Raw genomic sequence first — 47,523 nt, forward strand, 5'->3', positions numbered from 1 at the left:
GATCGGACGGGGGCGGGCCACGTCCCGGGCGGCGATCGACATGACGCACCTCCTCCTGTCCTTCAGGCCGGTAGTCCGGCTGCTCGGCGGTCAGCGTGCTGCACGCGCGCCCGACGGCGCAACGGATTTACCTGGGCCGCCAGGCGTTCAGGCGGGAAGGATGATCTCCAGGGCCGTGGGGCCCGCGCGCTCGACCTGCATGCCGGCGCGCCGGGCGATCGCGGCCACGCCGGCGGCGTCCGTCGGCTCGGCCCGGGTGCCGGCCAACAGCCGGGCGAGCCTGCCCTTGTGCGCCTTGTTGAAGTGGCTCACCACGCCGCGGGTGCCGTCCGGGCGCTCGGCGAGCACGGTGACCGTCACCGCCCCGGGCACCCGGCCCAGCGCGGCGTACGACCCGGACCGCAGGTCGACGACCAGCTCCCCGGCGGCGATCCCGGCGAGCACCGGCTCCAGCACCGGCTTCCAGCGGGCGGCGAGCGTGGGACGGCCGGGCAGCGCCGAGCCCGCCGAGAGGCGGTAGGCCGGCACCGGGTCGTCCGCGCGGAGCAGACCGAACAGCGCCGACCCGACGGCCAGGCGGCCCCTGGCCCGGGCGGCTGCGGCCCCGCGCAGCGAACCGGCGTCGAGTGCGTCGTAGAGCACGCCGGTGTAGCGGTGCAGTGCGGGCATCGTCGGGGAGTCGAACAGCGCGGCGTTGCGGGCCACCTCGGCGTCCTGCTTCGCCGAGAGGCCCAGTGCGGTGCGGCAGTCCGCCACGTTCCCGGCCAGCTCGACGAGCTCGTGCGCGAGCTCCTTGCGCACCTGGCCGAGCTCCGGGTGGGGCAGCACGTCCAGCCGTAGGGGCGGACCGTCGCCGCCGTCGACCTTCGTCTCCGACGGGGGCAGCAGGACGAGCACCGGCCGAGGCTAACCCCATGTGCCGGCGAGGCCGCCTGAGCGGGTCCGGGCGCACGAAGATCCACATGTGGGTGACGTGCTCCGCGGTTGTGCACAGATGACCGCCGCATTACGGTCCAGCGCGTGATCTGCCTCGTGGCGCGCCGGCATGTGGACTTCATGCGGGTCACGAGCGCGGCCTGTACCGGCCGCTGACTCGGCCCCCCGGCGACCTTCGGTCGCACTCTCGACACCACCCGAACTCCAGGGAGAGAACTGTGTCCGACACCCCCGACCCGACCGCCGCCTGGTCCTTCGAGACGAAGCAGGTGCACGCGGGCGCCCACGCGGACCCGACCACCGGTGCGCGCGCCACCCCGATCTACCAGACCACGTCCTACACGTTCCGCGACACCGAGCACGCCGCCGCGCTGTTCGGGCTCACCGAGCTGGGCAACATCTACACGCGGATCATGAACCCCACCCAGGACGTCCTCGAGCAGCGCGTCGCCGCGCTCGAGGGCGGCATCGCGGCCGTCGCGTTCGCCTCCGGCCAGGCGGCCCAGACGCTCGCCATCCTCAACATCGCCGAGGCGGGCGACCACCTCGTCTCCAGCGCCTCGCTGTACGGCGGCACGTACAACCTCTTCCACTACACGTTCCCGAAGCTGGGCATCGAGGTCTCGTTCGTCGACGACCCCGACGACCTCGACGCGTGGCGCGCCGCCGTCCGCCCGAACACGAAGCTGTTCTACGCCGAGACACTCGGCAACCCGCGCGGCAACGTGCTCGACGTCCGCGCGGTCGCCGACACGGCGCACGAGCTGGGACTCCCGCTGGTCGTCGACAACACGGTGCCGACGCCGTACCTGCTGCGTCCCATCGAGCACGGCGCCGACATCGTCGTGCACTCGGCCACGAAGTTCCTCGGCGGGCACGGCACCGCGATCGGCGGCGTCGTGGTCGACTCCGGCAACTTCCCGTGGGGTGAGCACGCCGACCGCTTCCCCGGCCTGACCACTCCGGACCCGAGCTACCACGGCCTCAACTACTGGGAGGCGCTCGGCCCGCAGTCCTACATCATCAAGCTGCGCGTCCAGCTGCTGCGTGACCTCGGCCCGGCGATCTCCCCGCAGAACAGCTTCCTGCTCATCCAGGGCATCGAGACCCTGTCGCTGCGCATCGAGCGCCATGTGCAGAACGCGCAGACGCTCGCCGAGTGGCTGGAGCAGCGCGACGAGGTCGAGAAGGTGCATTACGCGGGGCTACCGTCCAGCCCGTGGTACGAGCTGGGGCAGAAGTACCTGCCGCGTGGAGCCGGGGCAGTGGTCGCGTTCGACATCCGCGGTGGTGTCGAGGCGGGGCGGAGGTTCGTCGACGCCCTGGAGCTGCACAGCCACCTCGCCAACATCGGCGACGTCCGCAGCCTGGTGATCCACCCGGCCAGCACCACGCACAGCCAGCTCTCCGGCGAGGAGCAGCTGGCCACCGGCGTGAGCCCGGGGCTGGTGCGGCTCTCCGTCGGGCTGGAGGGCATCGAGGACCTCAAGGCCGACCTCGAGGCGGGCTTCCGGGCGGCCAAGGGAGCGTGAGCACGTCCGTTCTCGACGCACGAGTGTCACGGAGCGAGCACAGGGGCGCCCCGTGAGTGTGGTGACGACCGATCTCCCTCCCGCCAGCGGTGCCTGGCGGGAGGGGGACGCCCCGGGCCGGCGGCGGTGGGTGACGCTCCCCGCCCCGCTGCGGCTGGAGTCGGGCGGTGAGCTGCCCGGCGTCCGGCTGGCCTACGAGACCTGGGGGACGCTGAACGCCGACGCGTCCAACGCCGTACTCGTGCTGCACGCCCTCACGGGCGACAGCCACGTGGCCGGCCCCGCCGGTGAGGGGCACGCCACCGCGGGCTGGTGGGACGAGCTGATCGGGCCGGGCCGCGCGCTCGACCCCGCTCACTGGTTCGTCGTGGCGCCCAACGTCGTGGGTGGCTGCCAGGGGAGCACCGGACCGTCGTCACCGGCGCCCGACGGCAGGACGTGGGGCAGCCGCTTCCCGCTCGTCACCACCCGCGACGCCGTGGCCGCGGAGACCGTGCTGGCCGACGAGCTGGGCATCGGGCGGTGGGCCTGCGTGGTGGGCGGCTCGATGGGCGGCATGCGTGCCGTTGAGTGGGCGGTCGCCGAGCCCGACCGGGTCGAACGGCTGTTCCTGCTGGCCTGCCCGGCCGCCACGTCCGCCGACCAGATCGGGTGGGCCGCGCCGCAGCTGGCCGCGATCCGCAGCGACCCGGGCTGGCGCGGCGGCGACTACCACTCCGCACCGCCCGGGCACGGGCCCCACCTCGGACTGGGCATCGCGCGGCGGATGGCGCACCTGAGCTACCGCAGCCCCTTCGAGCTGTCGGAACGGTTCGGCCGCGACCCACAGGACGGTGAGGACCCGTGGCACGGCGGCCGCTACGCCGTGGAGTCCTACCTCGACCACCACGCCGAGAAGCTCGTGCGCCGCTTCGACGCGGCGTCCTACGTCCGGCTCACCGAGATGATGAACGCCTTCGACGTGGGCCGCGGCCGGGGCGGTGTCGCCGCCGCGCTGGGCCGGGTCACCGCGAGGACGCTCGTGGCCGGGATCAGCTCCGACCGGCTGTACCCCACCCACCAACAGGCCGAGCTGGCCGCGGGGATCCCCGGGAGTGGTCCACTGCGGATGATCGAGTCCCCCTACGGGCACGACGGCTTCCTCATCGAGGCCGCCACCGTGAGCTCGCTGCTCACGGAACTGCTGGTGAGCTGAGTCGCCCCTGCCGGTGTCCCGCTGCTCTCAGGGGGATGATCGGGCCGTGAGCTCTCGGCCCTACGTGCTGCTGTCCGTCGCGACCTCGGTGGACGGCTGCATCGACGACCGGTCCGACCAGCGTCTCATCCTGTCCGGCGCGGCCGACCTCGACCGCGTCGACGCCGAGCGGGCCGGGGTGGACGCGATCCTCGTGGGGGCCACCACGGTCCGCCGGGACGACCCGCGCCTGCTCATCCGATCCCCGGAGCGGGTCGCCGCGCGCGTCGCCGCGGGACGCAGCGCCCATCCGCTCCGGCTGACGATCAGCAGCAGCGGTGACCTGGACCCGGCCGCTCGCCTGTTCACCACGGGCCCGCAGGAGCGGGTCGTCTACGTGCCCACGGCCGCGGTCGGCGCGGCGCAGGCCCGGCTCGGGGCCGTGGCCACCGTGGTCGGCGCGGGCGACCCCGTCGACCCGCGGAGCATCCTCGCCGACCTCGACGGCCGCGGCGTGCGGCGGCTGATGGTCGAGGGCGGGACAGCGGTGCACACTCTGTTCCTCACCGCCGGCCTGGTGGACGAGATCCACCTCGTCGTGGCGCCGTTCTTCGTCGGCGACCCCGGCGCACCGCGGTTCGTCGGCGCGGGGACGTTCCCGCACGACGTCCGGCACCGGATGCGGCTGGCCGAGGTGCGGACCGTGGACGACGTGGTGCTGCTGCGGTACCTGCTGGGAGACACCGATGACGACAACGGTTGACCGGGCGATGCTCAGAGCCGCGATCGACCTGTCGCGGTGCTGCCCGCCGTCCGACACGGCGTTCTCGGTGGGCGCGTTCGTCACCGCGGCGGACGGGCGGGTCCTCGCCGAGGGGTACTCCCGCCAGCGCGACCCGCACGACCACGCCGAGGAGACCGCGCTCGCCACGCTCGGCGAGGGGTGGCGGGCCGAGCCGGGGACCACCGTCTACACCACGCTCGAACCGTGCAGCGTGCGGGCGTCGCATCCGCGGACCTGCACCGAGCTGATCCTGGCTGCCGGGGTCGACCGGGTGGTGTTCGCCTGGCGGGAGCCGTCGATCTTCGTCGACTGCGAGGGGGCGGAGCTGCTGCGCGCGGCGGGGTTGGAGGTCATCGAGATGTCCGATCTCGCGGCCGAGGTGCGTGCGGTCAACCGGCATCTGCTGCAGGGATGAGGGAGCCCGCCGTCCCCGCGGGGGGCGCCGGGCTGCTGTGCAGGGGGAACCGGCAGGACCCGGGCGGGGGGACGTCGCTACCCTTTCCCAGGTGCTGACCCGGATGTCGTCGCTGTTCCTGAGGACCCTGCGCGAGGACCCGGCCGACGCGGATGTGCCGAGCCACAAGCTGCTCGTCCGTGCCGGCTACGTCCGACGCGTCGCGCCGGGGATCTACTCCTGGCTGCCGCTCGGGCTGAAGGTGCTGCGTGCGGTCGAGCAGGTGGTGCGCGAGGAGATGGACGCCATCGGCGCCCAGGAGATCCACTTCCCGGCGCTCCTGCCGCGCGAGCCCTACGAGGCGACGGGTCGCTGGACCGAGTACGGCCCCAACCTGTTCCGGCTCAAGGACCGCAAGGGCGCCGACTACCTGCTGGGCCCCACCCACGAGGAGCTGTTCACGCAGCTGGTCAAGGGTGAGTACTCGTCCTACAAGGACTACCCGGTGATGCTCTACCAGATCCAGACGAAGTACCGGGACGAGGCGCGGCCCCGGGCCGGCATCCTGCGCGGCAGGGAGTTCCTCATGAAGGACTCCTACTCCTTCGACCTGAGCGACGACGGGCTGTCCGAGTCCTACCGGCGCCACCGCGAGGCCTACGTCAAGATCTTCGACCGGCTCGGGCTGGAGTACGTGATCGTCGCGGCCACCTCCGGGGCGATGGGCGGCTCGGCGTCGGAGGAGTTCCTGGCCGTCGCGCCCACCGGCGAGGACACGTTCGTGCGCAGCCCCGGCGGCTACGCCGCGAACGTCGAGGCCGTCACCACGCCCGCGCCGCCGGAGCAGCCGATCGATGGCCTGCCCGCCGCGCAGGCGCACCACACGCCCGCCACCCCCACGATCGCCACGCTCGTCGACTTCCTCAACCGTGCTGACCTCGGCCGCACGTTCACCGCGGCCGACATGCTGAAGAACGTGCTCGTGAAGACGCGCAGGCCGGGCCAGTCGGAGTGGACGCTGCTCGGGGTCGGGGTGCCCGGCGACCGCGACGTGGACATGAAGCGGCTGGAGGCGGCGCTCGACCCCGCCGAGGTCGAGCTGCTCGACGAGTCCGACTTCGCGAAGGCGCCGTTCCTGGTCAAGGGCTACATCGGGCCGGGGGCACTCGCCGCCAACGGCGTGCGCTACCTGGTCGACCCCCGGGTCGTGCGGGGCACGGCCTGGGTCACCGGGGCCGACAAGCCCGACCACCACGTCGTCGACCTGGTGTGCGGCCGGGACTTCACCCCCGACGGCACGATCGAGGCGGCCGAGGTGCGCGAGGGCGACCCGGCCCCCGACGGCAGCGGCGACCTCGAGGCGGCCCGCGGCATCGAGATCGGCCACGTCTTCCAGCTCGGCCGCAAGTACGCCGACGCGGCCTCGCTCGACGCCCTCGGTCCGGACAGCAAGCCCGTCCGGATCACGATGGGCTCCTACGGCATCGGCGTGTCGCGGCTCGTCGCGGTGATCGCCGAACAGAGCCACGACGACTCCGGCCTGATCTGGCCGCGGGCCGTCGCCCCGGCCGACGTGCACGTCGTCGTCGCGGGGAAGTCGGAGGAGCTGCTGGCGGGCGGGGAGGCGCTGGCCGCCGACCTGGAGGCCGCGGGCCTGCGGGTGCTGCTCGACGACCGCAAGGCATCACCCGGCGTCAAGTTCGCCGACGCCGAGCTGATCGGCGTCCCGACGATCGTCGTGGTGGGCCGCGGTCTGGCCAACGGGGTGATCGAGGTGAAGGATCGGCGAAGCGGTGAGCGTGTCGAGATACCGCTGAACGGCGCAACAGCGCACCTCGCCGATCTGGTGCAGAAGCAGTAGCAATCGCCCCTAGCGGCACTGCGCTCCGCATGATCGACTGTCCGCGTGTGACGTCGGGCGGTGCGGAGGGCGCGCATGCACGAGCATGCCGTCCTCCGTATCGCCCTGAACGCGGTCTGCCGGTGCTCGACGCAGCGGACGCGAGGCTGCGGCACGAGGATCGAGCGGCGCTCCCCACGCGTGACGCTCCGATCCGGACCCGTGCCGCCTCCCTCGGCGTCGGCAGATCGCGCCCCGGCGGTTCCGCGGGAGGAGGTTGACCCGAATGGACTTCGACGCGTTACGGGCCGCCGTCGTGCCCGGCGACGGGGTCGTCGGACGCTGGCCCGGCCTGGTCTGCGTGGCCGACTGTGCGGACCGCGCGGTCCTGCGCCGTCTGCTGGACGTGTGCGCAGGCACCGCAGGCCCCGACCCGGGCCGCACCCTGGCCCGGCGCCTGGCGATGTGGCTCGGTGGCCCGGACGCCCCCAAGGCGGACCTGCGGTTCGGCACCGTCGCGATCACCGGTGACCAGTGGGCCGTGTTCCTGTTCGGCTCGGTCGGGCTGGTCGTCCCCGAGAGCGGCATCGAGCTGTCCGGTGCCCACGCCGCCACGTGGACCGACCGGCTGCTGCCGCGGCAGGCCGCCCCCGGAGTGCTCGTGCTCGAGGGCAGCCGGGTCCCGTCCGACCTGGTGGACGGCGTGCACGACCTACGGTCCGGTGTGGTGCCGGGAGCGGGCGCCGTGCTCGTCCACTCGCGCCGCCCCGCCGGGGGCGACCCCGCGGAGGAGGTGGCGTCGCGGTCGCCTGCCGACTCGGCGTGGCCGGACCTCAACGACGTTCCGGTCGAGCTCGAACGCTCCCCGTGGAACCTGACCGACGCCGGCCCGACGGCAGGCGGCCGGGCGGCGAACCGGCGGTCCGCCGACCTGAGCGCGGACGACAGTCCCGCCTGGCACGGGATGCTCGGCGGCAGCGAGGCGCTGGACAGCGAGGTGCTGGGCGCAGAGCTGCTGGGCAGCGACATCGGGGACACCCGGGGTGGTTCCGCTGCCGGCCGGGCGGGGTCCGGGTCGATCAACGGTGCGTGGCCCGGGCTACCGGCGGGAGCCCGCCGGGCCGGTGCCGAGCGGCCGGGTGGCACCCCGCCGGGTGCCCGCCGCGGGCGAGCCGGGCGCGTCGGTGCCGGCCGGGGTGGCCTCGGAGCCAACGGCTCGGTGCTGCGGGCGGTGGGGAGCCACGACTTCGCGCTCCCCGAGTCCGGCGGCAGCGCCGACGGGGAGCGTGACGACGAGTCCGACGGACGAGCGGGGAACGACGCGCCACCGGGCGCGGGTTCCGCTGACTCCGCGGCAGCCGGTGCGCCCGTCCGCGAGGCCGCCGATGACGACGCCGGTGCCGACGCCCGCGGTTCCGCTGCGGCGGAGGTCGTCGGGCTGGCCGGCGCCGAGCGGAACGGTGCCGACCGGAGCGGTGGAGACCGCCGGAACGGGGCCGAGGCCGGGAAGGCCGCCGCAGGTGGGGCCGCCGCCCGCTCGTCCACCGCGGCTGCGGGCCGGGGATCAGCCGACGCCGGTCGTGCCGAGCCCGAGGGCGCCCGATCCAGCAGCGACCGGTCCAGCAGCGAGCGGTCCTCCTCGGACAGCTCCGCCGGGGGCAGGTCCGGCGACGACGCCCGGTCGGGCAGCGAGCAGTCGGGTACCGGGCAGGCGGGCCGGGCTGCGACGGCCTCCACTGCGTCCCGCGCGGCCGAGCCGCAGCGCCCGCCGGCGCGCGCCGAGTCCGACGGTGCCGACGCGACCCGCCGGGCCACCGGTGCCGCCGGTGCGCGTGGCGCTGGGGCCGGGTCCGCTGCTCCGGGTGGCAGCGGGCCGGGTCGTGCTCCGGCTGCCGGTGCGGCCGAACCGGACCGTGCCGGGCAGGTCGGCGCCGAGCGGGCCGGCCAGGGCCGGGCCGCGGCGGGTGGCAACGCTGACCGCGCCGCTACCGGCCGCACCGACTCGGGTCGTGCCGCCGCCGGGGGCACGGGAGCGGGCGGAGCCGACAAGGGCCGCGCGGGATCGGAGCGTCCTGAGGCGGGTGGCGCTGACCGGGCCGCTCCGGGTCGCGGCACCGCCGACCGCACCCAGCCTGGCGACCGACGGACCGGCGGTGCCCCACCGGGTGGCCCGAACGGGGCCGGTACGGGGAGAGCAGGGTCCGGCACCACCGGGGCGGGCAGTGCCGGGTCGAACGGCGCGGTCGTCAACGGAGCGGGTCAGAACGGGGCCGGCTCCCATGGGGCCGGCCCGAACGGTTCTCGGTCGAACGGGGCCGGGTCGAACGGGGCCGGGTCGGTCAGCTCGTCCTCGGGCGGTGCCGCGACGGGCCGGGCGTCGGACCGCAAGGACGCCGGCCGGGGTGCACCGGACCGCGATGCGGCCGGTCGGGGCAGCACCGGCCAGCACGATCCTCGCCGCACCGCATCGGCCGGCGCATCCGCCGGCAGGGCCGCCAAGAACGGCGCCGCCCGGAACGAACCCGGCAAGAACAGCGCCGGCCAGAACGGTGCCGGCCAGAACGGTGCCGGCCAGAACGCTGCCGGCCAGAACGGTGCAGCCACGAACGGGGCCGCCACCAAGGGTGCCGGCCCGAACGGTGCCGCCGGAGATCCCGGAGGCACGCGCGACCCGGGGTCCGACGATGCCGCACCGGGTGGCCTCGCGCCCGTCGCCCAGCTGGTGCCCCGCAACCAGGGCCGCGACGATGCCACCGGGGCCGAGTCCGGTGGGTCGGGCGTGGCGTCGGTGCACCCGCTCGCCCCGGACTCCTCGCGGCGTCGGGCCAACGGCGGTTCCGCGACGGCGATCCAGTCGGACGCGTGGTTCGCCGCCGCCTCCGACGTCGCGGAGGCCGACGCTCCCCCGCGAGGGGGCGGCCCCCGCCACGGCCGGCCGGAGGAGGACAAGTCGGCAGGCCGCGCCGCGGGCGCCGCCGGAACCTCGAAGCCCGCCGCGGCCCGGGTGCAGCCGGAGAGTCCTGCGGAGCAGACGCAGCTGCAGGTCGAGCGGGTCCCCGGCGTCGTGCCGCCGGAGCCGTCGAAGCAACCGGCCCGGCCAACCGGCGACGCCGCAGCAGTCGAGGCCCACCCGAGCGGGGCCGAGGCACCGCAGGTACGCGGCCACCTCTGCCCGCGCGGCCATCTCAACGACCCACGCTCGCAGTCCTGCCTGACATGCGGGACGCGGGTGGAGGACCGCGGCGGCGCGCTCGTCTCCGGTCCGCGGCCGTCGCTGGGCACGCTGATCTTCGACGACGGCGCCACCCACAGCGTCGACGGCGACTATCTCGTGGGCCGGATGCCGGAGGCGGACCCCCGGGTCCGGGCCGGTTCGCTGCGCTCGCTCCTCGTCGAGGACCCGTCCGGGGCGGTGTCGCGGGCCCACGCCGAGATCCGCGTCAACGGCTGGGACGTGCTGCTCGTCGACTCCGGGTCGCGCAACGGCACGTTCGTGGCGGGCCCGGGAGAGTCGGCCTGGACGGCACTGCCACCACGGCAGTCACGCTGGCTGGTGGCGGGCACCCGCGTGCGGCTCGGCGGACGGACGTTCCTGTTCGAGGCACCCCCCGGGGTGCGCTGACCCGTCGCCTCCCCGGCGGCAGCCGAGCCCGCCCGCGTCAGATCGTGACCGGTCGGGCGCTGGCCACGATCGCGTCGAGCGCGGCCCGGGACGGCGACGGGGGAGCTTCCGGCGGGCCGCCGGCGTCGTCCCCGTTCACCAGGAGCACCGCCATGGCCGGTTTCCCGTCCGTCCCCGTGGTCGGCACGGCGAGCACGAGGACGGTGCCCGCGGTGGCCAGGCACCCGTCGTCGGTCGCGGTCCGCGCCGTCGCCTCCACCAGGGTGCCCTGGACACCGCCGACGTCGATCGGGCGCGCTGCTCCTGCCGTGACGTCCGGCCTGCTGCCGTCGGGCGGGGTGTAGAGGGCCTGGGCGAGACCTTGCGTCAGCGCCGGCACGGAGGTCAGCGCGACCGTCCCCGGCAGCACCGCGCTCGCCACGATCCCGCGGACGAAGGACCGGCCGCCGCACGAGTACTCGGGGCCGCGCGCCACACCCGTGAAGTCGAGCCCGAAGGGGTTGGTCAGCGGGTCCCCGCCCTGCGTCCAGTCGGCCGGGACGTCATAGCTGAGGACGGGGGTCTGGATCGCGGCCACCGGCCCGGCCCCGGCTGCGTCCGTGCGCGACCCGATCAGCAGATAGCTGCCGACGCCGAGACCGGCGAGCACCACGGCTCCCACGGCCACGAGCGCGATGAGCGTCCGCCGGCTGCGCCGGGGCGGGCCGGTGGGCGCAACCGCCGGGCCGCTCCCGGGCCACCCCTGGGGGCCCGGAGGTGGCCACGACCCTCCGGCCTGCCCTGCATACGGCGACGGCCCGGGCCCGGCCCATGGCGCGCCCGCGGCAGGCGGTGGTGGCGGAGCGGCCCACGGCGCAGGCGGGGTGGGCGGCCCCCAGGCCCCGGCCTCCGTCGGCCCCGGCGGGGGTGGAGCGTCCACCACCGGCAGGCCCCACGGCGCGGTCTCGGGGGCCGTGGCGGGTGGCGCGGTCCAGGCGGTGGCTGCGGTGGGGGCTTCGGTGGTGGGGCCCGGATCCGTCGTCGGCGGCGTGCTCCACGGGTTGGTGTCCGGTGCGTTCGGCGGTGCCGGTGGCGGTGTCCACGGGGAGGCCTCCGTGGCGGGCTCCGCCGCGGGTGGCGGCGTCCAGGGCGAGGTCTCCGGCATCGTCCGCGGCGACGACGGTGGCGTGGACGGTGGGGGCGGGGTCCACGGGGACGCCTCCGGCGCAGGATCCGGGCCCGGCTCCGTGGTCGGCGCACTCCACGGGTTGGTGTCCGGTGCGGACCCCGGTGCGGCGTCCGCACCAGGGTCCGGTGGCAGCTTGCGGGTGACGGGTTCCGACGGGGCCGTCCGGTCGGACTGCCGGTCGTCGGGCCCGGGCTGCGGCGGCTGCGCTCCACCGTTCGTCGTCACGGATCAAGGGTAGAGGGCGGACGCTGCGCTCAACCCGCCAGGAACGACAGCCGCACCGACCGGACGGGATTGTCGCCGTTGGTGTCGACGAGACAGACCGACTGCCACGTGCCGAGCGCGGGGCGCCCGTCGAGAACCGGCACGGACATCGACGGCGCGATGATCGCCGGCAGGACGTGGTCGCGGCCGTGCCCCGGGCTGCCGTGCCGGTGCCCCCAGCGGTCGTCGGCGGGGAGCAGGTCACGCAGCGCGGCGAGCAGGTCGGTGTCGCTGCCTGCGCCCGTCTCGATCACGGCGAGGCCCGCCGTGGCGTGCGGAACCCACACGTGCAGCAGGCCGTCACGGGCACCGGTCGAACGCAGGAAGGCGGCGATCTCGTCGGTCAGGTCCACCACGGTCTCCCGGGAACCGGTGCGGATCTCGATCAGCTGGCTGTCCATCCTCGTAGTGTCCCGCCTCATGCGCAGCGCATTCGGTCAGGAGTTCGACGTCCCCGACGGTTACCTCAACACGGCAGGTATCGGCATCCCCTCCGCGGCGGCCGCCGATGCCGTCGAGTCCGCGGTGCGGGACTGGCGCACGGGCGCCGGGCGACCCGGCGACTTCGAACAGCCGGTCCAGCTCGCCCGGGCCGCCTTCGCCGGGCTCGTGGGGTTCGATGTGGAGCGGGTGGCGATCGGCTCGGCGGTGTCCGAGCTCGTCGGGTTGGTGGCAGCGAGCGTGCCCGACGGGACGCGGGTGCTCGTGGCGTCGGGGGAGTTCACCAGCGTGAGCTGGCCCTTCGCGGCCCAGTCCGCCCGTGGCGTGACGGTCACGGTGGCCGAGCCCGCGGAGCTGGGGGAGCGGGCCGCCGACCACGACCTCGTCGCGGTCAGCGTCGTCCAGTCCGCCGACGGCCGGGTCGCCGACCTCGACGCCCTGCGGGCCGCCCGGGCGAGCGGCACCCGCGTGCTGCTTGACGCGAGCCAGTCACTCGGCTGGTTCGACGCCGACCTCAGCTGGGCCGACGTCGTCGTGGCCGCCGCCTACAAGTGGCTGCTGAGCCCACGCGGGGCGGCGTGGATGGCGGTGCGGCCCGAGCTGGAGCTCGTGCCGACGTCGGCGGGGTGGTACGCCTCCGCGGACCGCTGGGCCGACATCTACCGCATGCCGATGCGGCTCGCTCCCGATGCGCGGTCCCTCGACACGTCGCCCGCCTGGTACAGCCACGTGGGTGCCGCCGCCGCCCTGCCCTGGCTCGCCGGGCTCGACCGCGCGGCAGTGCACGCACACTGCGTCGGGCTGGCCGACCGGTTCCGCGCGGCGCTGGGGATGGAGCCTGCCGGGTCGGCGATCGTCGCCGTCCGCACGCCGGAGGCGATGGAACGGCTGACCGCCGCGGGGGTCGTGGCCAGCGGCCGGGCCGGGGCCGCCCGGCTGGCGTTCCACCTCTACAACACCGAGGCCGACAGCGCCCGCGCACTGGCGGCCCTCACCTGACGAGCGCCGGGTCAGGGCCGGCCCGGGAAGATCGGGATCGCGGGGGGCGTCCTGACGACCACCCGCCACCGGGCGCAGCGGAGCGTGCCCGAGGTGAGGGCGGACAGCGACGCCTGGCGCAGCTGGCGGTCGGTGGTGTGCTCCACCACCGACAGCCACGCGGTGAGCGCGTCGGTCTCCGCCACGACGGCCAGCGCGGCCGCGGACGGACCGTCCACCACCGGCTGGGGCGTGTGGTACGCGGGCTGGGCCGACACCGGTTGCGCCCCGTACAGGCTGAGGGTCTGCTCGACCGCACCGCGCAGCTTCCGGTGCGCGTCGGCGTCGGCGTCGGCCTGCTTGATCTGGTCGGGCGGCAGGAACGCGGGGATGAGGGTGTAGCACCACAGCGCGGCGTGCTCGGCCGCGAGTGCGTTCTGCAGCGCGGCCATGGCCGTCTTGTCGATCGTGGGCCCACCGGGCGGAGGCGGTTCGGTCATCCGAGCACCTCCGCGTACGCGGCACAGCACGCCGCCACCGAGGCGACGAGCCCGACGCGGTCGACGGGCAGGGTGAGTACCGCGCCGGCCGCCGCCTGGCCGGAGGCGACCGTGGCGGCGCGCACCTGGGCCAGGGTGACGGTCGAGGCCGGGCGGGCGGGCGGCGTGGTGGGCTGCACCGGGGCCCGGTCGGGGTCGGCGCGGGCCACCTCGGCCTCGAGGGCGACCGCGTGCGCGGTGCGGGCGTCGGCCAGCGGGCGCACCCGGTCGGCGAGGGCGGGCGATGCGGCCACGGCCGCGGCGGCCAGTGCGGCGTCGCTGCGGGCGGCCTCGGCGAGCGCGATCAGCGGATCGGGACCGTCGCCTGCGCCGGCGCCGATCGAGCAGCCGGCCAGCGCGGGCGGTAGCAGGAGAAGTCCGGCGAGCACCCGGCGACGGCTGATCCCGGGCACGGACGCCGGCCCGGACGGTGCTCTCACGACTTCTCCTCACCCTGCTCGCCGCTCGCCCATCCTGCCAGGCCGCTGCCATGGTGCGGCGCGATACCCTGGCAAACCCACCGCACCCGGGAAGCGGCATCCGCCGCAGTGCCGCGTAGGCGGAGAACCGAACGAGCAGGAGTCACGATGCCCTCCCCCCGCCCCGCGCAGGATGCCGGGCAGCCGCCCGAGCAGCTGCACGGCGTGCTGGAACCGATCGTCCGCGACGCCGGATTCGAGCTGGACCAGCTCGACGTGCGTGCCGCGGGCCGTCGTCACACCATCAAGGTCGTGGTGGATTCCGACTCCGGCATCGGGCTCGACGACATCGCGCATCTGTCCCGGCTCGTCTCGGCCGAGCTGGACCAGCACGAGCACCTCATCGGCGGCTCCTACACGCTCGAGGTCACCTCGCCGGGCGTGGACCGCCCGCTGACCGGCCCCCGCCACTGGCGGCGAGCCCATCTGCGCCAGGTCGCCGTCCGCACCCGCGAGGGCGCGACGTTCACCGGCCGGGTCGGCCGGGCAGGCGAGGACGCGGTCACGCTCCTCGTCGACGGCGAGCTGCGCGAGCTGCGTTACGCCGACGTGGACCACGCCGGCGTGCAGGTGGAGTTCCGGCCAGCACCCGAGGCCGAGCTGCAGCTGCTGCAGGGGGCGTCCGAGCCACCTCAGGAGGACACGGCATGAACGTCGACATCGCGGCGTTGCGCACCATCGAACGTGAGAAGGACATTCCGTTCGAGACGGTCATCGAGGCCATCGAGACCGCGCTGCTCACCGCCTACAAGCACACCGACGGGCACCAGGCCCACGCCCGCATCGACATCGACCGCAAGACCGGCGCGGTGCGGGTCATGGCGCAGGAGATGGGCCCGGACGGGGCCGTCGACTCCGAGTGGGACGACACCCCCGAGGGCTTCGGCCGGATCGCCGCCACCACGGCCCGCCAGGTGATCGTGCAGCGGCTGCGCGACGCCGAGCACGAGCGAACCTACGGCGAGTTCGCCGCGAAGGAGGGCGAGATCGTCGCGGGCGTCATCCAGCGCGACGCCCGCGCCAACGCCCGCGGTGTGGTGATCGTGCAGCTGAGCGGCCAGACCGAGGGTGTGCTGCCGCAGGCGGAGCAGGTCCCCGGCGAGCGGTACGAGCACGGGTCGCGCATCCGGTGCTACGTGGTCGGCGTGACCCGGGGAATGCGTGGGACGCAGATCACGTTGAGCCGGACGCATCCCAACCTCGTCCGCAAGCTGTTCGCCCTCGAGGTCCCGGAGATCGTCGACGGCTCGGTGGAGATCGTCGCGGTGGCCCGGGAGGCCGGTCACCGGTCCAAGATCGCCGTCCGCTCGACCGTGCCGGGCGTCAACCCCAAGGGCGCGTGCATCGGGCCCGTCGGGGCCCGGGTGCGGGGCGTGATGAGCGAGCTGGCCGGAGAGAAGATCGACATCATCGACTGGTCCGAGGACCCCGCGACGTTCGTGGGCAACGCCCTGTCGCCCTCGAAAGTGGTGTCGGTCACGGTCCTGGACGCCCGCACCAAGACCGCCCGGGTCGTGGTGCCCGACTTCCAGCTCTCGCTGGCCATCGGCAAGGAGGGCCAGAACGCCCGGTTGGCGGCCCGGCTCACCGGGTGGCGCATCGACATCCGCAGCGACGCCGACCCCCGCGGGGCCGTGGACGCCCCCGAGTCGGAGTCGGTCGGCTGAGCCGCGGCGTACCCGGCGAGGGCGAAACGCACAACGGTGCTGCGCTACACTCCACCACGGCCCACACTTCGGGTTTGGCTCCCGCTCGTCCGATCCCCGCTCCGGATCTCCGATCCGTGGCGGGACCTGTTCGGACCTGCATAGGATGCCGGAGCCGATCAACGGCCGACGATCTGTTGCGGGTCGTCGTGGTGGACGGGGTACTCACCCCGGACCCACGGCGACGGCTCCCCGGACGGGGTGCATGGCTGCACCCGGTTCCGGAGTGCCTGGACCGTGCCGAGCGGCGCTCGGCGTTCCCGCGGGCGTTACGCGTCCCGGGTCCGCTGGACACCGGTCCGGTACGGGCCGGAATCGAAGGTGGGGGTCTGAGCGAGCACGCGAACGATGCAGTGCGGATGGGCAGTACCGCGAGCGGGGCCCGGGAGAGACCCGGGTCCGTCACACGAGGAAGCAAGGTCGACCCGTCATGAGCCAGTCGTGAAGATCGCACCATGAACGTGCTTCGACACTAGGTTCGAGGTCGAGCGGAAACCGCCGCCGGCCTCCGATAAACAAGGAGTGCAGTGGCAGGCAAGGCCCGCGTGCACGAGCTCGCCAAAGAGCTCGGCGTCAGCAGCAAGCAAGTCCTGAGCAAGTTGCAGGATCTCGGCGAGTACGTGAAGTCCCCGTCCTCGACCGTCGAGGCCCCCGTGGCCCGGAAACTTCGCGAATCCATGTCCAACGGCGACTCCGGTGGCCGACGTTCCGGTGGCAGGCCCCGGCCCGGGGGTTCCGCCCCCAGCCCGTCGGCGGTCCCGCCGCGCCCGGCGCAGCCCTCTGCCGGTGGTCCGGTGCCCGGCCCGCGTCCGCAGCCCGCCGCCCCGGCGGCGTCCGCACCGGCGCCCGCCTCGACCGGGTCGCAGGACCGTCCGCGGCCCAGCGGCCCGCGTCCCGGGCCCCGGCCCGGACCGTCGGCCGTGCCGTCCCGGCAGGAGCCCGAGCGCAGCCAGCCACAGCAGCCCGCCGCCCCGGCCCCGGCCGCGCAGGCTCCGGCCGCTGAGGCTCCCGCCGCGCAGGCTCCGGCCGCTTCGGCGCCGGCTCAGCCGGCCACCCGGCCCGCGCCCGGTCCCGCGCCGCAGCGGCCCGCGCCCGGCCAGTCCGGGCGTCCGCAGCCCGGCTCGCAGAGCCCGGCCACGCCCGGTCAGCAGCGGCCCGCCGCCGCCGACCCGAGCACTGTCGTGCCGCCGCGGCCGAGTGGCCCGCGTCCCGGCCCGCGCACGCCGCGGGTGGGCAACAACCCGTTCGGCGTCGGTTCCGGCGCCCCGCCGCGTCCGGCCCCGCCGCGTCCCGGCCCGCCCGCTCCGGGGCAGCCCCCGGCTCAGGGCGGTCAGGGTCAGGGTCCGGCTCAGGGCGGCCCCGCCCCCCAGGGCGGTCCCCGTCCCGGTGGGCCTCGTCCCTCGGCTCCGCGTCCGGGTGAGCCCGGCCGCGCCGGCCCGCGTCCCCCGTCGCCCGGCAACATGCCTCCGCGGCCGAACCCCGGCATGATGCCGGCGCGTCCGGCTGCAGGGCGTGGTGGTCCTGGTGGTCCCGGTGGCCGTGGCGGTCCCGGTGGCCCCGGTGGGCGCCCCGGTGGTCCGGGCGGACGTCCGGGCGGTCCCGGTGGTCGTCCCGGTGGCGGTGGCTTCCGCCCCGGTGGCGGTGGCCCGGGTGGTCCCGGTGGCGGCGGTGCCCCGGCCGGTGGCGGTTTCCGTCCCGGTGGCGGCGGTGGCGGTCGTCCCGGTGGTGCCGGTGGCCGTGGCCGCGGTGGAGCCGCGGGTGCGTTCGGTCGTCCCGGTGGGCCGGCCCGCAAGGGTCGCAAGTCGAAGCGGCAGAAGCGCCAGGAGTTCGACTCGATGCAGGCCCCCTCGGTCGGCGGCGTCCGCCTGCCGAAGGGCCACGGCGAGACGATCAAGCTCCCGCGTGGTGCCTCGCTCACCGACTTCGCCGACAAGATCAACGCCAACCCGGCGTCGCTGGTGCAGGTGCTGTTCCACCTCGGTGAGATGGTCACCTCCACGCAGTCGGTGTCCGACGAGATCCTCGAGCTGCTCGGCACCGAGATGAACTACCAGGTGCAGGTCGTCAGCCCCGAGGAGGAGGACCGCGAGCTGCTCGACAGCTTCTCCATCTCCTACGGCGAGGACGCCGGTGGCGAGGAGGACCTGGTCATCCGGCCGCCGGTCGTCACCGTCATGGGTCACGTCGACCACGGCAAGACGCGCCTCCTCGACACGATCCGCAAGGCCAACGTCATGGAGGGCGAGGCCGGCGGCATCACCCAGCACATCGGTGCCTACCAGGTGGTCACCGAGCTGGAGGGCTACGAGCGGCCCATCACGTTCATCGACACCCCGGGCCACGAGGCGTTCACCGCCATGCGTGCCCGCGGTGCCAAGTCGACGGATATCGCGGTCATCGTGGTCGCGGCCGACGACGGCGTGATGCCGCAGACGGTGGAGGCGATCAACCACGCCCAGGCGGCCGACGTGCCGATCGTGGTCGCGGTCAACAAGATCGACAAGGAGGGGGCCAACCCCGCCAAGATCCGTCAGCAGCTCACCGAGTACGGGCTGGTGGCCGAGGAGTACGGCGGCGACACGATGTTCGTCGACATCTCGGCGCGCGAGAACATCAACATCGACCAGCTGCTGGAGGCGATCCTGCTCACCGCCGACGCCTCCCTCGACCTCCGGGCCAACCCCGACATGGAGGCGCAGGGCGTCGCGATCGAGGCCCACCTGGACCGCGGTCGCGGCCCGGTGGCCACGGTGCTGGTGCAGCGCGGCACGCTCCGGGTCGGCGACTCGGTGGTCGCGGGCGACGCCTCCGGGCGCGTCCGGCGGATGTTCGACGAGCACGGCGAGGACGTCATCGAGGCGTTCCCGTCGCGTCCGGTGCAGGTCATCGGGTTCACCTCGGTGCCAGGCGCAGGCGACACGTTCCTCGTCGTCGACGAGGACCGGGTGGCTCGCCAGATCGCCGACCGGCGCCGGGCCCGCGAGCGCAACGCCGAGCTGGCGTCGCGTCGCAAGCGGGTCAGCCTGGAGGACCTGGACGCCGCGCTCAAGGAGACCAACCAGCTCAACCTGATCATCAAGGGCGACAACTCGGGAACGGTCGAGGCCCTCGAGGACGCGTTGCTGCAGCTGGAGGTCGGCGAGGACGTGGAGCTGCGGGTGATCCACCGCGGTGTCGGTGGCATCACCGAGGGCGACATCAACCTCGCCATCGCCGACAACGTCATCGTCCTGGGCTTCAACGTCCGGGCCGAGGGCAAGGCCACGGAGCTGGCCAACCGCGAGGGCGTGGAGATCCGGTACTACTCGGTGATCTACCAGGCCATCGAGGACATCGAAAAGGCGCTCAAGGGCATGCTCAAGCCCGAGTTCGAGGAGGTCGAGCTGGGCCGGGCCGAGGTCCGCGAGGTCTTCAAGTCCTCGCGCGTCGGCACGATCGCCGGTTGCCTCGTGATGTCCGGCACGATCCGGCGCAACGCGCGGGGCCGGCTGCTGCGCGACAGCGTGGTGATCGCGGACAACCTGCCGATCAGCTCGCTGCGGCGGTTCAAGGACGACGTGGTCGAGGTCCGCGAGGGCTTCGAGTGCGGTTTCACCCTCGGCAACTACAGCGATATCAAGGTCGGCGACGTCGTCGAGACCTTCGAGATGCGCGAGAAGCCGAGGAGCTGACGCGACGCGGGGGGAGCGGTTCCGCCGCTCCCCCCGCGGCGTTCACCGGATGGCCGTGGAGACCCCCATGTTCGTCGGAGCGCTGGAACTGGACGTCCTCCTGGGGGACGTCCATTCCCTCAAGGAGAAGCGGTCGGTGGTCCGGCCTGTCCTGGCTGAGCTGCGTCGCAAGTTCGAGGTGGCTGTCGCCGAGGCGGGCCACCTCGACCTGCATCGCCGTGCACTGCTCGGCGTCAGCTGTGTGGCGGCCGACCACGGGCATGTCACCGAGGTGCTCGACCGGTGCGAGCGGCTCGTGGCCGCCCGCCCCGAGCTCGAGCTGCTGTCGGCCCGGCAGCGCATGCTGGGCCCCGACGACGACGAGTCGTAAGACCTAGAGGAGCACGTGATGGTGGACCAGGCCCGCGCCCGCCGGCTGGCCAAGCGGATCTCGCAGATCGTGGCTGCCGCCCTGGAACACGAGGTCAAGGACCCGCGCCTGAAGATGGTGACGATCACCGACACGCGCGTCACCGGTGACCTCCGGGAGGCCACGCTCTACTACACGGTGCTGGGTGAGACGGTCGACGCCGATCCCGACACCGCAGGTGCTGCCGCCGCCCTGGCGAGCGCCACCGGCGTCCTGCGCTCCCTGGTGGGGGCGGGCACCGGTATCCGCCACACGCCGTCGCTCGCGTTCGTGCCCGACCAGGTGCCCGACGAGGCTCGCCGTATGGAGGAGCTACTGGCTCGCACGCGGGAGTCCGATGCCGAGGTGGCCCGGCTCGCGGCAGGGGCCCGTCCGGCAGGTGATCCCGACCCCTACCGCACCCCGCGCGAGCGAGCCGAGGAGGAGTGATCGCACGCGGTGCCCCCTGTGACGACGGGGCGGGGGTGGCCGGCTCCCTCGACGCGTGCGTCGCGGCTGCCGGCGCGGTGCTGACGGGGGCGCAGGACGTCACCCTGCTGGCCCACGTCAACCCGGACGCCGACTCGCTCGGGAGCGCGCTGGCTCTGGGCATCGCGATGCGGCGCCGCGGCGCCGCGGTCCGGGTGTCGTTCGCGACGCCGGAGCAGGTGCCCGAGACGCTTCTCCCGCTGGACGTGCTGGGGCTGGTGGTCCTCCCGGACCAGGTGCCGATCGCCCCCCAGGTGCTGGTGGCCTGCGACGCCGCCGAGCCGTCCCGGCTCGGGAGCCTGGCGAACCGGTTGGACGCCGCCGGTTCGTCGGTCATGATCGACCACCACGCGTCCAACCCGGGGTTCGGCGACGTCCAGGTGCTGGACCCCCGGGCGGAGGCCACGGTCGTGCTGGCCCACCGCGTGTTGGTCGCGATGGGGGAGCCGCTCGACGCCGACATCGCCCGGTGCCTGTACGCGGGGCTGGTCACCGACACCCGCGGGTTCCGCACGGCGGGTGCGGCGGCGCACCGCATGGCGGCCGACCTCCTGGCCGCCGGGGTGGATGCCGAGGCGGTGGTGGGGCCGCTCATGGACACCCATCCCTACGGATGGCTGGACGCGTTGGGCAAGCTCCTGCAGAGCGCTGTGCTGGAGCCGGACGCGGCCGGTGGTCTGGGCCTGGTGCACGCGTGTGTGTCGTCGGCCGACACCACCCGCTTCCGCGTCGAGGAGATCGACAGCGTCGTGGACGTGCTCCGCACCACCGCCGAGGCCGAGGTCGCCGCGGTGCTGAAAGAGGTCGGCCCCGCGCGCTGGACCGCCTCGCTGCGGTCGAAGGGACGCGTCGACGTCGCCGCGGCGGCGGGGCTGCTCGGTGGAGGTGGCCACCGCGCGGCGGCGGGTTTCAGCCGGGACGGCTCGATGGGCGAGGTGCTCGCGGCTCTCCGGCACGCGCTGGAGACGTTCGACGCAGTGGAACGCCCGGCCTGACCGCCTGTCTCCGGACCAGAGGCTTTTCCTCAACTTGTATTCGCCGCATTTCGCCTGTTATCGGCGCGTGCATCGGATGTGGTGGCAAGTTTATTTGCGAAGGGGTTACCGGCCGCCGGATAGTATTGTTTCGTGCGGGCGAATTTCTTTATTCAGACCTTTTCGGCGTCGCGGGAGAAACAGTCGGAGTCCGCCGGGTCCACCACGATGCAGGGCCTCCCGGTCGGCACGCTGGTCGTCGCGTCCATCGCGGTGATGGTGGCCCAGATCAGCCTGGCCACCCCGGCGACGCTGAACGGGCTGTTCCAGCAGGACCTTCACCCCGTCGGATCGCAGCTGACCTGGATCTCGGATGCGTTCCTGCTCCCCGTCGCTGCGTTGGAACTGAGCTTCGGCGTCCTGGGCGACCTGTTCGGACGCAAGCTGCTGCTCGTCATCGGCGGCGTCCTGCTGACGGCCGGTGAGTTCGTCGCGTCGGCAGCACCCGTCGTGCAGGTGGTCTGGGTGGGACAGGCGCTGGCCGGCCTCGGTGCCGGAGCGGTGTTCCCGACGTCGCTGGCGATGCTGGTGGCGGGCACCCACACCACGAGGGACCGGTCGAGGAGCATCGCGCTGTGGGCGGGCTTCCTGTCCGCAGGGGGCGTCATCGCTCCGGTTCTGGGTGGCATCACCGGCAGCTACGGCTCGTGGCGGTGGTCGCTGATCGTCGTCGGCATCCTCGGCGTGGTGTCGATCGTGCTCGGTCTCGCATTCGCGACCGACTCCCGGGCACCCGAGGGGCGGTCGCTGGACTGGGGTGGCCAGGTGACGCTCGCGGTCGGCCTGATCGCGTTGCTCTACTCCGTCATCCAGGGCCCCACGGACGGCTGGACGGACACCGCGGTGATCGCCGGGTTCGTCGTGGCGGCCGTCTTCCTCGCGCTGTTCGTCGTGGCGGAATCCCGGGCCGCATCGCCGATGCTGCGACTGGATCTGTTCAGCAACCGGGCATTCGCGGTGGCCTCTGCCGTCGCCGTGATCGGCATGTTCAGCTTCCTCGGCACCGCCTACGCCACGAGCATCCGGCTGGGCCCCGTCCAGTTCCAGAGCCCGTTGCGGACCGCGGTGCCGTTCCTGCTCCTGCAGGGGCCGGCGTTCGTGCTGATCCCGCTCACCTCGTGGCTGCTCCAACGCGTCAACCCGCGCTGGCTGCTCGGATCCGGCTTCCTGTTCATGGCCGCAGGCCAGTTCGCCGCGGCGACAGTGCCCATCGCCGACACCACACTCACCTCGCTGGTCGTCCCGATCGGGTTGGTGGGGATCGGGTTCGCGCTGGCCGTCACGTCGATCACCGCCACGGCCGTCAACACCGTTCCGATCCACTACGCGGGCATGGCCAGTGCCGCCACGAGCCTGCTGCGCGACTTCGGCTTCACACTCGGCCCGGCGGTGATCGGCGCCGTCGCACTCGGCGAGGCGGGCGCACGGTTCACCTCGACCGTCGCCGGTGCCGGCCTTCCCGCGGGCGAGGTGGACGCCGCCCGCTCCGTGGCGGGGGAGGGCGGCCCGCTCGCCGTGAACGCGATCATGCCGGGCCAACCGGGTGCGGCCGCCCACCAGGTCGCCTACGACGCGCTGGGCCACGGCTTCGCGGTCGGCTTCGCCGTCTGTGGTGCCGCTGCCCTGTTCGCCGCGGTGCTGACGGTGGCCGCCATGCGCGGCGGCCGGTCGGACAACATCGTCCGGCGGGAAGCCCTCATCGAGTAGATCGAGTGCCCGAAGGGGCAGATGATCTGCGGGTCGGTCGATCATCGGCCACCATGGGTCGATGACTCGACCTGACGGGGCATCCACGGCCTCCACCACGGGGCGCTTCCTGCTCGTGCTCAACGACGACGTCTTCGGGGACGACGAGGCCTCACGTGCAGTGGTGCGCGACGTGAGCGGCACCGAGGACGTCGTCTCCACCCGTGACGGTGACATCGGGGTGCGTGACCTCGGGGGGACGGGCGCGCTGCTGTTCGCCGAGCTCGGGATCGCGGTCGTCACCGTGGCACCCGAGCGGGTGGGTGCGGCGGGGCTGTTCGAACCGGCCGACGACCGGTTGCTGGCCGTGGAGCCGGAGCGTGTGGTGCATGCCCTGCAGGACGTGGCTCCGATCGACTCCACGCAGGAGGAGGAGTTCACCGACACCGCGGAGTCGACCTGGGGCCTGCAGGCCACGGGTGTGCTCGCGTCGGCGGAGTCCGGAGCCGGCATCACCATCGCGGTGCTCGACACCGGCTTCGACGTGACGCATCCCGACTTCGCCGGCCGCGACATCACCGCGCGCTCGTTCGTCGACGGGGAGACGGCCCAGGACGTCCAGGGGCACGGCACGCACTGCGCGGGCACCATGGCAGGGCCGCTCGACCCACCGCAGGGCCCGCGCTACGGGGTGGCGTACGGGGCACGGCTGCTGGTGGGCAAGGTGCTGAACGACCAGGGGAGCGGTACCGACGCCGACATCCTCGCCGGGATGAGCTGGGCCATCAGCGCGGGCGCGCAGATCATCTCGATGTCCCTCGGCGCGGACCAGCGCCAGATCTCCACCGCCTACGAGACGGTGGGGCGCCGCGCCCTCGCGGCCGGCACGCTGATCGTGGCGGCGGCGGGCAACAACGCGCACCGCTCCCAGGGGGATCCCGGTTTCGTCGGGGTACCGGCGAACAGCCCGTCGATCCTGGCGGTGGCGGCGGTGGACGCCGCACTGGCCGTGGCCGACTTCTCGGCCGCGGCAGGCGACGTCGACGGTGGCGAGATCGACATCGCGGCGCCGGGGGTGGCGGTCTACTCCAGCTGGCCGGTCCCGAGGCGGTACAACACGATCTCGGGCACCAGCATGGCCACCCCCCACGTCGCCGGGATCGCCGCGTTGTGGGCGCAGCGCAGCGGGGCGGACGGCCGGGAGCTGTGGGACGCGCTGGTCGGCGCGGCCCGGCCGCTCGGACTGCCCGCCCAGGACGTCGGCGCCGGGCTGGCGCAGGCCCCGTCGTGACCACGCCAGCAGGCCCCGAGCAGACGCCGGTCACGGTCACCGCCGACGACGCCCACCTCGACGAGCTCGACCGCCTGGCCGACCGGCTGCGCGCGGCCGGGATGGAGGTCGAGCAGGTGCTGGAGCCGGTCGGCGTGATCACCGGCTCGGCCCCGCCCGGCTGGGAGTCCCTCGCCGACCTCGACGGCGTGGCGGCGGTGGAGCCGGGGCGCACCGTGCGGCTCCCCCCGCCCGATGCGCCCCAGTAGGCGGCGCATCGCCGGTTGATCCGCCCCCCTGCCGTCCCGGCTACGGTGGGCGCGATCGAACGAAGGAGCCCAGCCCGATGACGTCCGACACCGGACCCGCCCGTACCGAGCCCCCCGCGAGGTCGGCCCGCCGTGCCTTCCTCGCGGCCGCCCTGCGCAGGCCGGCGACGATGGGCGCGATCGCGCCCAGCTCGCCGCGGCTCGGGGCGGTGCTGGCGTCGGTCGTGCCGGGCGCGGGTTCCCCGGTGGTGGTGGAGCTCGGGCCGGGCACCGGTGCGGTGAGTGCCGTGATCGCGGAGAAGCTGCCGCCCGGTGCCCGGCACCTCGCCGTCGAGCTGGACCCCGACATGGTCGCGTTCCTGCGGCGCACCCGGCCGGGGCTCGAGGTGGTGCCGGGCAACGCGGCGAACCTCGGAGCCCTGCTCGGCGAGCGGGGGATCACCTCCGTCGACGCCGTGATCTGCGGCCTGCCGTGGGCCTTGTTCGACGACTCCACGCAGACCGCGCTGCTGGGCGAGATCAGCAGTGCGATCGGCTCGACGGGCGCCTTCACCACGTTCGCGTACCTGCACGGGATGACGCTCGGTGCGGCGCGGCGCTTCCGGCGCACGCTGCGGGAGACGTTCGACGAGGTGCTGGTCACCGCCACGGTATGGCGCAACGTGCCGCCGGCGTTCGTCTACGTGTGCCGACGTCCGCGCGGGGAGCCCTCCATCGGTGGCTGAACCCTCGATGAGCCCGCTTCGATGACCTTGACCAGCGACCGCCTCCCCGCCCGGGAGGTGCTGCGGCTGGCGGCTCCCGCGCTGCCGGTGCTGGCGGCCGAGCCGCTGTACCTGCTCGTCGACACCGCGGTCGTCGGCAGGCTCGGCGCGGTGCCGCTCGCCGGCCTCGCCGTCGCCGCCGTCCTGTTCGCCCAGGTCACCAGCCAGCTGAACTTCCTGTCCTACGGCACCACGGCCCGCGCGGCGCGGCTGTACGGGGCGGGCAGGCGCGGCGACGCCGTCGGCGAGGGGGTGCAGGCCACCTGGCTCGCGCTCGCGGTCGGGCTGGTGGTGATCGTGGTCGGCCAGCTCGTCGCCCGTCCGGTGGCCACGGCGCTCGGTGACGGCGGGGCCATCGCCGATGCCGCCGTGTCCTGGTTGCGGGTCGCGCTGTTCGGGGCCCCGCTGGTGCTGGTGACGCTGGCCGGCAACGGCTGGATGCGCGGGGTCCAGGACACCGCGAGGCCGTTGCGCTACGTACTCGCCGGCAACGGGCTGTCCGCGGTGAGCTGCTTCGTGCTGGTGCACGGCGTGGGCGGGTGGGCAGGCCTGGGGCTGGTCGGCTCCGCGATCGCCAACGTCGCGGGTCAGACGGTCGGCGCCGGCCTGTTCCTCGGGGCACTCGTCCGGGCCGCGCGGGCCGAGGGGGTGCCGCTGCGGCTCCGGCCTGCCGTGCTGAGGATGCAGCTCGCGCTCGGGCGGGACCTCATCGCCCGCAGCCTCGCCTTCCAGGCGTGCTTCCTGTCCGCCGCGGCGGTCGCCACCCGGTTCGGTGCGGCGAGCGCCGCTGCCCACCAGATCGTGCTGCAGCTGTGGTTCTTCCAGGCACTGGTGCTCGACGCGGTGGCGATCGCGGCGCAGTCGCTCGTGGGCGCGGCGCTGGGGTCGCCCGAGCGGGGAGCCGAGCGGGCGAAGGCACTCGCCCGGCAGGTCACCCGCTACGGGCTCGTGCTCGGCGTCGGGTTCGGGGCGCTGTTCGCCGCGCTCTCCGGGGTGCTGCCACCGGTGTTCACGCCGGACCCCGCGGTGCTCGCGGTGGTGCCCGTCGCCTGGTGGTTCTTCGCGGCCATGCAGCCCGTGGCCGGGGTGGTGTTCGCCCTGGACGGCGTGCTGCTCGGCGCCGGGGACGCCGCCTACCTGCGCACCACCACGCTGGCCGCCGCGGTGCTCGGGTTCCTCCCGCTGATCTGGGCCTCGCTGGCGTTCGGCTGGGGCCTGGCCGGCATCTGGGCCGGGCTGACCCTGTTCATGCTGTTCCGCCTGCTGGCGGTGGGGCTGCGGGCCCGCTCGGACCGGTGGGTGGTGACCGGCGCCGTCCGCCCGGCGGGATGACGGTCGCGCTCACCCCGCCGACCACACCGGCTCGTCGGTCTCCCGCACGTCCCCGTCGCCCGCGAACAGCACGAAGCGGTCGAAGCCGCGGGTGAACCAGCGGTCGTGGGTCACCGCCAGCACCGTGCCCTCGAACGCGCCGAGCGCCTGCTCCAGCGCCTCCGCGGAAGCGAGGTCGAGGTTGTCGGTCGGTTCGTCGAGCAGCAGCATCGTGGCGCCGCACAGCTCCAGCAGCAGGATCAGCAGCCGCGCCTGCTGGCCGCCCGACAGCGTCTCGAACCGCTGCTCGGCCTGCGCGGCCAGCTCGTAGCGGTCCAGCGCCTTCATGGCGGCGCCGCGGGTGCGGCCGGACCGGTCGGCGTCCCCGCTGACGAGGACGTCCAGCAGCGTGCGTCCGGTCAGCTCCGGCCGGTCGTGGGTCTGCGAGAAGTGCCCGGGGCGCACGCGGGCACCGAGCCGCGCCACACCGGTGTGCCGCACGGCCGAGAGCGCCGCACCGCTCGCCGGGACGGCTCCCGGTTCCGGGTCGCTGCCCCCGCGCGCGAGCAGCCGCAGGAAGTGGGACTTGCCCGAGCCGTTGGCCCCGAGCACCGCCACCCGGTCGCCGAACCACACCTCCAGGTCGAACGGGTAGGTCAGCCCGTCCAGCTCCAGCTGTTCGCAGACGAGAGCCCGCTTCCCGGTGCGCCCGCCGCCCAGCTGCATCCGGACGTTCTGGTCGCGCGGCTTGTCCGGAGGCTTGCCCTTCCCGTCCCGCCCGCTCTCCAGGAACCGGGCCAGCCGCGTGCGCGCGGCCTGCAGGCGCGACGCCATGTCGTCGTTGGACGCGGCCTTCGCCCGGTAGAACGCCACCAGCCGCTCCAGCTTGGCGCGTTCCTCCTCCCACCGGCGGCGGTCCTCGTCGATCCGGTCGTGGCGCGCCACCCGCGCGTCGTGCCAGGACGCGAACCCCGCCGGATGCACCCACGCCGACCCCGCCTCGACGGTGACCACGCGCTGGGCGGTCCTGGCGAGCAGCTCCCGGTCGTGGCTGACGAACAGCACGCTCTTGGCCGACTCCTGGATCCGGCCCTCCAGCCAGCGCTTGCCGGGGACGTCGAGGAAGTTGTCGGGCTCGTCGAGCAGCAGCACCTCGTCGGGGCCCCGGAGCAGCAGCTCCAGCGCGAACCGCTTCTGCTCGCCTCCGGAGAGGGTGGCGACGGGGCGGCCGCTCACCTGCGCCCACGGCAGGCCCAGCACCGCGACGGCGGCCGTGTCGAACTCCACCTCGGCGGCGTACCCGCCGGCCTCACCCCAGTCGGCGAGCGCGTCGGCGTAGCGCAGCTGCGAACGCTCGCCGTCGTCGAGTGCCCGCTCGGCGGCGCCGAGCCGCAGCCCGGCCGCGCGCACGGCGGGCGGGGCGAGGGACAGTGCGAGGTCGGCGAGGGTGCGGTCGTCGGCGATGGACCCGATGAACTGGTGCATCACCCCGAGGCCACCGCTGCGGGCGATGCTGCCCGCCGCAGGCGCCAGGTCGCCGGCGATCATGCGCAGGAGCGTGGTCTTCCCGGCGCCGTTCGGTCCGACGAGCGCGATCTTCGCGCCGTCACCGACGCGGAAGCTGACGTCGGAGAACAGCGTCCGGCCGTCGGGGAGCCGGTGGCCGACCGACATCGCCTCGATGTGTCCCACGAAGCGGAGATGGTGCAGTGTGGCGGCCCGGCGGTCGAGCCGATATCGGCGGGGCCCCGGCCTACACCGGGAGGACCGGGACCCGCAGCAGGCCCTGCCCGACGAGGGAGGCGATCGCGTCGAGCTTCTCCTCCGAGGCCCGCAGCACCTTGTCATCGGCACCGCGCTCCCACACCCGCTTCGCCTCGTCCCACGCGAGATCGCGGGTGAACCGGATGACGAGGTCGGCCATCCAGTTGGCCGTGCGGTCCCAGATGGCGTCGTCCGGCCCGCGGCTGAGCAGGGAGCCCAGTTCCTCGCGCAGGGGGTCCATCTCCTTCTCGAAGACGTCGTTGATCAGGCAGTAGTCGTGGAACTGGTCGCTCTCCCGCCCGTCGCCGTCCGGGGCGATGTGCTTCCACGTGGCCACGAGCGCGCACGAGAGGTCGAAGTTGATGTGCGCGTTGACGCCCGCCACGGCGAAGTTCACCGGCGCGATGCGGGGGTTGCTGCGGTTGTCGAAGAGCAGCCGCCAGACCCCCGGCGTCTCGTGCATGTTCTCGGCGTAGGTGCGCAGGGCCCGCAGGTAGCGCTCCGCGAACTCGATGTCGAGCCGGATCAGGAACTCCGGTGAGCGGAAGTCGCCGCTGTCGGCCATCTGCCCGATCCGGGCGGTGATCACGTGGTAGAGCTGGGTGAACGCCGCGATCCCGTCGTTGTTCCCGCGCATCGACGTGCTCGCCGCGTGCTGGTGGATGGCGGCGAGCCGCTCCACCACCTCGGGGATCGACGTCGGCGCTGCGCCCCCGGCGAGCACGGCGAGCTGCTGCGTGGAACCCGGCCCCCGTACCGCTCGCGCCGCATCTCCGATGTCCTCGATGTCCACTGCGAACTCCTCTCTTGTAGGTCCACGTTCGGGTGACGGCCCCAGGTGAGGAGGGGCCACCCGCCGTCCTGATACGGCAGGTGCCAGCTGGTGCGATGATCTCCCCCGTCATGGAAGGCGGTGTGGGCCCTCTGGATTCCGATCGTCCGCATGGCCTAACGTCGCCTCACGTGACCGAGCGCCTGGCTTCGCCTCCGCTCGTCGGCAGGGACGATGACCTCGCTCTGCTCACAGCGACGCTCGACGGGGTGCAGCAGGGCCGGATGGCCACGGTCTTCCTGGTCGGGGACGCGGGCGTCGGCAAGACACGGCTCGTTCAGCACCTCGTCGGCCGCGCCGACGGGGCGGACGCCACCGTGCTCCTCGGCGGCGCCACCGACATCGCGGAGAGCCCGCCGTTCTGGCCGGTCGCCTCGGCCCTGCGCTCCCTCCTGCGGTCGGCGCGGGGCGAGGAGGTGCAGCGGCTGCTGGCGCCGTGGGCCGACCAGCTCGACGAGCTCGTGGCGCTGAGCCCGGCCGTTCCCGCGCTCGCGGCCCAGCAGGCGCGCGTGCAGACCCTGGAGCTGCTGCATCGCGTGGTGCTGCGCCTCGCGGCGCGCTCGGTGGTCGTGCTCGTCGTTGAGGACCTGCAGTGGGCCGACCGGTCCACTCTCGACCTGCTCGCCTACCTCGTCGCGAACCTCGCCGACGAGCGGGTGCTGGTCGTCGGGACCTACCGCACGGATGAGGCCTCGGACTCGTTCCCGGCGCGCACGATGATCAACGAGCTCCGGCGCCACCGCCAGGTGCGGTGCATGGAGGTGGAGCCGCTCGGGCGCAAGGCGGTGGCGGAGCTGGTGCACGCCCTCGCCCCGGGCCGGACGGACCTGGTCGAGCTCGTGTGGAAACGCTCGGCAGGCAACGCGTTCATCGCCGAGGAGACCGTGCGAGCCGCCCTCGAGGGCGACCCGACGGGCCTGCCGACGACGCTGCGCGAGCTCGTGCTGTCGCGCGTCAACCGGCTGTCCGAACCGGCGTTGCGCGCCGTGCGTGCCATCGCGCTGTGCGACGGGCCGCTGCCGCACCGGCTCCTCGACACCGTGCTGGACGGCGGCGGCCCGGACCTGTTCGGTGCCCTGCGGGAGGCGGTGAACGCGGGCGTCGTCGTGGTCGACGACGGCGTGGACGGCTACCGGCTCCGGCACGGGCTCATGACCGCCGTCGTCATCCGGGAGCTCCTGCCGGGCGAGCGGATGCACCTGCACCAGCGCTACGCCACGGCGCTCGAGGCTCCGTGGGCGCGCGAGCTGCCCGGCGTGGACGCCCGGCTCGCCCACCACTGGCAGTCGGCGGGCGACACGCAGCGCGCGGCCGCCGCCACCGTGGCGGCGGCCGAGTCGGCCTACCGGGTCCGGGGCTACGCCGAGGCGCACCGCCACTGGCTGCGGGCCGCACGGCTGGCCGGTGGGCTGTCCGCGGCCCCTGTCCCGCGCACCATCTGCCTGGAGCGGGCCGCCGAGGCGGCCCACCTCGCCGGCGACGCCGACCAGGCCGTCGCGCTGCTCGCCGAGCGGCTCGACCTGATGGAGACACCGCACCGGCCCGGCGACCTCGACGAGGCGCTGCTGCACGCCCGCACCGGCCAGTACCTCGTGGCGGCCGGCCGCGGCGCGGAGGCCGCCCTCGCGTTCGGCCGGGCCACCGCGGCGCTGCCCGCGTCCGGTTCGGACCGGGAACGGGCCGAGGTGCTCGGCGGCCACGCGTCGGCGCTGTGGACGGCGGGGGACTTCGCTGGCGCGCAGGTGGCCGCCGAGCGGGCGCTCGAGCCCGCCCGGCGGATGGGGCTCGCGGTGGAGGAGGCCAGAGCCCTCGCGACGCTCGGCTTCAGCCTGGCCTACCGGGAGGACCCGGAGGCGGGGGAGGCGGCCCTGCGCGAGTCGCTCGCCGTGGCCGAGCGGGCCGGTGAGCCCCGGGAGATCGCGCGGGCCTACCGCAGCCTCGCGGAGCTGCTGTCCGGGCCGCTCAACGAGCTGGACCGCGGCGTCGAGATCGCCCGGGCCGGGATCGACCGCGTCCACGCGCTGGGACTGGACCGCAGCGCCGGCGTCGGACTGATCTCCGTGGCGGCCAACGGCCTCTTCCGCCTCGGGCGCTGGGACGAGGCGGACGCGGCGATCGCCGAGGCGTGGGAGGTGGCACCCAGCGGCGCGGAGGCTCTGGAGCTGCGGCTGTCCCGGGCCCGGCTCGACATCGGGCGGGGGCGCTTCGCCGCTGCGGAGGACGACCTCGAGGCCGTCGAGGTGCTCTCGGCGAGCACCATCGGCCCCCGCTACCGCATTCCGCTGCTCACCCTCCGCGCCGGGCTCACGATGTGGCAGGACCGCCCGGACGTGGCGCTCGACCACGTCGCCGCGGGCCTGGACGTCGTGGAGCAGGGGTCGGACGACGTGTGGCTCGTCGCCCCGCTGGTCTGGCACGGAGCCAGGGCGCGCGCCGAGCTCGCACGGCTGGGGCTGCGCCGGGCCGACGACGGCATCGACGCCCGCCTGCGCCGGCACGCCGCTGAGCTGATCCGCAACTCGGCGGCGTCGGTGCCCGCGGTCCGCGACATGGTGCTGGGCTTCGTCCAGATGTGCGAGGCCGAGGACGGGCGGGCGCGCAAGCGCTCCGACCCGCAGGCGTGGGAGCGCGTGGCCGAGTTCTGGGAGTCGCGCAACCAGCCCTACCCCCGGGCGTATGCCCACCTGCGCAGGGCGGAGGCGCTGCTCGCGGTCCGGGCCCAGTCGGTGGCGGCCACGGAGGCCCTGCGCCATGCCGGGCACCTCGCCCGCGAGCTCGGGGCCGAGCCCTTCATGGCGGAGGTCGTCGACCTCGCGGAACGGGCCCGCGTGCGGATCGACGCGCCGGCGCCGCAGACCGTCCCGGCCCCCGCACCTGCGGCCGCCATCGCCTCGGCCGAACAGGAGGACGAGCTGGCCGCGTTGACGGCCCGCGAGCTCGAGGTCCTCGCGGAGCTGGCCGGCGGCCACACCAACCGGGAGATCGCCCAGCGGCTGTTCATCAGCGAGAAGACCGTCGGGGTCCACGTCAGCCACATCTACGCGAAGCTCGGCGTGCGCAGCCGCGTGCAGGCCAGCGCGATCTGGCTCCGATCGGCGCCCGCGCACCGGGGGAAGCGGGCTGGTGCCCCGTAGGCGTCACTCTGCCGCCGTCACTCTGCCGCCGTCACTCTGCCGCCGTCACTGGGCCGCCGTCGCGAACGCGCCGTCGTCGAAGGTGCGCCGCACGCGGTCGATGAGGCGGGCCCGGCTCGGCCCGAGGCTCCCGATCGGGATCCCCGTGTCCCGCGCCACCTCCGCGTAGGGCCGCGGCTCGTCCGCGAACAGCGCGTTCATGATCGTCCGGCCGCGCGGGGGCAGCGTGCCCACGATCCGCCAGAGCCGGGCCGCGGTGTCGGCGTCCACCACCTGCTCCTCCACACCCGGGTCGGAGGTGGGCACCGCGTCCATCTCGAGGGCCACCATGCCCTGGCCCTCGCGCAGGATCCGCAGGCACTCCCGGGACGCGGTCGTGGACAGCCAGCCGCCGAGCCGGTCGGGGTCGCGCAGCGAGCCCAGGTGCTCCACCAGGCGGAGCCAGGTGCGCTGCTCCGCGTCGCGGGCGTCGGCATCCTGCAGCCGGTAGTTGCGCACGACCGCCGTGACGAGACCGCGGTACCGGGCCACGATCTCGGCCCACGCCCGGTTGTCGCCCTGTGCGGCCAGCGCGACCAGATCGGTGTTGCGGAGGTCCTGGGTCGTCGGTGCGGTGGACGCGGTCATCGCCGGCTCCTTCGTCACTGGGTTCGTGATCAGCGTCGAGGGATCCGGCTCGGATGTCGTCAGGACAACGCCCTAGGTGTACTCCGTAGGACCCCCTAGATCGGTGACAGTTGCGGCAGCCGCCGTATCACCGGCTCCCACCCGTGACTCATCCCGCGGTCCGACACCGCTCGCCGTTCGATCCGGGGAGCAGGAGCAGGACGACACAGCCGGGGGGCGACGACGGGAGCGATGGGAATGAGCGTGATGACGGCCGAGGCGAACGGGACGAGACTGGTCACGACGGGCCGGACCGGGACAGGACCGGCCCTGCCGGGACCTGCCGCGGCGGGCCGGGCGGCGTCGAGATCGGCGGCCCGGGACGACGCGCCGGCCGGAACGGACCCGCCGGCCCAGCGCGCGGCGGGCGCGATCGAACCGGTCACCCCGGAGGCGATCGTCCACGTGCTGTCCCGGCTGCAACCGGGAGCCGACGCCGGGCGGGCCGGGGAGGGCGCCGGCCCGGTCAACCGGCTGCTCGCCGAGGTGGTGGAGGCGGCGGGCATCGACGGCGACCTGGCTCCCGACGGCGAGTACGTCACGGTGCTGGTCACGGAGCTCGCGAAGCGCTACCTGCGGGCCGTCAGCTGTCACGCGCGCGGGCTGGCCGTGCCGCAGGCATGGCAGGAGATCCTCGACCGGTGGGACCCGGCCGCGGCCGACCCCGCGCGGATCACCCTGGCGGCCGGCCTCACCATCGTCGGCCACGATCTCCCGCCGGCCGTCGTGAGCGCCTGCACGCTGCTCGGGCGCACGCCCGGCCCCGCAGAGCGCGCGGCCGTGCAGCTGATCGTCGCACTGATCGCCGACGTGCTGAGGGAGACGGCCCCGGCGCTCCCCGGCGCCACCGACGCCGGTGGCGGTCCGCGCCTCCTGCTGTCCCGCACCGACGCCTGGCGGCAGGCCGAGGTCCTGTGGGCCGTCCGCGGGCGCCCGTCCGAGGCCGAGAAGGAGCGGGCGGCGATGGACTGGCGCGCCGGCCTCGTCGTCCGGGGGCTGCTCGCCACCCCCGGCTGCTGACCCGGCCCCGGCCCGCTGCTGCCGGGTCGGCAGAGGGCAGGAAGAATCGCCCCGTGTGAACGCCGTCCCCTCCGGCCTGGTCGTGGTCGACAAGCCTCCCGGTATGACCTCGCACGACGTCGTCGCCCGGCTGCGCCGGATCCTCGGCACCCGCAAGATCGGGCACGCCGGGACGCTCGACCCGATGGCCACCGGCGTGCTCGTCTGCGGTGTCGGCCGCGGCACGAAGCTGCTCGGACACCTCGCGCTCGACACGAAGGCGTACACGGCGACGGTGCGCCTCGGCGCGACGACCAGCACGGACGACGCCGAGGGCGAGGTCATCGCCACGGCCGACGCCACCGCCGTCGACGATGCGGCGATCGCCGCCGGCATGGCCGCACTGACCGGGGCGATCGAGCAGGTGCCCAGCTCGGTCAGCGCGATCAAGGTCGACGGCAAGCGGGCCTACGCCCGCGTGCGTGCCGGCGAGGAGGTCGTGCTGCCGGCCCGTCCCGTGACCGTCTCGCAGTTCCGGCTCCTCGCGCGGCGCGGCGACGACCTCGACGTGCTGGTGGAGTGCTCGTCGGGCACCTACGTCCGGGCGCTGGCCCGCGACCTCGGCTCCGGGCTGGGCGTCGGTGGGCACCTGACGGCGCTGCGCCGCACCCGCGTCGGCCCGTTCCCGCTGGAGCACGCGCGCACGCTGGAGGAGCTCGAACAGGGCTCCGCGCTGACGCTGTCGCTCGACGAGGCCGTCGGCGTGGCGTTCCCGCGCCGCGACCTCGACGCCGCGCTCGCCGGGGACATCACGCACGGCCGCCCGCTCCCCGCCGCGGGGGTGAGCGGTACCTACGGCGTCTTCGCCCCGGACGGCCGGGCGCTGGCCCTGGTCAGCGAGCGGGGCGAGCTGGCCCGCCCGGTGGTCGTGCTCGCGCCCGCGTAGGGCGGGTGGGAGTCGCCGAGGGGGCCCGCAGCGCGTTCCGTAGGCTCGTGCCGTGCAGCGCTGGCGGGGGCTCGAGGCCGTGCCGAGTGGCTGGGGACGCAGCGTCGTCACCGTCGGCGTCTTCGACGGGGTCCACCGCGGCCATCAGCAGCTCATCGGGCGAGCGGTGGAGCGGGGACGGCAGCGGGGTCTCCCCACCGTGCTCATGACGTTCGACCCCCACCCCGCCGAGCTGATCCGCCCGGGCAGCCACCCGGCCCGCCTCACCAGCCTCCGGCGCCGGGCCGAGCTGGTGGCGGGGCTGGGCGTCGACGCGTTCTGCGTGCTGCCCTTCACCGCCGAGCTGGCCCGCACAGCCCCTGCCGAGTTCGCCCACGAGGTGCTCGTGGAGCGCCTGCACGCGGCGGACGTCGTGGTCGGGCGCAACTTCACCTTCGGGCACCGGGCCGCGGGCGACGTGGCGTTGCTCGCCGAGCTGGGGCAGCGGTTCGGGTTCGGGGTGGAGGGCCTCGACCTGATCACCGACGACGGCATCACGTTCTCCTCCACCTACATCCGGGCCTGCATCGACGCGGGCGACGTCGAGGCGGCCGCCGCCGCGCTGGGCAGGCCGCACCGCATCGAGGGCGTGGTCGTGCACGGCGACCAGCGCGGTCGCGAGCTGGGCTTCCCCACGGCCAACCTGTCGACGCCACCCTTCACCGCACTGCCTGCCGACGGTGTCTACGCGGGCCGGTTCGGGATCGACACCGTCGACGGGGGGAGCCGCCTGCTCCCGGCGGCGATCTCGGTGGGCACCAACCCGACGTTCTCCGGACGCGTGCGGTCCGTCGAGGCCTACGTGCTCGACGTCGAGGAGGACTTCTACGGGTTCGAGGTGGCACTCGACTTCGAGCACCGGCTGCGCGGGCAGGAGCGCTTCGACGACGTGGAGGCGCTCATCGTCCAGATGAACCTCGACGTCGAGCGCACGCGTGAGCTCCTGGGCGGTTGACGCCTCCGGCCGGGCGCCCTGGCGGGGTGCGGGAGTTTCCGCGTTCGGCCACGGGGGCGGTGCTCGAGGTGTCAGCATCCTCCGCATGGCTGAGCCAGGTGCAGACGCGCTGCGGTCCCGGATCGCGGGCAACCGCGAGCGGCAGCGGGAGCTCTACGGGGCGCCGCTGGGCGACCACGTCCGCAGGCTCACCTCCGCGCTGGGCATCTCGCAGTCCCGGCTCGCCCGCACCCTGGGGATCAGCCCGGCGATGCTGAGCCAGCTGGTGAGCGCGCGGCGGGTGAAGATCGGCGACCCTGCGGTGCTCGCCCGGCTGCTGCTGCTCGACCAGCGGTGCCACGCCGTCCGCGTCCCACCCGAGCCACGCGCGGTCGACGCCCTGCTGGCCGACGTCGCGCGGGCGCGGTGGCAGTGGCACGCGCCGCGCGTCCCGGCGCAGCGAGCTCACCGGGAGCCCCACTCCGGCACGGCGGCCGCCGCTCTGCGCGGGATCGCCGAGCCGGCCCGGCTGGCTGCCGCGGCCGTCGCGCTCGGCCCGGGCTTCCCGGAGCTGGCAGAGGTGCTGCGGCAGGCCGCGAGCCGGCCGGGAGCCTGACCGGTGCGCCTGTTCACCGCGCTGTGGCCCCCCGCCGAAGCCGTCGCCGCACTCGCGGCCGCCACGGCACCGGCGGGGGAGCCGCCCGGATGGCGCGCGGTCGACCCGGCGACCTGGCACGTCACGCTGGTGTTCCACGGAGAGGCCGATGCGGGGGTGCTCGCCCGCAGGCTCGACGGCGCGGCAGGCGGTGCACCCGCGCCGCGGCTGCGGATCGCCGGTGCCGGGGCGTTCCCCGGCGTCCGCTGGGCGGGGGTGGAGGCCGACGACCCCGAGGCCCTGGCCCGGCTCGTCACTGCGGCAGGCGGCGAGGAGGAGGCGTTCGTCCCGCACGTCACGGTCCTGCGCAGGCGGCGTCGGCCGGGTCCGGGTGCCCATCCCGACCCGCCGGCCCCGTGGGCGTCGCACCGCGGCCCCTGGTGGCGTCCCGCGGAGGTGCTGCTGGTGGCGAGCGAACCGGCCAGGGGCGGCTCCCGTTACCGGCCCGTCCACCGCGTGCCCCTTGCCGAACCGGACAACTGATCAAGCACCGGACGCGCCATCTGATCTTTCGGTCCGATTCTCGTCAACCATTCCGTGGCGTGATCTGGATCCGCAGCCCGGTTCACCGGTTACGCCAGTAGCCTCGAAGAAGTGCCTCTGGATGAAGCGAACATGCGTGATCCGGCTGCTGCCTTTCTCGATCTGCGCCCGTCGGATGCGCAGGTGGAGAAGTACTACGGGCTCGGTACCTGGCGGGACGGAACCCCTCTCGACGATCTACGTCGGTGGCGGGAGGAATCGCCCGAATCAGTTGCCGTGATCGCTCATCGAGCGGATTCCGGTATTCGGCGGATCACCTATCGCGAGTACGCGGAGTACGTCGAACGGTTCGCAGGCGCGCTGCACGAGCTCGGGGTGCGGGTGGGAGACGTGGTGGCTGTCCAGCTGCCCAACTGGTGGCAGATGAACGCGCTGGTGCTGGCGTGCGCCCGGATCGGGGCGGTGGTGGCGCCGATGGTCATGACCATCCGTGAGCGTGAGCTGGAGCGGGTTCTGGCCCGGTTGCGGGCCCGGGTCTGCGTCACCGCCGACCGGTGGGAGGGCTTCGACCACTCGGCGGCGCTGGCCGAGCTGGCGCCGCGCCTGCCCGAGCTGCGGCATCGCGTGGTGCTCGGCGCGTCCGTCGGGGACGACGAGGTCGACTTCGTCCGGCACTTCCAGGAGGCCCCGTGGGAGCCGGGCCGGCCGGACGCGCCCGCCGAGGCCGGGCCGGACCCCGACCGGGCCTTCCTGGTGCTCTTCACGTCCGGCACCTCCGGGGAGCCGAAGGCGGCTCTGCACACCCTCAACACGCTCTACGCGTCCAGCCGGGACTTCGCCGCGGTCGACCGCGTGGGCACCCACGACCGGCTCTTCACCTCGGCCGCGGTCACCCACTACGTCGGGATCCAGACGTGCATCCTGATACCGCTTCTCGGCGGCGCCGCCGGCGTGCTGATGGACGTCTGGGAACCGGAGGCGGCCGCCGCGCTGGCCGCCGAGGCAGGCGTCACCTACGTCCACGCGGTGCCGCTCTACTTCGGTGGCCTGCTCACCGTGGTGCAGGACCAGCACCGCGCGCTTCCCGCCTTGCGGGCGGCCCTGACCGGTGCGACGACGATCCCGGGAGACCTGGTCGCACTGGGGCGCAGCCTGCTCGACCTGCCGATACGGGCCGTCTTCGGGACGACCGAGATCGGGCTCGGCACCATGACCCGTCCCGACGACCCGTTCGACCGGGCCGCCCACAGCATCGGCAGGCCGTTTCCCGGGACGGAACTGGATCTGCGGGCCGACCACGAGATCACGCTCGAGCAACCCGCCCGGCTCTTCGTCCGCGGTGGCGCCGTCTGCCTGGCCACGCTGGGCCGCGACAGCGGCGCACTGATCGTCACGGGTGAGCACGACGACGGGTGGTACGACACGGGCGATCTCGCCGTGCCGGAAGAGGACGGAGGCGTCCGCCTGGCCGGCCGGGCAGGCGACCGGATCGGCGGCGTGCTGATGATCCCGGTGTCGGATGTCGAGTCGGCGTTGCGAACCCATCCGGCCGTCGACGACGTGGCGTTGGTCGGCTATCCCGACGACACGGGGTCCGAACGGGCCTGCGCCGTGGTCGTCGCCGACCCGGCGTCGGCGCCACCCACGTTGGCCGACCTGCGCCACCACCTCGACGCGCTGAAGATGACCGAGTGGTACCAGCCGAGCCGGCTGGAACTGGTGCGACAGCTGCCCCGGAACTCCATCGGCAAGGTGCAGAAGGAACTGCTCCGGCGTTGGGTGCGCGGTGAGGGCGATCTTCCGGAGGAACGGAAGGTGGATCAGGACCGCGGCCGCTGACCGCATCCCGGGCTCGCCGGAGGGCGGCGCCGACGACTGGACCGTCCTGCCTGGTAACGTGGAGTGCTGGGTCCGGCTGCAGTCCGTGGCGGCCGGCACCGTCTTCCGGTGTTCAACATCATGCACCGGCCTCACGGCACACAGCAACGAAAGAGGAGCACGTGGCACTCGACGCCGCACAGAAGAAGACGATTCTGGACACCTACGGTGTCCACGAGGGTGACACCGGTTCCCCCGAGGCGCAGGTCGCGCTGTTGACCAAGCGGATCAGCGACCTGACCGAGCACCTCAAGCTGCACAAGCACGACCACCACTCCCGCCGGGGGCTCCTGCTGCTGGTCGGCCGTCGCCGCCGGCTGCTGAAGTACCTGGCCTCGGTCGACGTCGCGCGCTACCGGTCCCTGATCGAGCGCCTCGGCCTTCGCCGCTGACCTCCCGTCGGCCCGGGCCACCAGGTTCTCCGAGCCCGGTGGCCCGGGCCGGCACCACAACTCCACGACGCCACGCCTCCGGTAGCAGATCCGCCGGTCCTCGGTAGTGGCTCCCGGGCCGATGTGCCCCGGGGGCTTCGATCGAAGACCGGCTCGGCCGAGGATCCTCCCGGTGCAGGCGTGGGGTCTCCCTCCGAAAGAGGAGATGTCCACTTCATGACCGATGCCCAGACCGATACGGCGGACAACGTCCACGAGACCACCGCCGTCATCGACAACGGGAGCTTCGGCTCCCGCACGATCCGGTTCGAGACCGGGCGCCTCGCGCGCCAGGCCGCCGGGTCCGTCGTCGCCTACCTCGACGACGAGACGATGCTGCTGTCCGCCACCACGGCGTCCAAGCAGCCCAAGGAGCACTTCGACTTCTTCCCCCTCACGGTGGACGTCGAGGAGCGGATGTACGCGATCGGCAAGATCCCCGGCTCGTTCTTCCGCCGCGAGGGTCGGCCCGGCACCGACGCGATCCTGACCTGCCGGCTGATCGACCGGCCGCTGCGCCCGTCGTTCGTCGACGGTCTGCGCAACGAGATCCAGATCGTGGTCACGGTGCTGTCGCTCGACCCGCAGGACCCCTACGACGCACTGGCGATCAACGCCGCGTCGGCGTCCACGCAGCTCGCCGGGCTGCCGTTCTCCGGCCCGATCGGCGGCGTCCGCGTCGCGCTGATCGACGGCCAGTGGGTGGCCTTCCCGCAGTACGAGGACCTGCAGCGCGCCGTGTTCGACATGGTCGTGGCCGGTCGGGTCGTCGGTGACGACGTCGCGATCATGATGGTGGAGGCCGAGGCCACCACCGAGACGATCGAGCTCGTCGCCGGGGGCGCCCAGGCGCCCACCGAGGACGTCGTCGCGGCGGGCCTGGAGGCGGCCAAGCCGTTCATCCGCAGCCTGTGCGTGGCCCAGCAGCAGCTGGCCGACGTCGCCGCCAAGCCCACGGGCAACTTCCCGACCTATCCGGCCTACCAGGACGACGTGTTCGAGGCCGTGGCCTCGCACGCGTCGGACGACCTGGCGCAGGCGCTCGCCATCGGTGGCAAGCAGGAGCGCGAGTCGCGCCTCGACGAGGTCAAGGCCGCCGTGCTCGACAAGGTCGGCCCGCAGTTCGAAGGCCGCGAGAAGGAGATCGGCGCGGCGTTCCGCTCGCTCAACAAGAAGCTGGTCCGCCAGCGCATCCTGCGCGACCAGGTCCGTATCGACGGCCGGGGCATCACCGACATCCGGCCGCTGTCGGCCGAGGTCGAGGTCGTCCCGCGGGCCCACGGTTCGGCGCTGTTCGAGCGCGGCGAGACCCAGATCATGGGTGTCACCACGCTCAACATGCTCCGCATGGAGCAGCAGATCGACTCGCTCGGCCCGGAGACGCACAAGCGCTACCTGCACCACTACAACTTCCCGCCGTACTCGACCGGTGAGACCGGCCGGGTGGGCTCGCCGAAGCGCCGCGAGATCGGCCACGGCGCGCTGGCCGAGCGGGCGCTGCTGCCCGTGCTGCCCACGCGCGAGGAGTTCCCCTACGCCATCCGGCAGGTGTCGGAGGCGCTGGGCTCCAACGGCTCCACGTCGATGGGCTCGGTCTGCGCGTCCACGATGTCGCTGTACAACGCCGGTGTGCCGCTGAAGGCGCCGGTCGCAGGCATCGCCATGGGCCTGGTCAGCGACGAGGTGGAGGGCCAGACCCGCTACGTCGCGCTCACCGACATCCTCGGCGCCGAGGACGCGTTCGGCGACATGGACTTCAAGGTCGCGGGCACCGCCGAGTTCGTCACGGCGCTGCAGCTCGACACCAAGCTCGACGGCATCCCGTCCGAGGTGCTGGCCGCGGCTCTGTCGCAGGCCAAGGACGCGCGGCTGACGATCCTCGAGGTCATCGGCGAGGCGATCGACCGCCCCGACGAGATGAGCCGCTACGCCCCGCGCGTCGTGGCCATCAAGGTCCCGGTGGACAAGATCGGGGAGGTCATCGGCCCGAAGGGCAAGATGATCAACTCGATCACCGAGCAGACCGGTGCCGACATCTCCATCGAGGACGACGGCACGATCTACGTCGGTGCGTCCGACGGCGACTCGGCCGAGGCGGCGATCGGCATGATCAACGCCATCGCCAACCCGCAGCTGCCGAAGATCGGTGAGCGGTTCCTGGGCACGGTGGTCAAGACCGCCGCGTTCGGTGCCTTCGTGTCGCTGGTGCCGGGCAAGGACGGCCTGGTGCACATCTCGAAGCTGGGCCAGGGCAAGCGGATCGCCAAGGTGGAGGACGTCGTCAAGGTCGGCGACAAGATCCGCGTCGAGGTCACCGACATCGACAACCGCGGCAAGATCAGCCTGGTGCCGGTCGGCGAGGACTCCGACAACGGCACCGCGCCCGCGGGCACCGGCGCCGACACCGGCGACGCTGCCGACATCGACGCCACGGCCGCCGAGGTCTCTCCGAATTGACCGACGTTCTTCTGACGCCGGGGGCGGGGGCAGCTGCCCCCGCCCCCGGCGGCGTCTCCCGCACCGCGCTGCCCGGCGGCCTGCGGGTGCTCACCGAGACCGTGCCGGGCGTCCGTTCGGTGTCTCTCGGCATCTGGATCGGCATCGGCTCGCGTGACGAGACGCCGCGGCAGGCCGGCGCCGCCCACTACCTCGAGCACCTCCTGTTCAAGGGCACCCGGCGGCGCACGGCGGTGGACATCGCCGAGCAGTTCGACGCCGTCGGCGGCGAGCTCAACGCGTTCACCGAGAAGGAGCACACCTGCTACTACGCGCAGGTGCTCGACACCGATCTCCCGCTCGCGGTGGACGTGCTGGCCGACGTCGTCACCGCCGCGACGATGGCCCCGGCCGACGTCGAGGTCGAGCGCGGGGTGGTGCTCGAGGAGATCGCGATGCGCGACGACGACCCCGAGGACCTGCTCGCCGAGCTGTTCGACGAGACGATGTTCGGCGACCACCCGCTGGGCCGGCCGGTGATCGGCTCGGAGCAGTCGATCCGGGCGATGAGCCGGGAGACCCTGCACGACTTCTGGCGCGGCAAGTACACCACTCCGCGGATGGTCGTGGCCGCGGCAGGCAACCTCGTGCACTCCGACGTCGTGGAGCTGGTGACGGCGGCACTGGGTGACGCGGCGGCCGCTGCCGGTCCGGCCGCTTCCGTCGGCCCCCGCCGGCCCGCGCCTGCCGTGCTGGCCCCCGGTCCGCGGCTGGTGCTGCAGTCCGAGGACACCGAGCAGGCGCACCTCATGCTCGGCGTCCCCGGTCTGTCGCGCCACCACCCGCTGCGCACGGTGCTCACCGTGCTCAACACCGCGCTCGGCGGCGGTCCGAGCTCCCGGCTGTTCCAGCAGGTCCGTGAGCAGCGCGGGCTGGCCTACTCGGTCTACTCGGCGGTCACCAGCTACTCCGACACGGGCCACCTCGCCGTCTACGCCGGGTGTGCGCCCGAGCGTCTCGACGAGGTCGTCGCGGTGGTGCGGGGGGTGCTCGCCGAGGTCGCGGCCGACGGGCTGACCCCCGCCGAGGTCGCCCGCGCCCAGGGCAACCTGCGCGGCGGGCTCGTCCTCGGGCTGGAGGACACGCCGTCACGGATGAACCGGCTCGGCCGCGGCGAGCTCGACCACGGCCGGACGCGCCCGGTCGAGGAGAGCCTCGACCGGATCGCGGCCGTCACGCCCGAACAGGTGTCCGACCTGGCCCGCGAGCTTCTCGCCGTCCCCCTCACCGCGGCCGTGGTGGGCCCCTACGACGAGGAGCGGGACCTCCCCGCATCCCTGCGCTCCCTGGCCTGACCGCGCGGCCCCTGACCTGACCGCGCGGCGCGAGCGGCCCTGCCGTCCGGACGTATCGGACGGCGGAGCCGTTCGTCCGCGTGCCAGGATCGCCCGGTGACGCCCGAGACGCTTGTCGCCGCGCTCCTGATCGTCGTCGGCATCGTCGGGATCCTGCTGCCGGTGCTGCCCGGGTTGGTCCTGGTGCTCGCCGGGATCGCGGTGTGGGCGGTCCCGCGGGCCGACGCCCTCGGCTGGACGGTGCTCGGTATTGCCACCGCGATCGTCGTGCTCGGCAGTGTCGCGAAGTACCTGCTGCCCGGCCGCAGGCTGCGCGACTCCGGGGTGCCCGGTCGCACGATCGCGGCGGGTGCGGTGCTGGGCGTGGTCGGGTTCTTCGTGATCCCCGTGGTGGGGCTGCTCCTGGGTTTCGTGCTCGGGGTGTACCTCGCCGAGCTGGCGCGGCTCCGGGACAACCAGCAGGCCTGGCCGTCCACCCGGCAGGCACTCTCGGCGGTGGGCTGGAGCGTCGTCATCGAACTGGCCACCGGGCTGCTCGCCACGGCCGTGTGGATCGGCGGGCTCGTCATCGGCTGACCCCCGGGCGCTGATTAGTCTGCGGGGCGTGACGGAGAACGGGATCCCGGTCGGTGTGGTGGGTGCGCGGGGGCGGATGGGCGCCCAGGTGTGCGCGGCTGTCGAGGCGGCGCCGGACCTGGTGCTCGTCGCGCAGATCGACGAGGGTGACCCGCTCACCACGCTGGTCGACGCGGGCGCGCAGGTGGCCGTCGACTTCACCCACCCCGGCGTGGCACTCGACAACGTGCGGTTCTGCGTCGAGCACGACATCGCCGCCGTGGTGGGCACCAGCGGGTTCGACGAGGCGAAGCTCGACGCGGTGCGCGCGCAGCTCGCGCAGCGCCCGGGGCACGTGCTCGTGGCCCCCAACTTCGGTATCGGTGCCGTGCTGTCCATGCAGTTCGCGCGGCAGGCGGCGCGGTTCTTCGAGTCCGTCGAGGTGATCGAGCTGCACCACGCGGGCAAGGTCGACGCCCCGTCGGGCACCGCCGTGCACACGGCGGCACTGATCGCCGCGGCGCGGGCCGAGGCAGGCGCGGGCCCGCTGCCGGACGCCACCACGAGCGAGCTGCCGGGCGCCCGCGGCGCCGACGTCGACGGCATCCACGTGCACTCCGTGCGGCTGCCGGGCCTGGTGGCGCACCAGGAGGTCATCCTGGGCACCACGGGGGAGACCCTCACCATCCGCCACGACTCGTTCGACCGGGCGTCGTTCATGCCCGGCGTGCTGATGGCGGTGCGTGCGGTGCGCGACCGCCCCGGCCTGACGGTCGGCCTGGACGACCTGTTGAACCTGACCTGAGCGGCGCCCCCAGGTTCAGGAAAGCCACGATGCTGCCCTCTGCGGGCAGGAAAGTGGCTTTCCTGAACCTCGCGCTACGCCAGTTCCAGGTCCAGTGAGCCGGTGATCCGCACCTCGCGCAGCTCGCCGTCGCCCGTGTCGAGCACGCGGACCGTGCCGTCGGGCTCCCAGCCGGCGCGGGCGTAGAACCGGCGCGAGGCCTCGTCGGCCTCCGGCACCCAGGCCAGCCCGTAGAGGGCTCCGGAGCGGCGCAGCGCCTCTGCCGCCGTGGCGAGCAGCCGCCCGCCGTGGCCGCGCCTGCCCCACCGCGGCTCCACGAGCAGGGCGCTGATCTCGGCCCAGGCTTCCGGGCCCAGCGTGGGCTCGCTGGTCGGCGTCGACCGCTCCGGCGCCGCGGCGGGCGCGGCGGCGCAGAACCCGACCGTCCACTCACCCTCGGTGGCCACGAGCACGTGGTGGTCGCCGCCTGCCTCCACCGCTGCCGTCCACGCCTGGTGCGCGGCCTCGCTGCGCAGCTGGGCGAGCGCCGCGGCCGGGACGAGCGTGGCGTAGGCGGCCTCCCAGGTGCCGGCCTGGATGCGCACGATCTCGCCGACGTCGGCGGCGGTGGCGAGGTGGACGGTGGCGGTGGCCATGCGCGCCATTCAAGCTGGGCACCCGGACGACCACGCACACCGGGTGGCCACCGTGCACACCGCCGGACATGTGTGCGGTGGCCACGATGTGTGCACGGTCATCCGGTTTCGCCGCGACATCCGGTTGTTGGCTATGGCAACGTCTGGGCGGTGGACGCCGCCGTCTCTCCCCGCCCGCCCGCTCTCGCCTGGGTGGCGCTCGGCGTCGTGTACGTCCTCTGGGGGTCCACCTACCTCGGCAACCGCCTGATCATCGCCGACGTCCCGCCGCTGTTCGCCGGCGGCGCCCGGTTCCTCGTCGGGGGCTCGCTGCTCGCTCTGGTGGTGCTCGCCGTCGCCGGGCGCAGCGCGTTCCGGATGACGCGGCGGCAGCTCGCCACCATGGCGCTGTCCGGGCTGCTGCTGCCCGCGTGGGGCAACGGCCTGGTGACGCTGGCGCAGCAGAAGGTGGCCTCCGGGCTGGCCGCCCTGCTCATCGCCGCGGTGCCGCTGTACATCGTGGTGCTGCGCGCCCTCACCGGCGACCGGCCGCGGCCGGCCACGCTCGCCGGTGTCGCGGTGGGGGTGGCGGGGCTCGCGATACTGGTGCTGGCCGGGCCGTCCGGCGGCTCCGGCGGCGTGCAGGGCAGCGCGTGGTGGGGGCCGTGGCTGGTGTTGCTGGCCGGGCTCGGCTGGGCGACGGGGACCTTCGCGACCACCCGGCTCCCGGTGCCGGCCAACCCGTTCGCGCTGGCCGCGGGCCAGATGTTCGTCGGCGGGGCGATCCTGATGACGGTCTCGCTGGCCTCCGGTGACCGGCTGGACATCGGTTCCGTGTCGGTCGTGGCCTGGTGGGCGTGGGCCTACATGGCCGTGGTGGTGTCGCTCGCCGCGTTCGGCGCCTACGCGTTCGCACTGGCGTCGCTGCCGGTGTCGACGGTGGCCACCTATGCCTACGTCAACCCGGTGATCGCCGTCCTGCTGGGGGTGCTCGTCGTGAACGAGCGGTTCTCGGCGGTCCAGCTCGTGGGAGGCGGGGTGGTGCTGGTGGCGGTCGTGCTGGTCATCGCGGCGGAGCGGCCCCGGAAACGTCGGGGTGAACTGGCACCATCCGGGACGTGACGTTCCCGTCCCCCGAGATGATCGGGCCTGCCGAGACGATCGGTCCGGCCGAGACGATCGGTCCCGCCGCGGCGCGGCGCGCCGTCCTCGCCGCCCAGGGCTTCGCCGATCCGCGCCCGTCCGGGCCGGTCACCCGTCGCCACCTGGTGCGCACCCTCGGCCGCATCCGGCTGCTGCAGCTCGACTCCGTCAACGTGGCCGTGCGGGCGCACTACATGCCGGTGTACAGCCGGCTGGGCCCCTACCCGTCCGAGCTGGTCGACGAGGCCGCGTGGTCCCACTCGGCGCGCCGGCCGCGCCTGCTCGCCGAGTACTGGGCCCACGAGGCCAGCCTGCTCCCGGTGGAGGACTGGCCCCTGCTGCGTGCCGGGGCGAAGCGCGACGGCTGGTGGCGCCACTACGGCGCGCTGGTGGAGAGCCACCCCGGCCTGGTCGACGACGTGCTCGCCGCGGTCAAGGAGCTGGGCCCGATCGGTGCTGGCGCGCTCGAGACGGCGCTGGGCGGGCAGACGCGGCCGCGACCCCCCGGCGCGTCCTGGTGGGAGCGGTCCGACGTCAAGCGCATCTGCGAGTACCTGTTCGGCATCGGGGCGCTCACCACGGGCACGCGGCGCCACTTCCAGCGGCTCTACGACCTGCCGGAGCGGGTGCTCCCGCCCCACGTGCTCGCGGCGCCGCCGCCCTCGCAGGAGGAGGCGGCCCGCGCGCTGGTCCTGCGCTCGGCGTCGGCGCTCGGCGTGGCCACCGAGGCCGACCTGCGCGACTACTACCGCATCGCGCCCGACCACAACCGTACGGCGCTGCTCGCGCTGGTGGAGGCGGGGGAGCTGGAGCAGGTGGAGGTGCGCGGCTGGGCGCGTCCGGCCTACCGGGTGCCGGGCGCTCGCGTCCCGCGCCGGATTGCCGGGCGCGCGCTGCTCTGCCCGTTCGACCCGCTGATCTGGGAGCGCCGGCGCACCGAGCGGATCTTCGGGTTCCGCTACCGCATCGAGATCTACGTGCCGGAGCCGAAGCGCGAGTTCGGCTACTACGTGTTCCCGTTCCTGCTCGACGGTGAGCTGGTGGCCCGGGTCGACCTCAAGGCCGACCGCCGGGCGGGGGTCCTGCGGGTGCAGGGGGCCTTCGCGGAGCCGGAG

At 74.0% G+C, this 47,523-nt stretch carries 43 protein-coding genes; 34 read left to right on the forward strand and 9 right to left on the reverse strand.

Annotated features, from left to right (window positions below):
• Nucleotides 1–147 precede the first annotated feature (147 nt).
• A complete protein-coding gene (gene yaaA / locus HF577_RS14330; protein WP_169396334.1) occupies nt 148–897 on the reverse strand; it encodes a peroxide stress protein YaaA in 750 nt (249 codons plus the stop codon).
• A 257-nt stretch (nt 898–1,154) separates the two neighbouring features.
• Between yaaA and HF577_RS14335 the strand changes: the two genes are divergently transcribed.
• From HF577_RS14335 to HF577_RS39255, 6 genes are all read left to right on the forward strand, one after another.
• Nucleotides 1,155–2,468: a bifunctional o-acetylhomoserine/o-acetylserine sulfhydrylase gene (locus tag HF577_RS14335; protein ID WP_169396335.1), complete on the forward strand. Its 1,314-nt coding sequence runs from the start codon at nt 1,155–1,157 to the stop codon at nt 2,466–2,468.
• A gap of 58 nt (nt 2,469–2,526) precedes the next feature.
• Complete coding sequence (gene metX, locus HF577_RS14340) at nt 2,527–3,663, forward strand: homoserine O-acetyltransferase MetX (protein ID WP_169396370.1); 1,137 nt, start codon at nt 2,527–2,529, stop codon at nt 3,661–3,663.
• 46 nt (nt 3,664–3,709) lie between these two features.
• Complete coding sequence (locus HF577_RS38270; RefSeq protein ID WP_169396336.1) at nt 3,710–4,405, forward strand: RibD family protein; 696 nt, start codon at nt 3,710–3,712, stop codon at nt 4,403–4,405.
• A complete protein-coding gene (locus tag HF577_RS38275; RefSeq protein WP_169396337.1) occupies nt 4,389–4,841 on the forward strand; it encodes a cytidine/deoxycytidylate deaminase family protein in 453 nt (150 codons plus the stop codon). The genes HF577_RS38270 and HF577_RS38275 overlap by 17 nt, the downstream gene beginning before the upstream one ends.
• Before the next feature lie 91 nt (nt 4,842–4,932).
• Nucleotides 4,933–6,681, forward strand: coding sequence for a proline--tRNA ligase (locus HF577_RS14355; protein WP_169396338.1), 1,749 nt, complete (start codon nt 4,933–4,935; stop codon nt 6,679–6,681).
• 265 nt (nt 6,682–6,946) lie between these two features.
• On the forward strand, nt 6,947–10,282 hold the full coding sequence (locus HF577_RS39255; protein WP_169396339.1) for an FHA domain-containing protein: 3,336 nt from the start codon (nt 6,947–6,949) through the stop codon (nt 10,280–10,282).
• A 37-nt stretch (nt 10,283–10,319) separates the two neighbouring features.
• Here the strand turns inward: HF577_RS39255 and HF577_RS37465 are convergent, their stop codons facing one another.
• A complete protein-coding gene (locus tag HF577_RS37465) occupies nt 10,320–10,949 on the reverse strand; it encodes a hypothetical protein (protein WP_211174268.1) in 630 nt (209 codons plus the stop codon).
• A 7-nt stretch (nt 10,950–10,956) separates the two neighbouring features.
• Here HF577_RS37465 and HF577_RS37470 point away from each other — a divergent pair, with 7 nt between their 5' ends.
• Nucleotides 10,957–11,688, forward strand: a complete 732-nt coding sequence (locus tag HF577_RS37470; protein WP_211174269.1) for a hypothetical protein — start codon at nt 10,957–10,959, stop codon at nt 11,686–11,688.
• 16 nt (nt 11,689–11,704) lie between these two features.
• Here HF577_RS37470 and HF577_RS14370 read toward each other — a convergent pair whose 3' ends face one another.
• Complete coding sequence (locus tag HF577_RS14370; RefSeq protein ID WP_169396341.1) at nt 11,705–12,115, reverse strand: secondary thiamine-phosphate synthase enzyme YjbQ; 411 nt, start codon at nt 12,113–12,115, stop codon at nt 11,705–11,707.
• A gap of 19 nt (nt 12,116–12,134) precedes the next feature.
• On the opposite strand from HF577_RS14370, the gene HF577_RS14375 reads away from it, so the two are divergent.
• Entirely contained in the window at nt 12,135–13,154 is a 1,020-nt protein-coding gene (locus HF577_RS14375) for an aminotransferase class V-fold PLP-dependent enzyme (RefSeq protein ID WP_169396342.1), read from the forward strand.
• A gap of 11 nt (nt 13,155–13,165) precedes the next feature.
• Here HF577_RS14375 and HF577_RS14380 read toward each other — a convergent pair whose 3' ends face one another.
• Nucleotides 13,166–13,633, reverse strand: a complete 468-nt coding sequence (locus tag HF577_RS14380; RefSeq protein ID WP_169396343.1) for a ferritin-like domain-containing protein — start codon at nt 13,631–13,633, stop codon at nt 13,166–13,168.
• A complete protein-coding gene (locus tag HF577_RS14385) occupies nt 13,630–14,112 on the reverse strand; it encodes a hypothetical protein (RefSeq protein WP_169396344.1) in 483 nt (160 codons plus the stop codon). The genes HF577_RS14380 and HF577_RS14385 overlap by 4 nt, the downstream gene beginning before the upstream one ends.
• 147 nt (nt 14,113–14,259) lie before the next feature.
• On the opposite strand from HF577_RS14385, the gene rimP reads away from it, so the two are divergent.
• The 12 genes from rimP to HF577_RS14445 all read left to right on the forward strand — a co-directional run bounded on the left by rimP (nt 14,260) and on the right by HF577_RS14445 (nt 26,760).
• Nucleotides 14,260–14,802, forward strand: a complete 543-nt coding sequence (gene rimP, locus HF577_RS14390) for a ribosome maturation factor RimP (RefSeq protein WP_169396345.1) — start codon at nt 14,260–14,262, stop codon at nt 14,800–14,802.
• Entirely contained in the window at nt 14,799–15,818 is a 1,020-nt protein-coding gene (gene nusA / locus HF577_RS14395) for a transcription termination factor NusA (RefSeq protein WP_169396346.1), read from the forward strand. Before rimP ends, nusA begins: the two co-directional genes overlap by 4 nt.
• 116 nt (nt 15,819–15,934) lie before the next feature.
• Entirely contained in the window at nt 15,935–16,291 is a 357-nt protein-coding gene (locus HF577_RS14400) for a YlxR family protein (RefSeq protein WP_312859131.1), read from the forward strand.
• A gap of 93 nt (nt 16,292–16,384) precedes the next feature.
• On the forward strand, nt 16,385–19,528 hold the full coding sequence (infB, locus tag HF577_RS14405) for a translation initiation factor IF-2 (protein ID WP_169396348.1): 3,144 nt from the start codon (nt 16,385–16,387) through the stop codon (nt 19,526–19,528).
• Nucleotides 19,529–19,595: 67 nt separating this feature from the next.
• Nucleotides 19,596–19,898: a DUF503 domain-containing protein gene (locus HF577_RS14410; protein WP_169396371.1), complete on the forward strand. Its 303-nt coding sequence runs from the start codon at nt 19,596–19,598 to the stop codon at nt 19,896–19,898.
• A gap of 18 nt (nt 19,899–19,916) precedes the next feature.
• On the forward strand, nt 19,917–20,366 hold the full coding sequence (gene rbfA, locus HF577_RS14415) for a 30S ribosome-binding factor RbfA (protein ID WP_169396349.1): 450 nt from the start codon (nt 19,917–19,919) through the stop codon (nt 20,364–20,366).
• Nucleotides 20,367–20,401: 35 nt separating this feature from the next.
• Complete coding sequence (locus HF577_RS14420) at nt 20,402–21,400, forward strand: DHH family phosphoesterase (RefSeq protein WP_169396372.1); 999 nt, start codon at nt 20,402–20,404, stop codon at nt 21,398–21,400.
• A 207-nt stretch (nt 21,401–21,607) separates the two neighbouring features.
• Nucleotides 21,608–23,146: an MFS transporter gene (locus HF577_RS14425; RefSeq protein WP_169396350.1), complete on the forward strand. Its 1,539-nt coding sequence runs from the start codon at nt 21,608–21,610 to the stop codon at nt 23,144–23,146.
• Between the two features lie 61 nt (nt 23,147–23,207).
• Nucleotides 23,208–24,416, forward strand: coding sequence for a S8 family serine peptidase (locus HF577_RS14430; RefSeq protein ID WP_169396351.1), 1,209 nt, complete (start codon nt 23,208–23,210; stop codon nt 24,414–24,416).
• Nucleotides 24,413–24,664, forward strand: coding sequence for a ketohydroxyglutarate aldolase (locus tag HF577_RS14435; protein ID WP_169396352.1), 252 nt, complete (start codon nt 24,413–24,415; stop codon nt 24,662–24,664). The genes HF577_RS14430 and HF577_RS14435 overlap by 4 nt, the downstream gene beginning before the upstream one ends.
• Before the next feature lie 77 nt (nt 24,665–24,741).
• Nucleotides 24,742–25,389, forward strand: coding sequence for a class I SAM-dependent methyltransferase (locus HF577_RS14440; protein WP_169396353.1), 648 nt, complete (start codon nt 24,742–24,744; stop codon nt 25,387–25,389).
• Between the two features lie 21 nt (nt 25,390–25,410).
• The gene (locus tag HF577_RS14445) at nt 25,411–26,760 is read left to right on the forward strand and encodes an MATE family efflux transporter (RefSeq protein ID WP_169396354.1); all 1,350 of its coding nucleotides are present in this window, start codon (nt 25,411–25,413) and stop codon (nt 26,758–26,760) included.
• Nucleotides 26,761–26,769: 9 nt separating this feature from the next.
• On the opposite strand, the gene HF577_RS14450 is transcribed toward HF577_RS14445, so the two are convergent.
• Nucleotides 26,770–28,431: an ABC-F family ATP-binding cassette domain-containing protein gene (locus HF577_RS14450; protein ID WP_169396355.1), complete on the reverse strand. Its 1,662-nt coding sequence runs from the start codon at nt 28,429–28,431 to the stop codon at nt 26,770–26,772.
• Between the two features lie 61 nt (nt 28,432–28,492).
• The gene (locus HF577_RS14455; protein ID WP_169396356.1) at nt 28,493–29,296 is read right to left on the reverse strand and encodes a DUF5995 family protein; all 804 of its coding nucleotides are present in this window, start codon (nt 29,294–29,296) and stop codon (nt 28,493–28,495) included.
• Between the two features lie 170 nt (nt 29,297–29,466).
• Here HF577_RS14455 and HF577_RS39260 point away from each other — a divergent pair, with 170 nt between their 5' ends.
• Nucleotides 29,467–32,469 (forward strand): helix-turn-helix transcriptional regulator, encoded by a 3,003-nt coding sequence (locus tag HF577_RS39260; protein ID WP_169396357.1) that lies wholly within the window; start codon nt 29,467–29,469, stop codon nt 32,467–32,469.
• A 45-nt stretch (nt 32,470–32,514) separates the two neighbouring features.
• On the opposite strand, the gene HF577_RS14465 is transcribed toward HF577_RS39260, so the two are convergent.
• A complete protein-coding gene (locus HF577_RS14465) occupies nt 32,515–33,096 on the reverse strand; it encodes an RNA polymerase sigma factor (protein WP_169396358.1) in 582 nt (193 codons plus the stop codon).
• Between the two features lie 237 nt (nt 33,097–33,333).
• Here HF577_RS14465 and HF577_RS37475 point away from each other — a divergent pair, with 237 nt between their 5' ends.
• The 11 genes from HF577_RS37475 to dapB all read left to right on the forward strand — a co-directional run bounded on the left by HF577_RS37475 (nt 33,334) and on the right by dapB (nt 44,651).
• Complete coding sequence (locus HF577_RS37475; protein ID WP_211174270.1) at nt 33,334–34,155, forward strand: DUF5995 family protein; 822 nt, start codon at nt 33,334–33,336, stop codon at nt 34,153–34,155.
• Nucleotides 34,156–34,210: 55 nt separating this feature from the next.
• Nucleotides 34,211–35,080, forward strand: coding sequence for a tRNA pseudouridine(55) synthase TruB (gene truB, locus HF577_RS14470; protein WP_407692207.1), 870 nt, complete (start codon nt 34,211–34,213; stop codon nt 35,078–35,080).
• A gap of 52 nt (nt 35,081–35,132) precedes the next feature.
• A complete protein-coding gene (locus tag HF577_RS14475; RefSeq protein ID WP_169396360.1) occupies nt 35,133–36,074 on the forward strand; it encodes a bifunctional riboflavin kinase/FAD synthetase in 942 nt (313 codons plus the stop codon).
• A gap of 85 nt (nt 36,075–36,159) precedes the next feature.
• Nucleotides 36,160–36,669 carry a helix-turn-helix domain-containing protein gene (locus tag HF577_RS14480; RefSeq protein WP_169396361.1) on the forward strand — a complete coding sequence of 170 codons (510 nt, stop codon included), beginning with the start codon at nt 36,160–36,162 and terminating at the stop codon, nt 36,667–36,669.
• A 3-nt stretch (nt 36,670–36,672) separates the two neighbouring features.
• The gene (gene thpR / locus HF577_RS14485) at nt 36,673–37,191 is read left to right on the forward strand and encodes an RNA 2',3'-cyclic phosphodiesterase (RefSeq protein WP_169396362.1); all 519 of its coding nucleotides are present in this window, start codon (nt 36,673–36,675) and stop codon (nt 37,189–37,191) included.
• A gap of 111 nt (nt 37,192–37,302) precedes the next feature.
• Nucleotides 37,303–39,030, forward strand: coding sequence for an AMP-binding protein (locus HF577_RS14490; protein WP_169396363.1), 1,728 nt, complete (start codon nt 37,303–37,305; stop codon nt 39,028–39,030).
• A gap of 161 nt (nt 39,031–39,191) precedes the next feature.
• The gene (gene rpsO, locus HF577_RS38300) at nt 39,192–39,461 is read left to right on the forward strand and encodes a 30S ribosomal protein S15 (RefSeq protein WP_169396364.1); all 270 of its coding nucleotides are present in this window, start codon (nt 39,192–39,194) and stop codon (nt 39,459–39,461) included.
• 216 nt (nt 39,462–39,677) lie between these two features.
• Entirely contained in the window at nt 39,678–41,957 is a 2,280-nt protein-coding gene (locus tag HF577_RS14500) for a polyribonucleotide nucleotidyltransferase (RefSeq protein ID WP_169396365.1), read from the forward strand.
• On the forward strand, nt 41,954–43,291 hold the full coding sequence (locus HF577_RS14505; protein ID WP_169396366.1) for a M16 family metallopeptidase: 1,338 nt from the start codon (nt 41,954–41,956) through the stop codon (nt 43,289–43,291). Before HF577_RS14500 ends, HF577_RS14505 begins: the two co-directional genes overlap by 4 nt.
• 96 nt (nt 43,292–43,387) lie before the next feature.
• Nucleotides 43,388–43,867, forward strand: a complete 480-nt coding sequence (locus tag HF577_RS14510; RefSeq protein WP_169396367.1) for a DUF456 domain-containing protein — start codon at nt 43,388–43,390, stop codon at nt 43,865–43,867.
• Nucleotides 43,868–43,886: 19 nt separating this feature from the next.
• Entirely contained in the window at nt 43,887–44,651 is a 765-nt protein-coding gene (gene dapB / locus HF577_RS14515) for a 4-hydroxy-tetrahydrodipicolinate reductase (RefSeq protein WP_281359762.1), read from the forward strand.
• A 74-nt stretch (nt 44,652–44,725) separates the two neighbouring features.
• Here the strand turns inward: dapB and HF577_RS14520 are convergent, their stop codons facing one another.
• The gene (locus tag HF577_RS14520; RefSeq protein WP_169396368.1) at nt 44,726–45,286 is read right to left on the reverse strand and encodes a GNAT family N-acetyltransferase; all 561 of its coding nucleotides are present in this window, start codon (nt 45,284–45,286) and stop codon (nt 44,726–44,728) included.
• A gap of 150 nt (nt 45,287–45,436) precedes the next feature.
• On the opposite strand from HF577_RS14520, the gene HF577_RS14525 reads away from it, so the two are divergent.
• Nucleotides 45,437–46,387 (forward strand): EamA family transporter, encoded by a 951-nt coding sequence (locus tag HF577_RS14525; RefSeq protein WP_169396369.1) that lies wholly within the window; start codon nt 45,437–45,439, stop codon nt 46,385–46,387.
• Between the two features lie 17 nt (nt 46,388–46,404).
• On the forward strand, nt 46,405–47,523 hold a 1,119-nt coding region (locus tag HF577_RS14530; protein WP_169396374.1), incomplete at its 3' end, for a winged helix-turn-helix domain-containing protein.

The organism is Pseudonocardia xinjiangensis (assembly GCF_012911925.1).
Lineage (GTDB): Bacteria > Actinomycetota > Actinomycetes > Mycobacteriales > Pseudonocardiaceae > Pseudonocardia > Pseudonocardia xinjiangensis.

Excerpts from the sequence above, each read along its gene's own strand:
- HF577_RS38275 (WP_169396337.1), top strand. The coding sequence starts at position 4,389 with ATGACGACAACGGTTGACCGGGCGATGCTCAGAGCCGCGATCGACCTG.
- HF577_RS39255 (WP_169396339.1), top strand. The coding sequence starts at position 6,947 with ATGGACTTCGACGCGTTACGGGCCGCCGTCGTGCCCGGCGACGGGGTC.
- HF577_RS37470 (WP_211174269.1), top strand. The coding sequence starts at position 10,957 with ATGAGCGTCCGCCGGCTGCGCCGGGGCGGGCCGGTGGGCGCAACCGCC.
- HF577_RS14370 (WP_169396341.1), bottom strand. The coding sequence starts at position 12,115 with ATGGACAGCCAGCTGATCGAGATCCGCACCGGTTCCCGGGAGACCGTG.
- HF577_RS14375 (WP_169396342.1), top strand. The coding sequence starts at position 12,135 with ATGCGCAGCGCATTCGGTCAGGAGTTCGACGTCCCCGACGGTTACCTC.
- HF577_RS14380 (WP_169396343.1), bottom strand. The coding sequence starts at position 13,633 with ATGACCGAACCGCCTCCGCCCGGTGGGCCCACGATCGACAAGACGGCC.
- rimP (WP_169396345.1), top strand. The coding sequence starts at position 14,260 with ATGCCCTCCCCCCGCCCCGCGCAGGATGCCGGGCAGCCGCCCGAGCAG.
- nusA (WP_169396346.1), top strand. The coding sequence starts at position 14,799 with ATGAACGTCGACATCGCGGCGTTGCGCACCATCGAACGTGAGAAGGAC.
- HF577_RS14410 (WP_169396371.1), top strand. The coding sequence starts at position 19,596 with ATGTTCGTCGGAGCGCTGGAACTGGACGTCCTCCTGGGGGACGTCCAT.
- rbfA (WP_169396349.1), top strand. The coding sequence starts at position 19,917 with ATGGTGGACCAGGCCCGCGCCCGCCGGCTGGCCAAGCGGATCTCGCAG.
- HF577_RS14425 (WP_169396350.1), top strand. The coding sequence starts at position 21,608 with ATGCAGGGCCTCCCGGTCGGCACGCTGGTCGTCGCGTCCATCGCGGTG.
- HF577_RS14430 (WP_169396351.1), top strand. The coding sequence starts at position 23,208 with ATGACTCGACCTGACGGGGCATCCACGGCCTCCACCACGGGGCGCTTC.
- HF577_RS14440 (WP_169396353.1), top strand. The coding sequence starts at position 24,742 with ATGACGTCCGACACCGGACCCGCCCGTACCGAGCCCCCCGCGAGGTCG.
- HF577_RS14445 (WP_169396354.1), top strand. The coding sequence starts at position 25,411 with ATGACCTTGACCAGCGACCGCCTCCCCGCCCGGGAGGTGCTGCGGCTG.
- HF577_RS14465 (WP_169396358.1), bottom strand. The coding sequence starts at position 33,096 with ATGACCGCGTCCACCGCACCGACGACCCAGGACCTCCGCAACACCGAT.
- HF577_RS37475 (WP_211174270.1), top strand. The coding sequence starts at position 33,334 with ATGAGCGTGATGACGGCCGAGGCGAACGGGACGAGACTGGTCACGACG.
- HF577_RS14480 (WP_169396361.1), top strand. The coding sequence starts at position 36,160 with ATGGCTGAGCCAGGTGCAGACGCGCTGCGGTCCCGGATCGCGGGCAAC.
- HF577_RS14500 (WP_169396365.1), top strand. The coding sequence starts at position 39,678 with ATGACCGATGCCCAGACCGATACGGCGGACAACGTCCACGAGACCACC.
- HF577_RS14520 (WP_169396368.1), bottom strand. The coding sequence starts at position 45,286 with ATGGCCACCGCCACCGTCCACCTCGCCACCGCCGCCGACGTCGGCGAG.